This window comes from Variovorax humicola (assembly GCF_037889915.1).
Lineage (GTDB): Bacteria > Pseudomonadota > Gammaproteobacteria > Burkholderiales > Burkholderiaceae_C > Variovorax > Variovorax humicola.
In genome coordinates this window covers 1-57671 of the sequence record NZ_JBBKZV010000029.1, presented here as the reverse complement: position 1 = coordinate 57671, position 57671 = coordinate 1, and the positions used below count along the sequence as shown (strand labels likewise).

General features: G+C 66.7%; 42 protein-coding genes and 2 pseudogenes (1 of these 44 running past the window's edge). 30 read left to right on the top strand and 14 right to left on the bottom strand.

Annotated features, from left to right (window positions below; translation table 11 throughout):
- Both WKW80_RS29465 and WKW80_RS37470 read left to right on the top strand, forming a co-directional pair.
- On the top strand, positions 1-32 hold the final stretch of the coding sequence (locus WKW80_RS29465) for a response regulator transcription factor FixJ (protein WP_340367147.1). 493 nt of this gene lie to the left of the window's left edge; only the last 32 of its 525 coding nucleotides appear in the window; its start codon lies beyond the left edge, outside the window; its stop codon occupies positions 30-32.
- Between the two features lie 136 nt (positions 33-168).
- Positions 169-390 carry a hypothetical protein gene (locus WKW80_RS37470; protein WP_422822989.1) on the top strand — a complete coding sequence of 74 codons (222 nt, stop codon included), beginning with the start codon at positions 169-171 and terminating at the stop codon, positions 388-390.
- A 173-nt stretch (positions 391-563) separates the two neighbouring features.
- On the opposite strand, the gene WKW80_RS29455 is transcribed toward WKW80_RS37470, so the two are convergent.
- From WKW80_RS29455 to WKW80_RS29430, 6 genes are all read right to left on the bottom strand, one after another.
- A complete protein-coding gene (locus WKW80_RS29455) occupies positions 564-965 on the bottom strand; it encodes a hypothetical protein (RefSeq protein ID WP_340367146.1) in 402 nt (133 codons plus the stop codon).
- Between the two features lie 243 nt (positions 966-1208).
- Positions 1209-1820, bottom strand: coding sequence for a ParB-like protein (locus WKW80_RS29450; protein WP_340367145.1), 612 nt, complete (start codon positions 1818-1820; stop codon positions 1209-1211).
- A gap of 18 nt (positions 1821-1838) precedes the next feature.
- On the bottom strand, positions 1839-2909 hold the full coding sequence (locus WKW80_RS29445) for a flavodoxin family protein (protein ID WP_340367144.1): 1071 nt from the start codon (positions 2907-2909) through the stop codon (positions 1839-1841).
- A gap of 11 nt (positions 2910-2920) precedes the next feature.
- On the bottom strand, positions 2921-3499 hold the full coding sequence (locus tag WKW80_RS29440) for a hypothetical protein (protein ID WP_340367143.1): 579 nt from the start codon (positions 3497-3499) through the stop codon (positions 2921-2923).
- Positions 3500-3857: 358 nt separating this feature from the next.
- Entirely contained in the window at positions 3858-4088 is a 231-nt protein-coding gene (locus WKW80_RS29435) for a hypothetical protein (protein ID WP_340367142.1), read from the bottom strand.
- 193 nt (positions 4089-4281) lie between these two features.
- The gene (locus WKW80_RS29430) at positions 4282-4404 is read right to left on the bottom strand and encodes a hypothetical protein (RefSeq protein ID WP_340367141.1); all 123 of its coding nucleotides are present in this window, start codon (positions 4402-4404) and stop codon (positions 4282-4284) included.
- A 386-nt stretch (positions 4405-4790) separates the two neighbouring features.
- Here WKW80_RS29430 and WKW80_RS29425 point away from each other — a divergent pair, with 386 nt between their 5' ends.
- From WKW80_RS29425 to WKW80_RS29400, 6 genes are read left to right on the top strand one after another with little or no spacing between them, the layout of a single operon-like run.
- Complete coding sequence (locus WKW80_RS29425) at positions 4791-5645, top strand: STAS domain-containing protein (protein WP_340367140.1); 855 nt, start codon at positions 4791-4793, stop codon at positions 5643-5645.
- 12 nt (positions 5646-5657) lie between these two features.
- Positions 5658-6038 carry an STAS domain-containing protein gene (locus tag WKW80_RS29420; RefSeq protein ID WP_340367139.1) on the top strand — a complete coding sequence of 127 codons (381 nt, stop codon included), beginning with the start codon at positions 5658-5660 and terminating at the stop codon, positions 6036-6038.
- 7 nt (positions 6039-6045) lie between these two features.
- The gene (locus WKW80_RS29415; protein WP_340367138.1) at positions 6046-6426 is read left to right on the top strand and encodes an anti-sigma regulatory factor; all 381 of its coding nucleotides are present in this window, start codon (positions 6046-6048) and stop codon (positions 6424-6426) included.
- 7 nt (positions 6427-6433) lie between these two features.
- A complete protein-coding gene (locus WKW80_RS29410) occupies positions 6434-7453 on the top strand; it encodes a SpoIIE family protein phosphatase (protein WP_340367137.1) in 1020 nt (339 codons plus the stop codon).
- On the top strand, positions 7450-8346 hold the full coding sequence (locus WKW80_RS29405) for a sensor histidine kinase (RefSeq protein ID WP_340367136.1): 897 nt from the start codon (positions 7450-7452) through the stop codon (positions 8344-8346). Before WKW80_RS29410 ends, WKW80_RS29405 begins: the two co-directional genes overlap by 4 nt.
- Positions 8343-10337, top strand: coding sequence for a hybrid sensor histidine kinase/response regulator (locus WKW80_RS29400; protein WP_340367135.1), 1995 nt, complete (start codon positions 8343-8345; stop codon positions 10335-10337). Before WKW80_RS29405 ends, WKW80_RS29400 begins: the two co-directional genes overlap by 4 nt.
- Positions 10338-10820: 483 nt before the next feature.
- Here the strand turns inward: WKW80_RS29400 and WKW80_RS29395 are convergent, their stop codons facing one another.
- The 3 genes from WKW80_RS29395 to WKW80_RS29385 form a co-directional block, all read right to left on the bottom strand.
- Entirely contained in the window at positions 10821-17342 is a 6522-nt protein-coding gene (locus WKW80_RS29395; protein WP_340367133.1) for an amino acid adenylation domain-containing protein, read from the bottom strand.
- 59 nt (positions 17343-17401) lie between these two features.
- Positions 17402-19315 (bottom strand): non-ribosomal peptide synthetase, encoded by a 1914-nt coding sequence (locus tag WKW80_RS29390; protein ID WP_340367132.1) that lies wholly within the window; start codon positions 19313-19315, stop codon positions 17402-17404.
- Positions 19316-19564: 249 nt separating this feature from the next.
- A complete protein-coding gene (locus WKW80_RS29385) occupies positions 19565-21337 on the bottom strand; it encodes an alkaline phosphatase D family protein (protein WP_340367131.1) in 1773 nt (590 codons plus the stop codon).
- 480 nt (positions 21338-21817) lie between these two features.
- Between WKW80_RS29385 and WKW80_RS29380 the strand changes: the two genes are divergently transcribed.
- A complete protein-coding gene (locus WKW80_RS29380) occupies positions 21818-25369 on the top strand; it encodes an indolepyruvate ferredoxin oxidoreductase family protein (RefSeq protein WP_340367130.1) in 3552 nt (1183 codons plus the stop codon).
- A gap of 62 nt (positions 25370-25431) precedes the next feature.
- Here WKW80_RS29380 and WKW80_RS29375 read toward each other — a convergent pair whose 3' ends face one another.
- Positions 25432-28908 (bottom strand): indolepyruvate ferredoxin oxidoreductase family protein, encoded by a 3477-nt coding sequence (locus tag WKW80_RS29375; RefSeq protein ID WP_340367129.1) that lies wholly within the window; start codon positions 28906-28908, stop codon positions 25432-25434.
- A gap of 125 nt (positions 28909-29033) precedes the next feature.
- On the opposite strand from WKW80_RS29375, the gene WKW80_RS29370 reads away from it, so the two are divergent.
- The 3 genes from WKW80_RS29370 to ilvD (WKW80_RS29360) all read left to right on the top strand — a co-directional run bounded on the left by WKW80_RS29370 (position 29034) and on the right by ilvD (WKW80_RS29360) (position 33317).
- Entirely contained in the window at positions 29034-30167 is a 1134-nt protein-coding gene (locus tag WKW80_RS29370; protein WP_340367128.1) for a CaiB/BaiF CoA transferase family protein, read from the top strand.
- A 26-nt stretch (positions 30168-30193) separates the two neighbouring features.
- Positions 30194-31342 carry an acyl-CoA dehydrogenase family protein gene (locus tag WKW80_RS29365; RefSeq protein ID WP_340367127.1) on the top strand — a complete coding sequence of 383 codons (1149 nt, stop codon included), beginning with the start codon at positions 30194-30196 and terminating at the stop codon, positions 31340-31342.
- A gap of 127 nt (positions 31343-31469) precedes the next feature.
- A complete protein-coding gene (gene ilvD, locus WKW80_RS29360) occupies positions 31470-33317 on the top strand; it encodes a dihydroxy-acid dehydratase (RefSeq protein WP_340367126.1) in 1848 nt (615 codons plus the stop codon).
- Between the two features lie 145 nt (positions 33318-33462).
- Here the strand turns inward: ilvD (WKW80_RS29360) and WKW80_RS29355 are convergent, their stop codons facing one another.
- Positions 33463-36177 (bottom strand): winged helix-turn-helix domain-containing protein, encoded by a 2715-nt coding sequence (locus WKW80_RS29355; RefSeq protein WP_340367125.1) that lies wholly within the window; start codon positions 36175-36177, stop codon positions 33463-33465.
- A gap of 336 nt (positions 36178-36513) precedes the next feature.
- Here WKW80_RS29355 and WKW80_RS29350 point away from each other — a divergent pair, with 336 nt between their 5' ends.
- The 8 genes and pseudogenes from WKW80_RS29350 to WKW80_RS37465 form a co-directional block, all read left to right on the top strand.
- The gene (locus WKW80_RS29350; protein WP_340367124.1) at positions 36514-36786 is read left to right on the top strand and encodes a hypothetical protein; all 273 of its coding nucleotides are present in this window, start codon (positions 36514-36516) and stop codon (positions 36784-36786) included.
- The gene (locus WKW80_RS29345) at positions 36783-37751 is read left to right on the top strand and encodes a D-2-hydroxyacid dehydrogenase (protein ID WP_340367123.1); all 969 of its coding nucleotides are present in this window, start codon (positions 36783-36785) and stop codon (positions 37749-37751) included. Before WKW80_RS29350 ends, WKW80_RS29345 begins: the two co-directional genes overlap by 4 nt.
- Before the next feature lie 5 nt (positions 37752-37756).
- A pseudogene (gene ilvD / locus WKW80_RS29340) lies at positions 37757-39601 on the top strand (dihydroxy-acid dehydratase); the annotation flags it as partial.
- 169 nt (positions 39602-39770) lie between these two features.
- The gene (locus WKW80_RS29335; protein ID WP_340367122.1) at positions 39771-40970 is read left to right on the top strand and encodes an ABC transporter substrate-binding protein; all 1200 of its coding nucleotides are present in this window, start codon (positions 39771-39773) and stop codon (positions 40968-40970) included.
- 20 nt (positions 40971-40990) lie between these two features.
- Entirely contained in the window at positions 40991-41866 is an 876-nt protein-coding gene (locus WKW80_RS29330; protein ID WP_340367121.1) for a branched-chain amino acid ABC transporter permease, read from the top strand.
- Entirely contained in the window at positions 41863-43695 is a 1833-nt protein-coding gene (locus WKW80_RS29325; protein ID WP_340367120.1) for a branched-chain amino acid ABC transporter ATP-binding protein/permease, read from the top strand. The genes WKW80_RS29330 and WKW80_RS29325 overlap by 4 nt, the downstream gene beginning before the upstream one ends.
- Positions 43673-44404: an ABC transporter ATP-binding protein gene (locus WKW80_RS29320; protein WP_340367119.1), complete on the top strand. Its 732-nt coding sequence runs from the start codon at positions 43673-43675 to the stop codon at positions 44402-44404. Before WKW80_RS29325 ends, WKW80_RS29320 begins: the two co-directional genes overlap by 23 nt.
- Positions 44401-45087 (top strand): annotated as a pseudogene (locus WKW80_RS37465) (2-keto-4-pentenoate hydratase); the annotation flags it as partial. The gene WKW80_RS29320 and the pseudogene WKW80_RS37465, both read left to right, overlap by 4 nt.
- A 152-nt stretch (positions 45088-45239) precedes the next feature.
- Here the strand turns inward: WKW80_RS37465 and WKW80_RS29310 are convergent.
- Positions 45240-46187, bottom strand: a complete 948-nt coding sequence (locus WKW80_RS29310; RefSeq protein WP_340367117.1) for a LysR substrate-binding domain-containing protein — start codon at positions 46185-46187, stop codon at positions 45240-45242.
- Between the two features lie 108 nt (positions 46188-46295).
- Between WKW80_RS29310 and WKW80_RS29305 the strand changes: the two genes are divergently transcribed.
- The 10 genes from WKW80_RS29305 to WKW80_RS29260 all read left to right on the top strand — a co-directional run bounded on the left by WKW80_RS29305 (position 46296) and on the right by WKW80_RS29260 (position 56491).
- On the top strand, positions 46296-47279 hold the full coding sequence (locus tag WKW80_RS29305; protein WP_340367116.1) for a Bug family tripartite tricarboxylate transporter substrate binding protein: 984 nt from the start codon (positions 46296-46298) through the stop codon (positions 47277-47279).
- A gap of 41 nt (positions 47280-47320) precedes the next feature.
- Complete coding sequence (locus WKW80_RS29300; RefSeq protein WP_340367115.1) at positions 47321-48298, top strand: hydroxyacid dehydrogenase; 978 nt, start codon at positions 47321-47323, stop codon at positions 48296-48298.
- A 41-nt stretch (positions 48299-48339) separates the two neighbouring features.
- On the top strand, positions 48340-49515 hold the full coding sequence (locus tag WKW80_RS29295) for a sialidase family protein (RefSeq protein ID WP_340367114.1): 1176 nt from the start codon (positions 48340-48342) through the stop codon (positions 49513-49515).
- Positions 49516-49556: 41 nt separating this feature from the next.
- A complete protein-coding gene (locus WKW80_RS29290; RefSeq protein ID WP_340367181.1) occupies positions 49557-50519 on the top strand; it encodes a Bug family tripartite tricarboxylate transporter substrate binding protein in 963 nt (320 codons plus the stop codon).
- Complete coding sequence (locus WKW80_RS29285) at positions 50509-51216, top strand: SDR family NAD(P)-dependent oxidoreductase (protein WP_340367113.1); 708 nt, start codon at positions 50509-50511, stop codon at positions 51214-51216. Before WKW80_RS29290 ends, WKW80_RS29285 begins: the two co-directional genes overlap by 11 nt.
- Positions 51217-51287: 71 nt before the next feature.
- Entirely contained in the window at positions 51288-52826 is a 1539-nt protein-coding gene (locus tag WKW80_RS29280; RefSeq protein WP_340367112.1) for a UxaA family hydrolase, read from the top strand.
- A 75-nt stretch (positions 52827-52901) separates the two neighbouring features.
- On the top strand, positions 52902-54371 hold the full coding sequence (locus WKW80_RS29275; RefSeq protein WP_340367111.1) for an NAD-dependent succinate-semialdehyde dehydrogenase: 1470 nt from the start codon (positions 52902-52904) through the stop codon (positions 54369-54371).
- A gap of 14 nt (positions 54372-54385) precedes the next feature.
- Positions 54386-55186 (top strand): 4-hydroxy-2-oxoheptanedioate aldolase, encoded by an 801-nt coding sequence (gene hpaI, locus WKW80_RS29270; RefSeq protein ID WP_340367110.1) that lies wholly within the window; start codon positions 54386-54388, stop codon positions 55184-55186.
- Between the two features lie 28 nt (positions 55187-55214).
- Positions 55215-56294: a tartrate dehydrogenase gene (locus WKW80_RS29265; protein ID WP_340367109.1), complete on the top strand. Its 1080-nt coding sequence runs from the start codon at positions 55215-55217 to the stop codon at positions 56292-56294.
- Positions 56295-56359: 65 nt separating this feature from the next.
- Positions 56360-56491 carry a hypothetical protein gene (locus tag WKW80_RS29260; RefSeq protein ID WP_340367108.1) on the top strand — a complete coding sequence of 44 codons (132 nt, stop codon included), beginning with the start codon at positions 56360-56362 and terminating at the stop codon, positions 56489-56491.
- A gap of 58 nt (positions 56492-56549) precedes the next feature.
- Here WKW80_RS29260 and WKW80_RS29255 read toward each other — a convergent pair whose 3' ends face one another.
- Positions 56550-56861 (bottom strand): polyhydroxyalkanoic acid system family protein, encoded by a 312-nt coding sequence (locus WKW80_RS29255; RefSeq protein ID WP_340367107.1) that lies wholly within the window; start codon positions 56859-56861, stop codon positions 56550-56552.
- Between the two features lie 439 nt (positions 56862-57300).
- A partial coding sequence (locus WKW80_RS29250; RefSeq protein ID WP_340367106.1) for an IS66 family transposase occupies positions 57301-57671 on the bottom strand: 371 nt, incomplete at its 5' end.

Below are 57671 nucleotides of genomic sequence, written 5' to 3'. Positions count from 1 at the left end.
CCGTGCATCGTGCATGCACGGATTCCCGGTAAGTGGAGCGGCGAACACGACAAGCGCCAGTACGGCTACAACCGCGACAAGGGAGGCGACCACGGCAGCCGAACCAGTCCACAAGCTACCGAGCGGGAACGAATAGGAAGATAGACATACTCAGAAGCGACGGAATCCATGCCTCGGAAAAAGATGCGCCTGAGCGGCGGCAGCCCGACGTCCGCCGCAGCGTTCGCCGTAGAGCGAAAAGTTCTTGGAGAAGGAATTGCCCAGGAAGAACTGCAGGCCGGCAGCCTGCACCGCCTGCCCGGCGTGCAACATGTGCAGACCTGTTTCTCGCTGCAGGAGTTCAAGGGTGTGGTCGGTGGACTGCCGATGCCGCAGGACGATGCGGCCTGAGTTTGCTAGCCTTGGTCAATTGCAAACGGGCGCCTTGATGGTGCCGTTTTTTTTCTGGCCCGGCAGCGCTTGTGGACCGCAGGGCAGTAGGCGAGATGTTCAGCTGGCCGCTATTGACGGCTGTGGCCAACCAAGCGCGGGCCACCGGACTCAGTACCTTCAGATTCCCGCACTCAGCCCTTCATGGCCTTGATGTCAGCCTTGGCCTTGTCGTGATTGGCTTTCGCTTGGTTTACGCACGCACTCTTCGCGTCCCCCGATTGGCTGTCGCATTTTTCCTTGGCAACTTCAAAGGCTGCGTTGGCCTTCTCCTCGGTGACCTTGCGTGCGTTGGCCGGGCTCGGCTTGTACTCCTGCTCGAGTTCTGCCTTGGCCACATCTTCGGTGCCCTTGGCTTTCTTCATGCAGACGTCTTTGGCGTTTCCTTTCAACGTGTTGCACCTGGCCTTCGCGACCTTGTAGTCGGCCACGATCCTCTCCTTCGACACGTTGTACTCATCCTTGGTCATCGCACGGACGCCGGTCAAGCATAGAAGCGTAGATGCAATCGCAACCACGAAAAGATGCTGTTTCATATCAAGTCCCTCATGCAAGTTGATATCAATAACCACGGCGGCTCACCCCTCGCCAGGCGCAATGTAGGAAGCGGGATGCCGAGTTGGCGTAGGACGGGGTATGCAATGTGGCGCGGTTATTGCCGCACGGGTGCTTGGGGGCGGTGGCCAAGCGCGTTTTCCAACTTCAGGGCGCCGATCGCATAGACCCATGGTCTCCACAGCCAAACTCACGCGCGTGGCCGCTCGGTGAAAGCACCCGTTCTACCTGCGCCCCGACCATCCAGGAAGGAACTCGCTCTTCGGCGATCGGGCCAGCGCGAGCGCTCGCGCCAATGCTTTCTTGGGATCGCTCTGCAGCATCCTGCCCGGAATCGCACCGCGGAAGTGATTCGCCCATAGGAACTCGAGAAAGGGCGCGTCGGACTTCGCGAATCCACCGGCATCGCGCACCTCGCCGGCGAGACTGCGGAAGGGGTCGTCCTTGAGGCCTTCGAAGTTGTTCGGTATGTCCGCGAATCCTCGCCGCGTTCCACGCTCATCGTAGGGGTGGACCCAGCTGTAATGGTCCAGGAAGATCCAGAAGCTCTCTCCCTTCAGCGCCGACAGGTCCTTGACCACGCCAATCAGAACGCATTCGGATTTTTCCTTGACCAGCGCCGCAGCGGTGTGATGGTGGTCAAGAATGTAGAACGTCTTCTTCGGTCCCTTGATGACAGGAAACAGCTGTCGGTTCATCGCTTGTCGCCGGTCGTCGGTATTCATCGCCGCCCACGACTTGCGTTTTTTCTCGACCTCCTTGAATCCCACCGTCATCTGCGTCGGACGAAGATTCTTCAGTTCGACTTCCTTCAGCTTCGAACCAATGCGGTACATGTGTGCTCTGACCCGTGTTCATTTCGGTCGAGGCGGTTTCAGGCCACTGTCCGGTGGCTTGAGGTGGCCGGCTCGAAGCCGCGTCACGGCGTGCGCCACGGCACGCGAGACGTTGCGCACTTCCTTCTGGAAATCGCGATCGGCATCAAGCACGTCGTGGCTGGTCGCGTAGGGCTGGTAGTAGCCGAGATAGCGGTCGAGCCGGGCCTTGGCGCCCGCGTCGATCATGCCGATCCAGTCGAACCAGTCGGTGAGATTGCGGCGCAGTTCCTCCACGCCGGCCACGTCGCCATGCACTACCACGCCGTACACGCGGCCGGCCAGGTGCTTGGGATAGTTCCAGCCATTCATTTCCAGTTCCTTCGCCTCGCTCGCCTTCTTGCCGTGCGTGCTGCTCGGGTCGGGGTTGCCGCCGTCGGCACAGACCAGCCGGTCGATCATGAGCTTGAGCGGACTGGTCGCCTGGTACCAGTGTGTCGGCGTGAACAGGATGACGCCGTGCGCGGAAACCCAGCGCTCGTAGATCTCGTTCATCCAGTCGCCAACCTGGTTCAGCGAATGATTGGGGTAGCAACTGCAAGGCCAATGGCACAGCGGCATCGCGGTGGAGACGCATCCCTTGCACGGATGAATCCTGCGGCCGTATTCGGAGGCTAGAAGGCTCAGGTCGAGCACGTCACACTCGATCTTCGCCTTGTCGAGTTGCGTCTTCGCCAGTTGCACCATGCGATGCGTCTTGGAGTTTTCGCCCGGACAAGTGCCGTCGTTGCGCGGCGAGCCGTTGACGAGCAGTACGCGCGAGGGCGTCGAGGGTTTGGCCCATGCGGCCTGTGCCTTGCGCAACCGGGCGCGGGCCTCGAGCCATTCGACGGAGATCGGGTACTCGGGGTCGGCGAAGCCCGCGCCGCCCTTGCGCGTGACGGGTGCCTTGCGGCTGTCCATGTAGTTGTGCCACGCGATGGCCTCGATCCTCGCGAGCGCTTCGCCCTCCGATGCGAAGTTGGGGTCCCGGAACGACTGCATGAAGCGCTCGTGGAATGCGGCGCGCTGCAAGTGACCGGGCGCCTGGCCTTTGCGAATCTTGATCATCGCGAGGGGGTCTAGAAAAGGCCTGCGCTTTGCGCCGTGTCCAGCATTGAACGTGACAAGTCCGCGAACTGCGCGTTGAGGTCTGTCGACGGGGCTGCCACCAAGGTCGCGGTCCACACCAGGCGGCTGCTGCTCACCTCGGTCACGCGACCATTGGCGGCGAAGCCCGTTGCCCACCCGCCGCCGCCAACCGGAACGCTCAGGCCGATACCCCCGCCTCCGCCGCCCCCGAAGCTGAATCCGCCTATCCCCAGCGAGACACCCGAGCCCGCGCTGGAGGTTGCTGGCGTCAAGGTCATCGTGAAAACAGCCTTGGCGCCCAGCGTCCGGGCGCTGGCCAACAGTTGGCCGTCGAGTTCACGATCGTTGAGCAACACGGTGCCGGCGGGCACCGTCACCGGTGTCGCGCCCCTCGCCAGGACCTCGACGCGTAACTGGTCCTCGCAGGTGCGGCGCAGCGCCACATCGAAGGCATCGCACGCGATAAGGACCTTCTCGCCCCGAAGGAATCGCGACTGGGCACCGATTGCCGGATCCGTCCATTGCGCCTGGCGTTGCGGCGCGGAGGCGCAGCCAGCCAGTCCCAGCATTACGACTCCCGCCAAGGCGACTGATCGAAGGCGAGGCGAAGTTCTCATTCTTGCGAGCCTCGATTTGTCTGGCGTGTCGATTCGAAGGAATACGCACGGATTCGTCGTAGGAACACTTCCTGCGAGCTAACTTCGCAATTAACTGGCGAACGGTCGCTGGCCTGCCTGGCCATTCGCTCGTAGGCGCTGCCGTCGAGCTCGCCGTCAAATTTCTCCGAAGCGAGTTTTCCGGCGGTCAGGCGCGTTGTCCTGGACTTGATGCGGGCTCGGCCGCCAGCTGGAACTTCGGTAATCGAGTAGGCGAAGCTTGTGAAAGGTGCGGCAACAGACCTGCAAGTCATTCGCCTCGTCCATGTAGTCACGAAATGGGTCGCTGGTGCCTTCCCTTCAGCGCGACAAAGCCGTAGTCGAGTGCCTGCTCATAGTCTGCAAAGCGATCCACCGCCTCAGCGATGCATTTGACAGGATGGCCGCTATGGCGTTCTACCAGCTTCCAGGTGAATTCGGTCGGTGTGAGTTGTTGGACGATCACTGCCAATGCTGGAATGGTCCAATGCGGAGCGATGTCGTTGCGTTTCAGTTGAGGCATGCGCCCGAGTAAACAACTTTTTGTTACGGGGGCGAAGTAGGAGAACTTCCATTTCTAACGAGGCTGCGCTACTTGCGAGTGCCCTTGGTTGCCGAGCCAATTTGGGCGACGCGGAATCACGCGGCACAGCCAAGACTCAGGAACATATCGGGTGGCAGAAACTGCTCACAGCGAGTCGCCGAAGCGTTGCATTTCAGGTCTTGCGCATGCAGGTGCTCGCGAATACCTCGGCCTCCCGGACCTTGATCCGGAGGCAGAAGCTGTCCTCATGGCCATGCTTGCGCTTCACGCCGCCGAGGCCGGACGACCTGCCCACGTCGGTGTGCCATTGGCTCTGCGCCCACCGGCATCCTGATCCCTGCCCTCGCGGATTTCGGCGCGGCGAGCGTCAATGCGGTGGCCGAATCCGAAGAGGTGGGCCATAGGCTGGCTGGCAATGCACAAGGCGCAATGGGATCTCGCTGTCTTCGATTTCATCCTGAAGCAAGGCACCGGCGGCAGGCGGGTGCCAATACTCCAACACGCTACGCGTAGGACAACGCCTCGCGCTCGGCTGGGACAACCGCCCAACCCGCCGGAAACATGGCGATCCGAGTAGGCTCATGGTTCGCTATCTGTCACACTTTCCGCTGCCCTCGTCCCTCGGTATGCACAGGCCTGCAGCGAAGTCCAGGACCACCAATCACCATCTCAAAGCCTCCGATGACCCCTGAAAACGCCGTGCTTCAAGAACTGCTGACCGCCAAGCAGGACGAACTTGCCCGCCTGTGGCTCGACGACTTGTCCACTTCGTCGCCGCTGGGCGCCATCGGGGCCGGCGCCACGAGCGATGCCCAGGCCTTGCTCGCCGGGCTGCGCTCCGGCTTCCATGCCGACGCGGACCCCGCGAAGATCGAAGACGCCGGATGGTCCGCGCTGCGCGCGGCACTGGAGTCAGTGTCGAAGTCGCATGCGGCGCAGGGCGCGTCGGCCGGCGAGACCAGTCACTTCGTGCTGGCGTTGAAGAAGGGCTTTTTCAAGGTCCTGCAAGAGCGCCTCGGCCAGGATTCCCAGAAGATGTTCGGCGCGATCTGGACGGTATCCAGCCTGGTCGACCAGATGGCGCAGTGGACCGTCACCACTTACCAGGCCACGCGCGAAGACATCATCCGGCGCCAGCAGGACGAACTGCTCGAGTTGTCGACGCCCGTCGTCAAGCTGTGGGACGGCGTGCTGGCAGTGCCGATGATCGGCACGCTCGACAGCAGCCGTACGCAGCTCGTCATGGAATCGCTGCTGCAGCGCATCGTCGAGACTGGCTCCGAGATTGCCATCATCGACATCACCGGCGTGCCGACCGTCGACACGCTGGTGGCGCAGCACCTGCTCAAGACGGTGACCGCCATCCGCCTGATGGGCGCCGACTGCATCATCAGCGGCGTCCGGCCACAGATCGCGCAGACCATCGTCCACCTCGGCATCGACCTCCAGGGAATCGTCACCAAGGCGTCGCTTGCCGACGCGCTGGCGCTGGCGATCAGGAAGCTCGGCTACACCACAACCCGCAACAGGGTCTGAAGAAGGCAAGCGATGGAACGCATTCCCATTCTGCAGATGGGCAAGTGCCTGCTCGTCACCATCCAGGTCGACCTGCAGGACCGAGTGGCCATGCAACTGCAGGAAGACTTGTCATCCACCGTCGAAAAGACAGGCGCCACCGGCGTGCTCATTGACATCTCCGCGCTGGAAATCGTCGACTCGTTCATCGGCCGCATGCTGGCCAGCATCTCGGGCATCACCAGCGTGCTCGACGCCACCACGGTGGTGGTTGGCATGCAGCCCGCGGTGGCCATCACGCTGGTCGAACTCGGGCTGTCGCTGGAAGGTGTTCGCACCGCACTGAACGTGGAGCGCGGCATGGCCCTTCTTCGCCTGCGCGACGGGGAAGGAAGCGATGACACCAACGCCTGACGGTGCCATGTCGCTTCGCACGGAACACGACATCGTCATGAGCCGGCAGATGGTGCGCAAGCTCACGCAGGAGCTGAAGTTCTCGTTGGTCGACCAGACCAAGATGATCACCGCCGCCAGCGAACTCTCGCGCAACACGGTGGTGTACGGCGGTGGGGGCGAGATGCGCTGGAGCATCGTCACCCACGGCATACGCACCGGCCTGCGCCTGGCATTCGACGACAAGGGGCCCGGCATTCCCGACGTGGACCTTGCGCTGACCGACGGCTGGACCTCGGGTTCGGGCCTCGGCGTCGGGCTCTCGGGCAGCCGCCGTTTGGTCAACGAGTTCGACCTGAAGACCGTGCCCGGCCAGGGCACCTGCGTCACCATCACGCGATGGAAGTGAAGCCGCCATGGGTCCGCACCTCGCCATCCCCGTCGTTGAGCCGAACCAGGTCGGCGAGGCGCGCCGCGCCGCCGCGCGCCTGACCCACGAATTGGGCTTCGACGAGGCCACCTGCGGACGCGCGGCGCTGGTCGTCACCGAACTGGGAACCAACCTCGCTCGCCACGCGAAGGGTGGCGTGATGTTGCTCGGCTGCACGACGAACGGCAAGGGCCGCATTCTCGAGATCATCTCGACCGACCAGGGCCCTGGCATGGCCGACGTCAGGCAAAGCATGGTCGACGGCTACTCGACCGGTGGAAGCCCCGGCACCGGGCTGGGCGCGGTGCGCCGGCTCGCGGCCGACTTCCATGTCTTCTCGGTACCCGCCACCGGCACGGTCATCGTCGCGCGGGTCGGTGCGGCGGCCGATACGGCCGGCGTGGCAGACCACCAGGCGTTCAGCGTGGGCGGCATCTGCCTGTCGGCGCCCGGCGAGACCGTCTGCGGCGACAACTGGTCGGTCCGCCTGCACGGCAACAAGGCGCAGGTGATGGTCGCCGATGGCCTGGGCCACGGGCCGCAGGCGGCCGAAGCATCGCAGGCCGCAAGGCAGGTGTTCGAGACCGCAGCCGGCCCGCCGCACGCGATCCTGGTGCGCGCGCATGGTCTCATGCGATCGACCCGAGGTGCCGCCGTCGCCATTGCCGAACTCGACGCGACAACGGGCTCGCTGCTCTTCGCGGGCGCGGGCAACATCGCGGGGCGCATCATCAGCGGCGTGGACGACCGCAGCCTGATGTCGCAGAACGGCACCCTTGGCGTGCAGGTGCGCAAGCTCGCCGACACGCCTTACGCGTGGCCCGCCCATGCGATCGTCGTGCTTCATTCGGACGGCATCACCACGCGCTGGAACTTCGACGACGCCAAGGGCGTGTTGCAGCAGGACCCGGTGCTCATCGCGGCCTGGCTCCTGCGCGGCAACCGGCGCGGCCGCGATGACGCGACGGTGGTCGTCGTCAGGCGCGCATGGGAGCAGTTCCGATGACCGCCGACGTCGTGCCGGTGACCGACGCCGAACTGGCCAGTCTCGCGGCGAACCAGGCGCAGGAGATCAAGGCGCTTCAGGCCGAGCTCGACGAGACCAACCGCGGCGTGCTCGCGCTCTATGCCGAGCTCGACACGCAAGCGCAGCAACTGCGCCAGGCAACCGAGCTCAAGAGCCGCTTCCTCGCCTACATGAGTCACGAGTTCCGCACGCCGCTGTCCACCTTCCGAAGCCTTGCGCGCCTGTTGCTGGACGAGATCGACGGCCCGCTCACCGTCGAGCAGCGCAAGCAGGTGGAGTTCATCCGCGCCACCTCGGTCGAGTTCTCCGACATGGTGGACGACCTGCTCGACCTGGCCAAGGTCGAGGCCGGCCGCATCGATATCTCGGCCGAATGGTTCGACATGCTCGACCTGTTCTCCGCGTTGCGCGGCATGTTCAAGCCGGTGCTGACCAACCCCGACGTCACGCTGATCTTCGAGGAGCCGCCGCAGTCGATCAAGCTCTTCACCGACGACAAGAAGCTGTCGCAGATCCTGCGCAACTTCATCTCCAACGCGCTGAAATTCACGCTGGCCGGCGAGGTCCGCGTATCGGCGACGCTGGAGGCAGACGACGCGGTGACGTTCTCGGTGAGCGACACCGGCATCGGCGTCGCGCCGGAATTCCACTCGTCGATCTTCGACGACTACGCGCAGATCAACTCGCCCATCCAGAAGCGCCTGCGCGGCACCGGCCTTGGCCTTTCCCTGAGCAAGCGACTCGCGGAGCTGCTGGGCGGCCGTGTCGGCGTGCGCAGCAACCTCGTGCAAGGATCCACGTTCTTTATCACATTGCCCCTGCGACTTCCCGACGACGGCGTCGCGGCCGGGGGCGAGGGGACGACCCCATGAGCGAAGACACACCGGAGTTCCGGCCGATCGACCGGGCCATGCACGAACTGCTGATCGTCGATGACGACCCAGCCACCCGCTACGTCACGGGGCGCATCCTGCAGAGCGCCGGCTTTCGCACGCGCGAGGCGGCCACCGGCACCGATGGCCTGAGGATGGCGGACGACGGCATCTCGGCCATCGTGCTGGACGTCCATTTGCCCGACATCGATGGCTTCGAACTTTGCCGCCGGCTGCGCTTGCGCCCCGAGACCGAGCGCCTGCCCGTGCTGCACCTGACCGCCGCCTACGTGACCGACGAGGACAAGGTGCGCGGGCTCGATTCGGGCGCCGACGCTTACCTGACGCGGCCGGTCGAACCGGCGGTGCTGGTCGCCACGGTGCAGGCGCTGGTGCGCGCTCGCGTCGCCGAGGACGCCATGCGCCGCAGCGAGGCCAAGTTCCGCGCCATCTACGCGCATGCGCTGACCGGCATCGCCCTGCTCGACGACAACGGCCGCCTGATTGACGTCAACCCCGCACTGCTGGCCCTGCTGGGCCGGCCGGTGCAGGAAGTTGCCGGCCGCTTCGTCAGCGAGTTCGTGCCGGCCGATTCGGCCGGGCCGGTCGACGAGTTCATGCGCAGCGCGGGCGAGACGGCACAGCGGCGCGAGTTCCCCGTAGCCCGGCCCGACGGCCGGCTCGTGCATCTGGAGTGGAGCGTATCCCCGCACATCGAACAGCGGGTCAACATGGCGGTGGCGATTGACATTTCCGAACGGGTGATGCTGGAGGAACAACGTCGGCAACTGCTCGACCGCGAGCGTGCTGCACGAGGCGAGGCGGAACAGGTCAGCCGCATGAAGGACGACCTCATCGCCGTGCTTTCGCACGAGTTGCGCGCGCCGCTCAACGTCATCATGGGCTGGGCGCACCTGCTGCAGAAGCGCGGCGCCAGCGACGACATCCTGCGCGGCCTGCGCGCCATCGAGAGCAACGGCCATATCCAGGCCAAGCTGATCACCGACCTGCTCGACATGTCGCGCCTGAACCTCGGCAAGCTGCCGCTGATCTTCGAGGCGGTGGACCCATCCGAGGTGGTGACCAACGTGATCGAGGCGATGCGCCCTGCCATCGACGAAAGCGCGCACGTGCTCAATCTCGAGCTCGCGCCGCCTTATCGGCCCATCTTCGCGGACCATTCGCGGCTGCAGCAGATCCTGTGGAACCTGATCAGCAATGCCATCAAGTTCTCGCCGCGCGGCGGTACGATCACCGTGGGCCTGGCCGAGGCCGAGCAGGGCGTGACGCTCTACGTCCGTGACCAAGGCCAGGGCATCGAGCCGAAGTTCCTGCCGATGGTGTTCGACCGCTTCGCGCAAGGTGATGCCTCGAGCAACCGGAAGCGCGGCGGGCTGGGCCTCGGCCTGTCTATCGTCAAGCAACTGGTCGAGGCCCACGGCGGCACGGTCAGCGCGGAAAGCGAGGGCATCGACCGTGGAACGACGTTCCAGGTCTGGCTGCCGATCTCGACCGCCGCGCCGAGCAGCGACGCCGGCGACGACGACACCGTTCCGGATGCGACGGCCCACGAGAAGACCTCGCTCAATGGCATCAGCCTGCTGATCGTCGACGACGACATGGAGTCCAACGCGATGCTGCAGATGATCCTGTCAGACCGCGGGGCACACGTGACCACGGCCTTCAGCTGTGATGCGGCGCTGGAACTGCTGGACACCGTGACGCCCGACGTGCTGGTCAGCGACATCGGCATGCCCGGCAAGGACGGCTACACGCTGATCCGCGAGATCCGCAAGCGCGAAGCGGCAAGCGGCCAGCACCTGCAGGCCATCGCACTGACTGCCTTCGCACGCGAACGCGACCAGCGCCAGGCGCTGGAAGCCGGCTTCGACGCCCACTGCGCCAAGCCGCTGCAGCCGCTGAAGTTGCTGTGGCAGATTCAGCAGGTGCTCGGCCGGTCGCCGCAGCAAACGGTGCCGGGCGGGTCGTGAATCGTCTCGTGCAGGAGGCCTTGCACGCTGCGACGGTAACCAAGGCGAGCCCGCTCGTGCCGACGGCCCGCCACTCAACGGCTCCCTGATGGCCTTGCCTGGATGCAGGCTGCCTCACGGGAATTGACAGCTTCTTCATCGCGACTTCGATAGGCGCACCAACCCGCGAAGAACTTCGGCTGCGTCCTACTCAGGCTGCCTCAGACCCGCAGTGAAATGTGAATTTTTCACATTGGAGGTCTTATGGAGAGAGCATCGGACGTGGATGATGACAGCGAGTTTTGGGGACGCCCAAGCGCAAGGCAGGCTCTGGAGTTGGAACGCCAAGTCCGCAGGGAGCGCTACGCCGCAGATTGGCGCCGAAACCTTCTGGGCCTCCTTGTCGCGGTGGTGATCGCCGCCGGCGCCTTCGTTCTTTGGCATCAGTGAACTCGTTGGAGCACGCAGGAAAGCGCACCGCGGGCGTGCCGATGATGCTGCGCATCAGGACTTGAACAGCCGCTCGAACCATTTCCTGGGCTGCTTCGCTTTCTCTTCCTGCCGAACGGCATCGTGCGCCCGCAACTCGATGCCATGGGCGATCTGGCCCAGGGTTTCGAAGATCATTCTTCGGGCTTCCAGCCGAACGCCCCCGAGACGATGGAAGGCAATCACGACGCGGCTGGCCTGAAGCGAATCGCCCCCAAGGTCAAAAAAGTTGTCACGGCGCGCGATGGCGTCGCGCTCCACGCCGAGGACCTCGCTCCAGACTCCCGCCAAGGCCATCTCTGCGGGTGAGGACGGCGCGTCGTCGGCACCCAGGTTGATGCGCGATTCGACGCGCGGTACAGGCAACGCCTGCCTGTCGATCTTCCCGTTTGGCAGAAGCGGCATCGCCTGCAGCTCGACGTAGTGTTGCGGCAGCATGTAGTCGGGCAAGCTGACGCGCAGGTGGTCCTTGAAGTCAGGCCCTGCGGGCGCGCCGTCGCGCAAGACGAGGTAGGCCACGAGGCGGGTTTCGCCCGGACGGTCTTCGCGCGCGACGACCAGGCATTGGGAGATGCCGGGGTGCAAGAGCAGGCACGATTCAATTTCTCCGAGCTCGATCCTGTGTCCACGCACCTTCACCTGGAAATCCAGCCGACCCTGGTGTTCGAGCAGGCCGTCGTGGCGCCAGCGTCCGCGGTCCCCGGTCTTATACAAGCGCGCGCGCGGATCGTCGCTGAACGGATCGGGGATAAAGCGCTCTGCACTCAGCTCGGGGCGGTGCAGATAGCCCAAAGTCACGCCGTCACCACCAATGAAGATTTCCCCCGACACGCCCGTCGGGCAACGGCTTCCCTGGGCATCGAGCACGTGAATGCGCGTGTTCGCGATCGGACGGCCGATCGAGATCGTCTGCGGCGCCGGCGGGACTTTCCAGCAGGTCGACCAGACCGTGGTTTCTGTCGGGCCGTAGAGATTCCAGAGTTCTCCGGCTCGCGCCAGGATCTGTTGGGCGATGTGCGGGCTGAGACTCTCGCCCCCGACCAAGGCCTTGAAGGAAGGCGACCCGTTCCAGCCGGCGTCGATCAGCATGCGCCACGTCGCGGGCGTTGCTTGCATTACCGTCGCGCGCGCCTGATCGATCAGGACCCGCAGCGCCTCGCCGTCCACCGATTGTGCGCGGCTCGCGAGAACGACGGTCGCGCCGGCCAGTAGCGGCAGGAGCAGTTCGAGCACTGCGATGTCGAAGCTCAGCGTCGTGACTGCTACCAGCACATCTTCCTGTCCCAGCCCGGGTTCGCGTTGCATCGATAGCAGGAAGTTCACGACAGCCCGATGCGGCACCACCACGCCCTTGGGCTTGCCGGTCGAGCCGGAGGTGTAGATGACGTAGGCCGGGTCCGTGGGTCGCGCGTCGCATTCCTCATCGGGCGACAGTGCGGTCTGGGGCTGCGCCATCAACGCCTCGTGCGCCCGATCCACCAGCAGGATCGGTACGGCGAGGTCCTGCCACAGGGCCGCGAGATCCTGTTCGGTCAACAGCAGCGTCAGCGCCGCGTCCCGGGCCATGTCGTGCAGCCGTTGCGATGGGTAGGCCGGGTCCAGCGGCACATAGGCGCCGCCTGCTTGCAGGATAGCGAGTTGCGCAACCACCATGGCCGCTGTGCGCTGCACGCAGAGGCCGACCAGGCACCCTCTTCGCACGCCGCGGGCGCGCAGCAACCACGCCAGCCGATCCACGCGCGACCAGAGCTCGGGATAGCCCAGCGCCTCGCCCGGAAGCTGCATGACGGCCGTGCCGGGAGCCTGGCGCCGGGCACCCAGAAGACCATGGACGGTGAGATCGCGTGGGTAGGGGCAATCGGTCTGGTTCCATGCAGCGAGCCGCGCGAACTCTTCGGGGCTGGCTACCGCATGGTCGCGCAAGGGCCGGTCCGGCTGCTGGATGAAACTCTCCAGCAGATGCATGTAGTTGTCCATCATCGCCTGCGCGGTCGCAGGCGCGAAGAGCTCGGTCGAATACCCCAGGGCCAATGCATGCTCGACCTCGGTGTCGATCGTCAAAGACAGATCGAACTGCGTGGCATGCAGGTTCAATGGCACGAAGTCCACCTCGAGGCCTTCGAATTGCGGAATCTTCCGGGGCGTGTTCACTACATTGAACATCACACGCACGTTGGGCGCCTGGGCCCCCGACTCCTGCTGGCGCAGCCGATCCATCAGATAGTCGAACGGAATGTCCTGATGGGTGAAGGCGGACAGGCAGGTTTCGCGCACCTGCTTCGTCAACTCCGTGAAGCTTTGGGTCGGCCGGATCTGGCTGCGCAACGCCAGCGTGTTGACCAGCGAGCCGACCACCTCTTCGGACTCGATTCGCATACGCCCGGCGATGGGCGTGCCAACCACGATGTCCTCCTGGCCGCAATAGCGCGCAAGCAAGGCCTGGAAAGCCGCCAGGAGTGTCATGAACGGCGTCAGGCCGAGGGCGCCGCTGAAGCGTTGGATGTCGGCCAGCCAGCCCTGTGGGAATTGCCGTCGAACGCGGTCACCCCGGCTGCCGACGCGCTGCGCCACTGCGGTGTCCGAGCTGAGGTTCAACGGGGCCATGCCCGCGAGCTGACCCAGCCAGTAGTGAGTCTGGCGCGTGAGGAGTCGGTCGTCGATGTGCTTTCGCTGCCAGCTCGCGTAGTCGGCGAAGTCGAGCTCGCGAGGCGGCAGGGACGCCGCACGTCCTCTCAGTTCCGCGCCGTACAGTTCCTGCAGATCCCGCAGGAGGATGCCCCACGACCAGTCGTCGCCGATGATGTGATGCATCACGAGCGCGAGGACATGGTCGCTCGCGTCGAGGTGCAGCAGGATGAATCGATGAAGAGGACCGGAAGCCAGGTCGAAGGGCTCTGATGCAATGCGCTCGGCCTGCCTGTGGAATTCGCGCTCCCGATCGGCCAAGGGCGTCTCCGACAGGTCGAGTTCGATCAGGTCGGACGGCCGTACCTCGCCGATGACGACCCTGGGTTCGACGTCTGCGAATCGAAAGGTCGAGCGAAATGCCTCGTGCCTGGCGACGAGGTGGTCCAGCGCCCCGCGCAATGCGGTCTTGTTCAGTGGGCCGCGCAGACGCATCGCGTCGCGCATGTTGTAGGCGGCGCCCCCGGGGTCCATCTGATTCAGCACCCACATGCGCCGCTGCGAGAATGACACGGGCAGCGACCCTGATCGCGGCACCCGCTCGATGGGCGCCAGTTCGGCCGCTTCGTCGACATCCAGCTCCGACGCCGACCTGCCGATCTCCTGGGCCAGATCCTCGATCGTCGGGCGCTCGAACATCTGGCGCAAGGGCAACTCGACCCGAAGGGTGGAACGGATGCGCGAGACGATCTGCGTAGCCAGCAGCGAATGCCCGCCGAGATCGAAGAAATTCGCGCGCACGCCGAAGCCTGACTTGCCCAGCACGGCGCTCCAGATGTCCAGCAAGGTCGACTCGATCGGTGATCGCGGCGCAAGCTGATGCAACGCGGCCCCGTCACTGTCAGGGCCGGGAAGCCGGCGGCGATCGAGTTTCCCGCTGGCCAGTCGTGGCAGTTCCGGAAGGAACATGAAGATGCCCGGAATCATGTAGTCGGGCAGCCGGGTCTTCAAAGCCTGCCGCATGGATCGCGCATCGGCCGCGCCCTTCGGGACGACGTACGCGACCAGTTCCTTTCGGTTGGGGCCGAGGTCGCGCAAGACGACTGCGCTCGCCTGCACTTGATGGCAAGCGGCCAGTGCGGACTCGATCTCCCCGAGCTCGATGCGAAAGCCACGCAGCTTGACCTGGTCGTCGTTGCGCCCGATGAACTCCACCACCCCATCGGGCAACCAGCGCGCCGAGTCACCGGTGCGATAGAGGGGCTCGCCGGGTCGGAACGGATTCGTCAGGAAGCGGTCGGCGCTGAGTTCCGGGCGATTCAGGTAGCCGCGCCCCACGCCGAGCCCGCCGACATACAGCTCGCCAGCGACATTGACGGGTTGCGGCTGGAAGTGGGCATCGAGCACATAGAGCTGGACATTGGCGATGGGACGACCGATGGGGACGATCGGGCGATCCGGTGGTTCCGCGGTGATCTCGTACCAGGCGCTGTCCACGCTCGCTTCGGTGGGACCATAGAAATTGCCGAGCCTGACGCCCGGAAGCCTTTGCCGAAACGCCAACGCAAGTGCGCGATCCAGTGGTTCGCCGCCACTCAACACATAGCGAAGGCTCGGGCAGTCCACCTCGGTCAATTCGTCCAGCATCACACGCAGTTCGGAAGGAACGAACTGGACCACGCTGATGTCGTTCTCCCGGATCGCCGCGGCCAGCAGCCGCATGTCTTCATGAACATCGGGTTGTGCGATCACGAGCGTCGCACCGCAGCACAGCGGCGAGAGGAACTCCCACAGCGACGCGTCGAAGCTGACCGAAGTCTTCTGCAGGACCCGGTCGCCGGAAGTCAGCCCCAGTGCTTCGTTCATCCAGAGCACATGGTTGCTCAAGCCGCGGTGCTTCAACTGTGCGGCCTTTGGCGTGCCGGTCGAACCCGAGGTGTAGATCAGGTAGGCCAGATGATCCTGGCGTGTCAGTTCAGGCAAATCGGCCGGGGGTTCGACAGGCAGCGGTCCGCCATCGTCCAGAACCATGAGGTACCTTGTCGCCGGCGAAGTCCAGATCGCCCGCAGGCGATCCAGGAGCACCGATTGGGCCAGGACCACGGCCGGCTTCGAATCCTCCAGCATGGCGTGCAGCCGTTCGCTCGGGTGCTTGGGGTCCAACGGAAGCAGGGCGCCGCCTGCCTTCAAGATGCCCAGCAGGGCGACCGCCATGCCGGCGCAGCGCTTCATGCAGAGACCGACCGTCAATTCGGGCCCGACGCCCAGTGCGCGGAGATTCCGCGCGAGGCGATCCGACAGCAGATCGAGTTCCCGGTAGCTCGTGCAGCGCGTTCCGAAACGCAACGCGACCGCATCGGGCATCTCCCTCGCCTTCGCGCGAAAGATCGAATGCACCGGCACGTCGCGGTCAACCGCGGGGAGCTGCTGGTTCCACTCGAACAGCACTCGTTGCCGCTCGACTGCGTTCATCAGCGGTAGTCGATCCAGTGCGCCATCGGGTTCGGCAACAATGCCCTGGAGCAGCGTGATGAAGTGGCCCGCCATCTGCGCGACCGTGCGTGCCTCGAACAGGTCGGTGCGGTATTCAAACAGGGCCTCGAACCTGCCGTCCGATTCGACGATGACCAGGGATAGGTCGAATTTCGAAGTCTCGGTGCGGACGCACAAGTCTTCGCTGGCCAAGCCGCCCAGATCGAGGACACGGTGGGGGAAGTTCTCCAGTGCGAACGAGACCTGATAGAGCGGATTGCGGCTGGGATCGCGCTCCGGATTCAGCTCCGCGACCAGCCTGTCGAAGGGCATGTCCTGGTGGGCAAGCGCCGCCAGCGTGGTCTGGCGCACGCTCTCCAGCAGCACGTTGAATCCAGCCTGGACTTCAAGGTGATTGCGCATGACCACCGTGTTGGCGAAATAGCCCACCATGTCGCGCAGGCGGGCATCATGCCGTGCCGCCAGGGGGACGCCAACAGCGACGTCGGTCTGGCCGGTGTAGCGCATCAGGAGCACGTTGAAGGCTGCAAGAAACCCCATGAATGGCGTAGCGTCCCGCCGCGCCACGAGCTTGCGCCATGCAGCGCCGAGCATCGGGTCAATGCCCACAGCGAGCGTTTTTCCGGCATGAGCCGCCTGTGGCGGCCGTGGTTTGTCCGTGGGCAAGTTCAGGATCTGCAACTCGCGCAGGTTGTCGCGCCAATGCGCGGCATGTGACTGAAGGCCCTCGCGTTCGAAACGCTGGCGCTGCCACGTCGCGTAGTCGGCGAATGACAGTTGCGGCGCGGCCCATTCGACGTCCTCGCCGCCTCGCGCGTAGAACTGGGCGAGTTCGCGCTTGACGACACTCATGGACCAGCCATCGGCCACGATGTGATGCACGACCAGTACAAGCACATGATCCTGGGGCGCGATGCATAACAATTCCGCGCGCAGCAGTGGCGCGCTGGACAGATCGAAGGGCCGGGCAATCGTGGCCGCCACGTGCTCGCGAAGCGCTGTCTCCGTCGCATCCGCCGGGGCGAGCTGCACGCGCTTCAGCTTGAACCGTTGCAGCGCCAGTGGCACGGGGATGACCCTCTGCACAGGCGCCCGCTCTGCGGCATGAAACTCCGCGCGCAAGCTGTCGTGGCGCGCAAGCAGCCATTGCAGGGCGCGCTCGATCAGTTCGGCGTCCAAGGGGCCGCGGTAGCGCGTCGCTGAATGAATGTTGTAGGCCACGCCTCCGCTGGCCATCTGATCCACGAACCACAACCCCTCCTGCGGGAACGACAGGGGAGTGCCATCGGTCGTCCCGGAACTCGCGAGCGTGCCCGCTGCGGCACGTTGCTGAAGCTTGCGAGCGAGGATGCGCCGTCGTGCTTCCGGACTGGTTGGAATCGAATGTTCCGGAGAGGTCACGTTCGGGACTGCATTCATCAGAGTACCTATTTGAGTTTTGTCGAGGGCTGTTGCGTGCCGCAGCGCGGACGAATCGATCAGCTAGTCGCTCCAACTCCGAATTGATCACTTCGGAGGAGCAACTCCACCTCGTGATCGCTGAGGGCGTCCAGTTCATCCTGGAGGGTTGCGCTCAGTGCATCGGCTTCTTCGATGGCGACTTGCAAGGCAGCTGCGAAAGTCTTGACTGTCGGTCGCGCCAACAATGCCGATGCCGGCAGATCAACGCCCCAGGTCCCGTTGACTTCGAGGACCAGCCGGGCGCCGGACAAGGAGTCGCCCCCGATGGCGAGGAAATTGGCATCGAATTCAATCGCGGGTTGCACCAGGACTTGTGCAAACAAGGCGGCGATCTGCGATTCCAGGGGAGTCAAAGGCACTTCGGCCTGCAAGTCGGGGAGGAGTGCCGCGACCTGATGCTGGAGGCTTCGCCGCTGGACCTTGCCGCCTGCGCCTTGCGGGATGCGATCGATCACGTGGATGCACGCCGGTATCTTGAAGACCGCAATGACCCCGAAAAGAGCCGAGCGAAGAGCCTGTCCGTCCACGGTGCAGTCACGAGAGGGCACGACAGCGGCATGGACGTTTTCGCCCAACGTTGGATGCGCCACCGGATAGGCCACCGCTTGCGCGACACCCGGCAGGCACGCGAGCGCTTGCTCGATCTCGAAGGGCGAGATTTCCTCGCCGCCTCGATTGATCATCTCCGTGCTGCGCCCGGTCAGGAACAAATAGCCGTCATGGTCGAACCAGCCAAGGTCGCCGGTGTCGAACCACCCGTCCCGAAAGGCGCCCGCGTTCAGATCGGGCGCATCTTCATAGCCGCCGAACACCGAAGGTCCACGTACCATCACCGCACCGGCCTGGCCCACTGGTAGCGCATCCCCCTTGGCATCGGTCACGCGCAGATCCGCACCAACAGGCCGGCCGACCGAACCTGCCTTTCGAGCCTCGGGCGGCAACGGGTTGCACGCCACTTGCCCGGCTGTTTCGGTGATGCCGTAGCCTTGAATGACCGGAACATCCCACAGCGCCTCCATTCGACACTGCAACGTCTCGGAAAGCGGCGACGATGCCGAACGGATCATGCGCAAGTGGTGCGGCGGCATGCCGGTGCCAAGGCGCGACACGAGGTCGATGACGACCTGGTGAACCATGGGCGAAGCGGTGAACCACGTGGGACGGAATTCGATGACCCAGCCCAGGAACTCGGAGGGCTCGAAACCGGGCACGCACACGACCGTCGAGCCGGCAGCAAGGGGCGCGAGCAATCCCACGATCAAGCCCTGGCTGTGGAACGCAGGCATCACCAAGAGGCCACGGTCATCTGGGCAAAGCCGGAGGTGACGCGCAGTTTGTCGCGCGGACTGCACGAGTTGCCCTTGCAGGATCGGCACGCGCTTGGACTTCCTGGTCGTCCCCGAAGTCATCAGGACCAGGGCTGTATCGGATGGCCCCGGCACGGATGCGAGCGGTCCGACGATGCCCTCGGCGGAGTCCTCCAGCCGCTGCCTGGCGTCGAAGATCAGGGACGTCAGTCCGGCCGCTTGCGCCAACCGGGCTGGCACTGTGTCGCCCGGCAATCCAAGGACAGCATCGACGCGGGCGTCTGCGAGCAAAGCCAGCAGTTCAGGCTCGCTTAGTCCCGTGTTCAGCGGAATGCAAACGGCTGAGCATGCAACCACCAGGCACGACATGGCCAGGTCAAGACCTGCAGGCATGAGCACGGCAATGCGAGCGTCAGGCGCAAGTCCTCTGGAAGCCAGCCAGGGTCGCGCCGCTCGAACCATGGAGAACAATTGGCCATAGCCAACCGGCTGCGCCCCCGGCGCCACCAAGGCAATTGCCGCAGGCCTCTCGCTGGCATGGTGTGCGAGCAACTGCTCAAGGGTTGAAGCTTTGAATTCGGGCAAGACATCCCTTTCGGCACCGCCACAAGCTCGACGGTCCATAGGCGACTTCAGCACAGCCCACGGGATTCCAGACCCCTTCGGGTCGGGCGTCGGCCACGAGTGCCTTTCAGTATATGGACCGGAAAAAGCCAGGGCGTAGGAATTTGGCTAAAGCTCTTTGGGTCTCCCTGGGAGCTGATCCACATGATCGAGAAGGGCCAGATCCTGAAAGTCAGATCTCGCCCGCAGCAACGAAGTCTTGCCCGCTGGCCTTGTGGGCAGCAGCGGAAGCGTGGCTGGTCCACAGGCCTATGCCGGCAGCACGTCAAGATTGCCCGATCCCGGAAGGGCGTGCATGCTGTTCTCAATTCGCGCGGAATAAGAATGGCTGAACACGGTGCTGACCGACGTCCAGTCGCACCGGGCTTCCGCTGGCGTCAGTGTGAGGATGAGAAAGCCGCGCCTGCTCGTCTCGGCGTAGCGCAGGTCCTTCACCATCTTCATGAACCCGTCAGCCAGGACAGTCTCCGAGATCAGCGGCAGCAGTCGCTCGAAGCCTGGCGAACTGATCGAGCTGGTCGCGAACTCGACGCCGACACGCTGCCCGCCAGCATCGGTGAGGTTACTGGCCCATGCATTGTGGGTGTCTCCCGCCAGTGAGACGAGGTTCTTGCCCGATGAGCGGGCGGATGCCAGCACGGTCTCGCGCGCTGCCGGATAGCCGTCCCATGCGTCGAGGTTGTAGGGGACGCGGCGCTGGGCCAGCAGGGCGCGCTGGTCGTCATCGCGCAAGGGCTCGGGCGTGGATTGCGCCAGCACGAATTTGCCTAGCGTCTCCGGTGTGAACGAAGTGGCGACGCTCAATGGAATCTCCATGCGGGCCATCAGCACCTGTTGCCCAAGCACTTGCCAAGTCGATGCGGAGGCGGACATTCGTGCCGTCAGCCAATCCGATTGTTCAACACCAAGGAGTTGACGCGACGGGTTGGCAGCGCCGCCTGCGAGATAGGAGTCCAGCGTCACTTGCGGCTCGCGGCCGATGATCCGCGTGTCCAGCATGTGCAGTGACGCAAGGGTTCCGAAATCGAAGGAACGATAGATCTTCTGCGGATTGCCCGGATCCGGCAGCCGTATGGGCAGCCACTCGCGCCAAGCCTGCATGGCGGCCGCTTTTCGAACGTCCCAACTGCCCTCGGTGTCCGGATCGTGGTTCGCGGCGCCGCCGGACCATGCGTTGTTGGCGAAGTCATGATCGTCCCACACCGCGAACACTGGGGTCTTCGAATGCAGTGCGATCAGGTCCGGATCGGCGCGATTCTGCGCATGACGCCGGCGATAGTCGGCGAGCGACAGGATTTCATGGGTCGGCTGCGATTCACGATCGATCGCGATCGCCAGTTGCGATGCGTAGCCTAGCGGCCCGTACTCGTAGATGTAGTCGCCCAAATGCAGGAAAGCATCGAGATCCGCGTGCTTGGCCAGTTCGGCGCAAGCATTGAAGTAGCCTGCCGGGAAATTGGAGCACGACACCACTCCGAGCCGGACCTGCGCCACGCTCCCAACCGGCAGCGTCTTGGTGCGTCCGGTGGGGGAGGGGTCCGATCCGAAGTAGAAACGGTAGTAGTAGACGCTGGCCGCCAGCAGGCCGGTGGCATCTACCTTGACCGTGTAGTCCTGGTCGGGGCCGGTGCTGGCCGTGCCGCGTGAAACGATGGCGCCAAAGTTCGCATCGCTTGCGAGCTCCCAGGATACGTTCAGTGCGCCCGGACTGGCCACTGTGACGCGCGTCCAAAGGATGACACGGTCTGACATTGGGTCGCCACTCCCGACGCCGTGTTGAAACACCGTTGTTGGTTGGACGGGGGGCGGGCCTGCGTTTGTGCCAGTTCCGGCGCCGATGATTCCGCCGAACCCACCACCGCCGCTGCTGCCACCACCGCCGCCGCAACCAGTGACGCTGACGCCCGCGCCAACAGACATGGCGTAGAGGATCGCGCCTCGAATGAAGGCGCGTCGAGACGGTATTGGCGCCATTTGGGGCGAATCTTCGTTGGTGTTGTCAGGCCCGTCGTTTTCGCGCATCTCTCGCTCCTTGTCCCACTACGCGGCGGCCGCATCGCGGACGTTCCGGACTCGGCGGGTGGCGGCATTTGAGTCCGCCCGGACCCGGTGCGAGCGTAGGCCGACAACCGTAGGCTCGGTGGTCAATCACTTACATCGATACACACTTCGCTGTCTGAAAAGACGGCGTTGACGAAAGCATCGCTCGCGTCGATCGTCGATGACCCGGGTGGCGAACGGAGGACCTACAACGCTCAAGGACGCTCTGAGGCGGATCGAGGCAACGCTGGAAGAGACGCACACGTTGCATGCTGCGCACTCGTTCGACGTTTTCGCATTGCAATGTCCGATATTGGCGCTCTCTATTTCACGCCACCGTTGCTTCGGTACTTGCAGGAGATCGCGTCACACCCTGCGCGTCGCCCGGCCCGGCGCCTGGATTCGTCGCTTTCGACGATGCACCGGGTCACCCGCGCGCCTACCATGATCGACATGAATGCCATGAGTGAAGCTCGGTTCCTGACCACGCTCGATGATCGCTACAACATCGAGGAAGGCCGGATTTATCTCAACGGGATGCAGGCGCTGCTGCGGCTGCTGATCGACCAGCGACGCGCCGACGTGCGCCGCGGCCTGAACACCGCCGGCTACGTGTCGGGCTATCCGGGGTCGCCGGTGGGCGGCGTCGACGACGTGATGCTCGACAACCGCGAGCAGCTCGACCGGCACCACATCGTTTTCCAGCCCGGCCTCAACGAGGAACTCGCGGCGACGGCGGTGTTCGGTACCCAGACGCTGCATGCCGTGCCGGGCGCGAGATACGATGGCGTGTTCGGCCTGTGGTATGGGAAGTCGCCTGGCGTCGAGCGCGCAGCCGACACCTTCCACCACGCCAATTTCCGCGGTGTCGGCAAGAACGGCGGCGTGCTCGTCGTCGCCGGTGACGACCCGCATGCACGCTCGACGATCTATCCGAGCGACACCAACCTGCTGATGGCCGGCTGCTACATGCCTGTCCTCGCCCCGGGCAACATCCAGGAAGCGCTGGACCTCGGCCTGCACGGCTACGCGATGTCGCGCGCATCGGGGCTGTGGGTCGGCTTCAAGTTCATCACCGATGTGGCCGACAGTTGCGCGAGCGTCGAGGTCGGCCCCGAGCGCGTCAAGCCGGTGCTGCCCAAGGTCGATCTCGACGGCACGGCCATGACGCCGGCCCTCCGCCTCAACGAGGCCGGCCCGCCGCTGCTCGAAGCCGAACGCCGCATCTACTACGGCCAGTTGGAGATCGCGCGCGAGTACGCGAGGCTGAACGGGCTGAACCGGATCGCGGTGGATTCGCCCAGGGCGCGCATCGGCATCCTCACCGGCGGCAAGACCTACTACGACGTGCGCCAGGCCTTGTCGAACCTGGGGCTCGACGACGCGGCGCTACAGGCGATGGGCGTGCGCATCCTGACCATGGGGCTGCTGTACCCGGTCGAGCCGACGATCGTGCGCGAGTTCGCGCAAGGGCTCGAGGAGATCCTCGTGGTCGAAGACAAGCGACCGATGCTGGAGACCGCACTCAAAGACCTGCTCTACGCGCTGCCCGACCGTCCTGTCGTGGTCGGCAAGCAGGACGAGACCGGCGCCAACCTGCTGACCGCGCACGGCGAGCTCTCGGCCGATGCGATCGCGCCAGCCCTCGAAAAGCGCCTGGCCCGGTTCGGGTTGCCGCCGCGCCTGAAACCGGTGGCAGCCGCTGCGCGCGCGGTCGTGCCGGTGCTCGCGCTGCCGGGGCGCACGCCCTACTTCTGCTCGGGCTGCCCGCACAACCGCAGCCTGAAGGTTCCGGAGGGCTCGGTCGTCGGCGCGGGCATCGGCTGCCACGTGATGGCGCTGTGGATGGGCCCGGTCTACGGCGAGGTGTCCGGCTACACGCAGATGGGCGGCGAGGGCGCGCAGTGGGTGGGCGTCGCGCCGTTCACCGAGACGCGCCACTTCTTCCAGAACCTGGGCGACGGCACCTTCCATCACTCGGGCAGCCTTGCGATCCGCTTTGCGGTCGCGGCCGGCGCGAACATCACCTACAAGCTGCTCTACAACAAGACGGTCGCGATGACCGGAGGGCAGGACGTGACCGGTGCACTGAGCGTTGCCGAGATCGTCAGCCTGCTGTACGCGGAGCGCGTCAAGAAAGTCATCGTCACCACCGACGAGCTCGAGCGCTACCCTGGCAGGAAGGTCAACGGCGCCGAAGTCTGGCACCGCGACCGGCTGGTCGAGGCCGAGGCGCAACTCGCCGCCATCGAAGGCGTGACGGTGCTGATCAACGACCAGCAGTGCGCGGCCGAGAAGCGCCGCCTGCGCAAGCGCGGCAAGCTCGCGTACAAGCCGAAGGCGGCATTCATCAACGAGCGCGTCTGCGAAGGCTGCGGCGACTGCGGCCGCAAGTCGAACTGCCTGAGCGTGCAGCCGGTGGCCACCGAGTTCGGCCGCACGACGCAGATCCACCAGTCGTCGTGCAACCAGGACTTCTCCTGCCTGAACGGCGACTGCCCGTCGTTCCTGACGATCGAGACCGTCGACGGCGCGCCGCCGAAGACCGTGAAGAAGGCGGCGATACCGTTCCCCGAGGATGTGGTGCTGCCGGACCCGGTGCCGACGGTGCAGGGCCCGCGCTACGCGGCCGGGCTGATCGGGATCGGCGGCACCGGCGTGGTGACCGTGAACCAGATCCTCGGCACGGCGGCGTTCATGGACGGCAAGCAGGTGCAGACCTACGACCACACGGGTTCGAGCCAGAAGGCCGGCCCGGTGGTGTCGCACCTGAAAATCCACGCGCCCGGCGAGGCGCCGGCACCGACCGTCTCGAACGGCGCGGCGGACCTGTACCTCGCCTTCGACGCGCTCGGCGCGGTGAACCCCGTCAACCTCGCGATGGCATCGCCCGAGCGCACCGTGGCGGTCGTCTCGACGACGCCGGTGCCGACCGGCGAGATGGTGTCGAACGTCACGCGCAGCTATCCGGCGCAAGCCGAGCTCGCACGGCGCATCAATGCCGTCTCGCGCGAGGACCGCAATGTGTTCCTCGACGCCCAGTCGCTCGCCGAAGCGCTGCTCGGCGATCACATGGCCAACAACCTCCTGATGGTCGGCGTCGCCTTCCAGCTCGGCGCGATTCCGATCAGCGCCGCAGCGATCGAGGCCGCCATCCGCCTGAACGGCACCGCCGTGCAATCCAACCTCGATGCGTTCCGCTGGGGCCGCCTGCAGGTGGCCGATCCGGACCAGGTCGAGCGCGCATTGGCCCGCCGCAACGCGCCGGCGCCGCGAGTCGTGTCTCCGCGTGTGGCGGAGATCGTTGCCGCGACCGGCGCACGCGGCGAGCTCGAGCGGCTGCTCACGCTGCGCGTGCAGGAGCTCATCGAGTACCAGGACGAGGGGTATGCGAAGCGCTATGCCGACCATGTCGCCAAGGTGCTGAAGCGCAGCGGCGAGTCCGGCGATCGGCTGGCGCTGGCGGTCGCGCGCAACCTCTACAAGCTGATGGCGTACAAGGATGAATACGAGGTCGCGCGCTTGCACCTGCTCGCCGAAAGCGAGGTGGCGCTGGCGCGCGGATTCGGCACCCAGGTGAAGGTCTACTGGCACTTCCAGCCGACCTTCCTGCGCGCGCTCGGCGTGCAGCGCAAGCTGAAACTCGGCCGCTGGTTCCGGCCGGCGCTCGCGCTGCTGCGATCGGCGAAGCGCTTGCGGGGGACGCCGCTCGACCTGCTGGGCCGCACGCATGTGCGTCGCATCGAGCGCGAACTGGCGGATTACTACATGGCGCAGATCGATGCGGCGCTGGCGCGCCAAGGCGCTTCATACGACGTCGTGGTCGAACTCGCCGAAGCGCCGGACATGGTTCGAGGCTACGAGGACGTGAAGCTCGAGAGCCTGGCCACTCGCTACCTTCCGCACGCAAGGATGCTGCAGAAGCGCTTGGGAATCGAAGTCCCGATGGGCGGTGCCCTCGCGACAATGGAAGTCGAGCAGCCGGCCGCCGCGCAGCAGATCAAGCCGGCTTGAGCGCGGATTTCCGAAACACCGACGGTTCGCTGCGGGTTCGTCGAACGGACACTTCGACAAAGTCAGACTGAACCGGTGGCTCTCAAGGTCGGTCTTGCCGCCATGAAGGCATCGAGAAGGCGCGCCTCTTCCTCGCGCGCCTTCGCATGCGACTGCGCCTTCACATGCCCATATCCCCGGATGGCAAGCGTGGAGCTCGCTAGCTCGACGGCGGCGCCGTGGTTGTGCGGCGCCAGCTCGGCGACGATTGTCTGCAGCAGCTTCTCGTAGTGCCCGATCGACTCGCGCTCGCCGCGCCGTTCGGCGGTGTGGCCGAAGACGTCGAACGCCGTGCCGCGCAGGAACTTCAGCTTCGCGAGACCCCTGAAAACCGGCAGCATCCACGCCCCGTACTGGCGCTTGACGAGCTGCCCGGTGTGCGGGTCGCGCCTGGAGAACAGCGGCGGCGCAAGGTGGAAGCGCAGCTTCGCGGTCCCCTCGAACTGCTGCGCGATCCCGGCGTGGAAAGCCGGGTCGGCATGCAGCCGCGCGACCTCATACTCGTCCTTGTAGGCCATGAGCCGGTACAGCGCCTGCGCGGCCGCGTCGGTCAGGCCCGACTGGCCCGGCGCGACACGGGCTTCGACGGCGCGCAGTGGATCGATCGCCGCGATGAAGCGCTGCGCATAGGCCGCGTCCTGGTACTCGCGCAGCCGCCGCGCGCGGTCTGCCACGAGCGCCTCGCCGGCCAGCGCTTTCGGCACCGGCGGCACGTAGGCGTTGTCGCGCAACAGCGTCGCGATCGCTGCGGGGTCGTGCGCCCAGAGGCGTCCGAGGCGTATCGCGTTCAGGTTGAAGTCGACCTGCACGCCGTTCAGCTGCACCGCGCGCTCCAGCGCGTCGAGCGTCAGCGGCAGCCAGCCCTTCTGCAGTGCGGCACCGACCATGAAGAAGTTGGCTGCGATCGCGTCGCCGCACAGCGCGAGCGCGATGCCGGTCGCATCGACATACAAGGCGTGGCCCGGGCCGACGCGGCCCGCGATCTTGCGCGTAATGAGGCCGGTGTCGATCTTCTCGTCGGGATTGAAGTTCAACGTCGCCATCGGCTGCACGCGGTCGTTGCCGAGCAGGCGGGTCTCGGCCGACAAGGTGCGGAAGGCCTCGTCGGACACCGCCGCGATCATGTCGAACGCGACGACGAGCAGCGCCTCGCCCAGCCCCACTGTCTGCGTCGGAATCGGCCCGGTGCCGGCAGCGATCCGCAGGTGGCTCAGCACCGCGCCGTTCTTCTGCGACATGCCGGTCATGTCGTAGACCGACGCCTGCAGTCCCTGCACATGGGCGGCCATCGCGAGCACCGCGCCGACCGTCACGACGCCGGTGCCGCCGATGCCGGCGAGCATGATGCCCGCCCCCATCGCGGGCAGCGGCGGCGTCATTGGCGCGGGCAGGGCGTCGAACAGCTGTTCATCGACTGCAACCCGCGCGCGCTTGCGCATCTGAACGCCTTCGACCGTGACGAACGAAGGGCAGAAGCCCTGTGTGCAGCTGTAGTCCTTGTTGCAGCTCGACTGGTTGATGCGGCGCTTGCGGCCGAGCGGCGTTTCGAGCGGCTCGATCGACACGCAACCCGATTTCACCGAGCAGTCGCCGCAACCTTCGCAGACCGCGTCGTTGATGACGATGCGCACCGGCGGGTCGTCCATCAGCTTGCGCTTGCGGCGACGCCGCTTCTCCGCGGCGCAGGTCTGGTCGTAGATGATGACGGTGCAGCCCGGCACCTCGCGCAGCTCGCGCTGCACGCGGTCGAGCTCGGTGCGCGGCAGCACCGGCACTTGCGCCGGCAGCGAGCCGGCCGGATGCTTCGAAGTGTCGTCGGTGACGAGCACGACATGCTGCACGCCTTCGGCCAGCACCTGCTGCGCGATCATCGACGGCGACAGCGGCCCTTCGAACGGCTGGCCGCCGGTCATCGCAACCGCATCGTTGAAAAGGATCTTGTAGGTGATGTTCGCACCGGCGGCGATCGCCTGGCGGATCGCGAGCAGTCCCGAGTGGTAGTAGGTGCCGTCTCCGATGTTCTGGAATATGTGGCGGCGCCGGGTGAAGTGCTGCAGGGCCGCCCAGCTCGTGCCTTCGGCGCCCATCTGCGTGCCCATCATCGTGGTGCCCGGCTTGGCCCACATCGCCATGCCGTGGCAGCCGATGCCCGACATCGCGAGGCTGCCTTCAGGCACATTGGTCGAAGTGTTGTGCGGGCAGCCAGAGCAAAAGAACGGCAGCCGCCTTGGCGAGGCATCGGTCACCGACAGCAGCACGCGGCGCACCGACTTCACCGCCGCCAGGCGTTCGTGCAGCCCGGTATCGGCCAGGCCGTTGCGCACGAGCCGCGCGGTGATGGCCTGCGCGAGCTCGAGCGGTTCGATCAGCGTGTCCGACGGCAGCAGGGGCGCGCCGTCCTCGTCGCCCTTGCCGACGATGCGGGGTCGCTGCGCCTGGTTGTAGAAGAGCGCGGCCGCCTGCGGCTCCATGAACGCCGACTTCTCTTCGACGAAGAACAGCTCCTCGCAGCCCTGCGCGAATTCGCGCAGTCCTTCGGGCTCGAGCGGCCAGATCATGCCGACCTTGTAGACATCGATGCCGAGCTGCGCGGCGCGTGCGCTGTCGATGCCGAGGTAGCGCAAGGCGTGCAGCACGTCGCCGTAGGCCTTGCCTGCTGTGACGAGGCCGAGTCGCGGCTGCGCGACGCCGAACTCGGCGCGGTCGACGCGGTTCGCGCGCCAGAAGCGCTGCGCGAGCGGGATGCGCCACCGCTTGTGGATGATCTCGTCGCGCGCCGGCGCGAAGACGCCCCGGTAGTACAGACCCTCGGGCGGGAGCTCGCCCTTGTCGGGCGTCGCGATCTGCAGGCCCTCGTCGCCCGGCACCGTCGCGGTCTGCTCCATCGATTCGTTGACGACCTTGAACGCGGTCCAGCAGCCGGCATAGCGCGACATCGCCCAGCCAAGCAGGCCGAAGCGCACGTATTCGCCGACGTTGGACGGAAAGATCACCGGCATCTGGTGCCCGACCATCGCCTGCTCGCTGTGGCTCACCACCGTCGACGACTTGCCCGGATGGTCGTCGCCGAGCAGCACCAGCACGCCGCCCTTCGGATGCCCGCCGGTGTAGTTGCCGTGCTTCAGCGCGTCGCCCGAACGGTCTACGCCCGGGCCCTTGCCGTACCACATCGCGAACACGCCGTCGACGGTGGCTTCCTTCATCGCGTCGAGTTGCTGCGTGCCCCAGACCGCGGTCGCGGCGAGCTCCTCGTTGATGCCCGGCTGGAAGACGATCCGGCGGTCCTTGAGCCACTTCGCCGCGTCCCACATCGCGTGGTCGACATTGCCGAGCGGCGAGCCGCGATAGCCGCTGATGAAGCCCGCCGTGTTCAGCCCCGCCGCGGCGTCGCGCCGGCTTTGCGTGAGCAGCAGCCGCACCAGCGCCTGCGGGCCGCTGATGAGGCTCGGCTTGCCCGTGTCCGCAAACTTGTCATCGAGCGAAACGTCGCGCAGATCCATGTGAATGCCAATCCTGGGAAGGCCTCGATGCTGTCACGCGCACCCCCTGCCTGAATCGTCGGAACCGACGATTCAGGCGCCCGTACCGTGTGACAGCATCGTCTTCACGTCATAAGGAGAGCTGAATGTCAGGGCCTCTTGCAGGTTTGAGAGTGGTCGAAATGGCGGGCATCGGCCCCGGACCTTTCGCGGCGATGCTGCTCGCCGACATGGGCGCCGAAGTCGTGCGCATCATGCGGCCGGGCGCCGCCAACGGCGTCGAAGCGCGCTTCGACGTGCTGGCGCGCGGCCGGCGTGCGCTGGTGCTCGACTTGCGCCAGCCCAAGTCGGTCGAGACCGTGCTGCAGCTCGTCGAGCGCGCCGACGTCCTGCTCGAAGGCTACCGCCCCGGCGTGATGGAGCGTCTCGGCCTCGGCCCGGAGGTCTGCCACCTGCGCAACAAGCGCCTCGTCTATGGCCGCATGACCGGTTGGGGCCAGACCGGCCCGTTGTCGCACGCGGCCGGCCACGACATCAACTACATCGCGCTCAGCGGCGCACTGCACGCGGTCGGCCGCTCGGGTGAAGGGCCGGTCGTACCTCTGAACTTCATCGGCGATTTCGGCGGCGGCGGCATGCTGCTCGCGTTCGGCGTGATCTGCGCAGTGCACGAAGCGCGCGCATCGGGCAAGGGCCAGGTCGTCGATGCGGCGATGACCGACGGCTCCGCACTGCTGTCGGCCTGCTTCTATGGCCTGAAGGCCGCGGGGCAGTGGAGCTCTCTGCGTGGCGAGAACCTGCTCGACGGCGGCGCGCACTTCTACGACACCTACATCTGCGCCGACGGCCGCCACGTCTCGGTCGGTGCGCTCGAACCGCAGTTCTACGCCAAGCTGCGCGACATCTGCGGCATCGATGATCCGCTGTTCGACCAGCAGATGGACCAGCGCCTGTGGCCGATGCTGACGAACCGCATGGCCGACATCTTCAAGACCCGCACCCGCGACGAGTGGTGCGCAGTGCTCGAAGGCACCGACGCCTGCTTCGCCCCGGTGCTCGACTGGGACGAGGCGCCCGGCCACCACCATAACCAGGCACGCCAGGCCTTCGTCACGATCGACGGCGTCGTGCAGCCCGCACCGGCGCCGCGCTTCAGCCGCACCGCGCCGGATCAGCCGGCCGCACCGTCGGCGCCCGAGCGCGACCCGAGCCCCTTCCTGCGCGCCTGGGGCGTCGACGGCGACACGATCGCCAGGCTGCACAAGCCCGCCACCGTCTGATGCGTAGCCACCGAACACAAGCAACCATGCCAATCGACTTTCAACCCGCCTGGATCGATGAAACCCTCGCGATGTACCAAGACACCGTCGTGCGTTTCGTCGAGACAGAAATGCTTCCGCAAGACGAGGCGGCCCGCAAGCAGGGCCATGTCGGCCACGCGCTGTGGCGGCGGGCCGGCGAATTGGGCTTGCTGTGCTCCGACATCCCCGAGCAATACGGTGGTGGCGGCGGCGACTTCCGCCACGAGTCGGTGTTCTACGACGCGATGTCGCGCCGCGGCTTGACGGGGATGAGTCCGTCGGTCCACTCGATCGTCGCGCACTACCTGCTCAACCACGGCACCGAAGCGCAGAAGCAGCGATTCCTGCCGCGCATGGCGCGCGGCGAGATCGTCGGCGCGATCGCGATGTCGGAGCCCGGCGCCGGCTCCGACCTGCAAGGTGTGCGCACGCGCGCGCTGCGGCAGGGCGACAACTACTTGATCAACGGCTCCAAGACATTCATCACCAACGGGTATCTCGCGGGCATCGTGCTGGTTGTCGCCAAGACCGACCCGTCGCAAGGCGCGCGCGGTACCTCGATCCTGATTGTCGAGCCGAAAGAGGTCGAGGGCTTTCGCGTCGGGCGCGTGCTCGACAAGATCGGCCTGAAGGCGCAGGACACCTCCGAGCTCTTCTTCGACGATGTGACCGTGCCCGCCGACAACCTGCTGGGTGGCGCCGAAGGCCAGGGGTTCTTCCAGCTGATGTCCGACCTGCCGTACGAGCGCACCATCATCGGCGTGATCGCCGCGGCGGCCATGGAAGGTGCCTACCAGGCCACGCTCGACTACACGCGCCAGCGCTCGGCCTTCGGCACTCCGATCGCCGAGTTTCAGAACACCAAGTTCAAGCTGGCGGAGATCGCCACCATTTGCAAGGTGGCGCGCACCTTCGTCGATCGCTGCGTGATGGACCTCGTCGCGGGCAAGCTCGACACGGTGACCGCCTCGATGGTCAAGCTGTGGTCGTCGGAGCAGCAGGCGAAGGTGGTCGACGAATGCCTGCAGCTGCACGGCGGCTACGGCTTCATGAACGAATACCTGATCGGCCGCATGTACGTCGATGCGCGCATCCAGCGCATCTACGGCGGCACCAACGAAATCATGAAGCACGTGATCGCGCGGGCGATGTGAGCGTGGCCTTCGAACACCTGCAAATCGACAACGAGGGCGCCGTCGCCTGGGTGACGCTGAACGCGATCGAGTGCGCGCCGGCCCTTCGACAGGCACGGGGCGAACGGATCGACGACACGAGACTCCCATGCCAGAACTCCGTTCCTCCCGCGTGACTCAAGGCCGAGACAACACGCTGGCCCGCATGCTGTGGCGGGCCACCGGCATGACCGATGGCGATTTCCGCAAGCCGATCGTCGCGGTCGCCAATTCGTTCACGCAGTTCGTGCCTGGCCACGTGCACCTGAAGGACATGGGCCAGCTCGTCGCACGCGAGATCGAGGCGGCCGGCGGCGTCGCCAAGGAGTTCAACACGATCGCGGTCGACGACGGCATCGCGATGGGCCACGACGGCATGCTGTACTCGCTGCCCTCGCGCGACCTGATCGCCGATTCGATCGAGTACATGGTCAACGGCCACTGCGCCGACGCGCTGGTCTGCATCTCCAACTGCGACAAGATCACGCCGGGCATGTTGATGGCCGCGATGCGGCTGGACATTCCGACCGTGTTCGTCTCGGGCGGCCCGATGGAGTCGGGCAAGGTGCAGCGCGATGGTCGATCGATCAAGATCGACGGTGTGACGGCGCTGGTGGCCGCGGGCGACCCGACCGTCTCGGAGGGCGCGGTGATGGAGCTCGAACGCGCCGCGTGCCCGACTTGCGGCTCGTGCTCGGGCATGTACACCGCGAACTCGATGAACTGCCTGACCGAGGCGCTCGGCCTGGCGCTGCCCGGCAACGGCACGATGCTGGCGACGCACGCCGATCGCAAGGAGCTGTTCCTCACGGCGGGCCGTCTCGTCGTCGACCTGTGCCGCCGCTACTACTTCGAGAACGACGCCGGGGTGCTACCGCGCGGCATCGCCACCCGCGCCGCGTTCGAAAACGCGATGCGGCTCGACGTCGCGATGGGTGGCTCGACCAACACCGTGCTGCACCTGCTGGCCGCGGCGCACGAAGGCGAGGTCGACTTCACATTGGCCGACATCGACCGCATCTCGCGCGCGACGCCTCACCTTTCGAAGCTGGCGCCGGCCACGGCGCTGTGGCATGTCGAAGACGTGCACCGCGCCGGCGGCATCATGGGCCTGCTCGGCGAGCTCGACCGCTTGGGGCTGCTCGACCCCCGCGCACGCACCGTGCACGCCGAGACGCTGGCCGATGCGCTGGCGCGCTGGGACATCCGCCGCACGCCGAGCGAGCACGTGAAGACCTTCTATTCGGCTGCGCCGGGCGGCGTGCCGACGCAGACGGCGTTCTCGCAGGATGAGCGCTGGCCATCGCTCGACATCGATCGCGCCAGGGGCTGCGTTCGCGACCGCGAACATGCCTATTCGCAGGATGGCGGCCTCGCGGTGCTGTACGGCAACATCGCGCCGGCCGGCTGCGTCATCAAGACCGCGGGCGTCGACGAATCGGTCCTGCAATTCACCGGCCGCGCGATCGTCTTCGAGAGCGAGGGCGCGGCCGCCAAGGGCATCGGCGCCGGCCTCGTCGAGCCGGGCCACGTCGTCGTCATACGCTACGAAGGACCGCGCGGCGGGCCGGGCATGCAGGAGATGCTCAAGCCCACCAGCCTGCTGAAGGCTGTCGGCCTGGACCGCAGCTGCGCGCTGATCACCGACGGACGCTTCTCGGGCGGCAGCGCCGGGCTGTCGATCGGGCACATCTCGCCCGAGGCGGCGTCCGGAGGCCTGATCGGGCTGGTGCAGGACGGCGACGAGATCCGCATCGACATTCCCGGGCGCCAGATCAGGCTCTGCCTGGGCGACGAGGTCCTCGACGCGCGGCGCGCCGCGATGGAAGGCCGCGGCGCCAACGCATGGAAGCCGCCGCCGCGCCAGCGCAAGGTGTCGACGGCGCTGAAGGCGTATGCGCTCCTGGCGACGTCGGCCGACAAGGGTGCGGTGCGCGACGTCGCCCGGCTGGAGTAATGGATGGGTCGATGCCGTCGGCGCCCACGTGCGTATCGAGCAACGCCCCAACGCCGGGGCCGCCACCTTGACCAGCGACGATGTCGAGGAACGGGCTCCGGCAAGCCGCAGCGCGCGGCCGGGCCACTCGCCTGCACCTGCTTTCTTACGGAATCAGGCCGATGCGGCGCGCCAGAGCCACCGCCTGGGTCCGGCTGTGCGAATCGAGCTTCGTGTTGATGTTGCGCAGGTGCGTGCGGATCGTACTGTCCGAGACGAACAGCTTCTCGGCCATCGCGCTGTTGGAATAGCCTTCGCCGAGCAGATGCAGCACGCGAATCTCCCCGCGCGTCATCGGCTCGAGCAGCAGCGCCGAGGTCGACGGGAGCGCCGCCGGCGGGGCCGGCATGACGGGCCCGAGCGCGACCGCAAGCTGCTTCACGTAGTCGGCGAAGACCGGGTCCGGCGTCGGACCCGACCCCGCCGCAAGACTGGCGTCGAACGCGTGCACTGCCGGCCTCACGATGTCGCCTTCGTCGAGCACCAGCCGGACGAAGCCCTCGACGCAGGCCTCGCTCAACATGCTCGACAGTGCGGCCAGCGCGGCCGGCTGCCTGTCGGCCCGGTACAGCGCCACCGCGTGCAGCAGCTGCAGTTTCAGCACGCGCCTGCGCCTCCCCTCGGCCTGCGCGGCTTGCGCAGCCTTGGCCAGGCGTTCGGCGGCGGCCTGCGGGTCGCCGGCGTGCACCTCCCAGCGCAGCCGTGCGATCTCCAGCGTCGCCAGGTCGTTGGCCATGAAGCGCTGGCGGGCAACGCGTTCCCACAGCCGGGGGTCCTCGCTGCGGTCGAGCACGTCGCGGGCCGCGCGGTGGTGCCCTTGCACCAGCAGCACGCGCGAGCGCTCGAGCCGTGCCAAGGCCACGACGCGCGGTAGCTGGCCCTTGTGGCCGACATACTCGAGCTCGGTGAGCAGTTGCACCGACTGGTCGACGTCGCCGCGACAGAACGCGATGCGCGACAGCGTGCCGTAACCCATCGCGATCAGGTCGGGCAGGCCGACATCGCGCGCCAGCGGCAAATAGACCTGCAGCAGGTGCGCGGCCTGGTCGAGCTGGCCGTTCTCGTACAACGCGACGGCGTACGGCACGCCGGCCCAGGCGTTGCCGCCGGTCTGCGTGCCGCTGCGGCCGCGGGTGCCACTCACCGCGAGGTGAAAGCGCGCCGTCGCCTGGCGCAGCCGCCCCTCCTGCAGGTCGAGGATGCCCTCGGCCGACTCCGAATACATCAGGTTGAATTCGCTCGCGTTCGTGCCCTGGCCGCGGCGCGCCGCGTCGATCAGGCGTCGCGCCTCCTCGTATTCGCCCATCACGGAAGCGATGTTGGCCATCGCGTTGGCGAGCACGTTGTCGGCGAATGGCACCGCGGTGGGCAGGTGGCGCAAGCTCTCGCGGCCGACCGCATAGGCCTCTTCGTAGCGGTCCAGCATCGCGAGCAGGATGGGCCGCAAGGCGCGCACCTGCGGCACGACCTCGGGCTCGGTCGACGCGGCCAGGTCGCTGCGCTCGAGCATTTCCATCGCCTCGACCGCGCCGCGCGTGAAGCAGACCGACCAGATGCGGATCAGCTGCAGCGCCGGCTGCGCGGTCAGGACCTCGGGCGCGAGTGCGTCCAGCCAGCGCGCCAGGAGCCGCATGCGGCCCTGGGCAAGCAGCGCAGGCGCGTGGGCCTTGAGCAGGAGCACCGCCTGGGCGGTGTCCTTGCCCTCGATCGCGTGGTCGATCGCCGGCACCGGCCGGCGCTGGGCCACGTACCAGGCGGACGCGGCCGCATGCAGGCGCCGGACCTCGCCGGGTGCCTCGCGCGCCAGCTGGTCCTGCAGGAAGCGCGCGAACAGGCTGTGGTAGCGGTAGAGCGTGCCCGGCGCGCCGATCGGGATCAGCAGCACGTCGGCGCCTTCGAGTTCGTGCAGGATCCGTGCGCTGTTCACGCCCGGCAGCAGCGCGTCGCAGAGCGAGGCCTCGAGGTGCTTCAGCACGCTGGTTCGCAGCAGGAAGTCGCGCACCTGCGGCGCCTGGCGCGCCAGCACATCTTCGGCAAGGTACTCCGCCACCGACTGCTCGGTGCCCGAGAAGCGCGCGATGAACTCGCCCGCTGACCCGCTGCGTTCGAGCGCCACCGCCGCCAGCCACACGGCCGCCACCCAGCCCTCGGTCTTGCTGTGCAGGCGCGACAAGTCCTCGAAGTCGAGCGGCGCAGCGCGGCGCGCTGCGATGAACCGCGCCGTCTCGTCGAGGCTGAAGCGCAGCCGCGCGGCATCGACCTCCAGCAGCTGGCCACGCGCGCGCAGGCGGCCGAGCCGCAGGTCGGGCATGGCGCGCGAGCCGACGATGAGCCGGCCCTGCGGCGCGAGGTTCTCGATCAGCTCGCGCAGCAGCGCGACGACGCCGGGATCCTGCACCGCCTCGAAGTCATCGAGAAAGAGCGCGAAGGGCTTGTCGTGCCGGGCCAACCGCGCGATGACGCGCAGCGCGACGTCGCCCACCGTGCGGGCTTCCCGTGCGCGCGGCTCTTCGTCGTCGTCGCCCTCGGCAATCCTGCGGGCGGCCGCTTCGAGCCCCGCCAGGAAGCGCGACGCATCGTTGTCCGCGCGGTCCACGGTGAGCCATGCGGTGGCCACCGACATCGCGTTCAGCCGTTCCATGCACTGCAGCATCACGGTGCTCTTGCCGAAGCCGGCCGGCGCACGCAACAGCACGAGCTTGGCGCCCGATGCCGCGCACACCGCGTCGACGACCGCCTGCCGCACGATCTGCCCCTGGCGCGCCGTCGGCGGTGTCAGCTTGGCATGCAGCAGCCGTTCCTCGGGAATCTTCTGGGCCATGGCGGGTGTCAGGCCCCGCTAAAGCGCGGCGGCCTTTTCGCGAAGCAGCCGTCACCCCCGCGGCAGTCGACAGGCAGGGCGCATCGGCCGAACGCCATGCAAGCAATGCCGCCGCAGCTGTCGAACAGGAAGGCAGTGCCAGGGGACGGGGCAGGTACTTTGTGCATGGCGGTCGATTATTCATCGCGGGCGATGCCAATCGCAGAGGCGCTCGGGCGTAACCCTGTCAGGGTAAACCGCTTGCGCGCACACTGGATCGTCGCTTCCGACGATGCCCCGCCCGCCGCGACTGCCTAGAGTGGCGCAAGCTGACCAGACCGTGGAAAGGGCGAAAGATTGGACGCTGACGAGACACTGAGAGCGCTGCACCAAATGCTCGGTGAGCGCGGCATCATCGCCGGCCCCGAGGTCGGGCAACGCTACCTCGTCGATGTGCCCGGCGAGCATGGCGAGCGCCCCCTTGCCGTGCTGCAGCCGCTGGACACCGTCCAGGTGTCGCAGGTGCCACGGGTGCCGCGGATCTGCCACGCGGCCGGCCTGCCGGTCGTCACGCAGGGCGGCCGCAGCGGCCTCGCGCGCGGCCAGCTGCCGCGCAGCGGCGTCGAATGACGCTGCGCCTGGTCGTCTGCTCGCCGGTTGCGCGCGAGAGCTTCGACCGCCGGCTGCGGGAAGTCCCGGACGTGTCGCTGCGCTGGGCCAGTCTCGCCGCGCTGCCGGCCGCGGCCCGCGAAGCCGATGCGCTCGTGCTGTCGGGCACCGAGTACAGCGCCGAGCTCGCCGGCGTGCTGCAGGAGTCGGCCAACCCGTGCCGCTGGTTGCAGCTGTTGTCGGCCGGCTACGAGTTGCTGCCGCAGTACGGCGTGCCGTCGCGTGTGCAGGCGAGCAACGCTGGTTCGGTGTGGTCGCCGATCGTTGCCGAGCATGTGATGGCTCTGATGCTCGCCCTCGCGCGCCGCCTGCCGACGGTGCTGGCCGCACAGGCGCGCTGTGCGTGGGACGGCACGATCCGCAACCACATGTCGCAGCTGATCGATTCGCATCTGGTGATTGTCGGCATGGGCAGCATTGGCACCGAGCTTGCGCGGCGCGCGAGGGCCTTCGGCATGAAGGTCACCGGCGTGTCGCGGCGCGGCCTGCCGCATGCCGATGTCGACGCGATGGTGCCGGCGGGCCAATTCCATCGCGCGCTGGCACAGGCCGACTTCGTGGCCGTGGCGGTGCCGCTCTCGCCCGAGAGCAGCGGGCTGATAGGCGCAGCCGAGCTCGCCGCCATGCCGCGCCATGCGGTGCTCGTCAACGTCGGCCGCGGGCCGGTCGTCGACCACGCGGCGCTCGAGCGCGCGCTCGCCGATGGCACCATCGGCGGCGCCGCGCTCGATGTCACCGACCCCGAGCCTCTGCCGCCCGATAGCGCGCTCTGGCGCATGCCGAACGTGATCGTCTCGCCGCATCTCGGCGGCGCGGCGCCCGAGCGCTACTACGAACGGCTGGTCAGCCATGTGGTGGGCAACGTCGTCCGCCGCACGCAGGGCCAACCGCCGAAAGACCTGATCCAGATCGGACCCACCCCGTGACATCGATACCCCTACGCTCCGCCAAGGTCACCACCGGCTCGACCGCCTCCGCGGCGGCTGCCCGGTCGCTGTGGCGCGCCACCGGCATGACCGACAGCGACTTCGGCAAGCCGATCATCGCGGTTGCCAACTCGTTCACCCAGTTCGTGCCGGGCCACGTTCACCTGCGCGGTCTCGGGAAGCTGGTGGCGGAAGAAGTCGCCGCGGCCGGCGGCGTGGCGCGGGAGTTCAACACGATCGCGGTCGACGACGGCATCGCCGCCGGGCACGACGGCATGCTGTACTCGCTGCCCTCGCGCGAGCTGATCGCCGACGCCATCGAGTACATGGTCAACGCACATTGCGCCGACGCGCTGGTGTGCATCTCCAATTGCGACAAGATCACGCCGGGCATGCTGAACGCGGCGATGCGGCTGAACATCCCCACGGTGTTCGTCTCCGGTGGGCCGATGGAGGCGGGGCGCATCATCCACAAGGACAAGATGGAGCGCATCAGCGTCGTCGAGGGCTACGTGGCGATGCTGCAGCCGGGCATCGGCAAGGCACAAGCGCAGCAGTACGAAGAAAGCGCCTGCCCGACCTGCGGCTCGTGCTCGGGCATGTTCACCGCCAATTCGATGAACTGCCTGACCGAAGCACTCGGTCTCGCGCTGCCGGGCAACGGCTCGCTGGTCGCAACGCACGTCGACCGGGAACGGCTGTTCCGCGACGCCGGCCGGCTCGTCGTCGACCTGTGCAGTCGCCACTACGGCGAGGGCGACCGGTCGGTGCTGCCGCGCTCGGTGGCCGACCGAAGGGCGTTCGAGAACGCCATGCGGATGGACATCGCCATGGGCGCGTCGACCAATACGATCCTGCACCTGCTTGCCGCCGCCCATGAAGGCGGGGTCGACTTCAAGCTGGCCGACATCGACCGGCTCTCGCACTCGACGCCGCACCTGTGCAAGGTGTCGCCATCGACGCCCGACTACTTCATGGAAGACGTGCATCGCGCCGGCGGCGTGTTCGGCATCCTCGGCGAGTTGGACAGGCTCGGTCTGCTCGACCGCAACGCGGGCTCGGTCCACGCGGGCACGCTGGGCGATGCGCTCGCCAAATGGGACATCCGCCGCAGCGGCGATCCCGACGTGCAGCGCTTCTACCGCGCCGCACCCGGCGGCGTTCGCACGACGCAGGCGTTCTCGCAGGAGAAGCGCTTCGACACGCTGGACCTCGACCGCTCGCGCGGCTGCATCCGCGAAGGCGATGCTGCCTATGCGGCCGACGGCGGCCTGGCGGTGCTGCATGGCAACCTCGCACGGGACGGCTGCGTCGTGAAGGCGGCTGGCGTCGTGCCGGGCATGCACCGCTTCACCGGCACGGCGATCGTCTTCGACAGCGAGAACGAGGTGCGCGATGCGTTCGAGGACGGCACCGTGCAGCCCGGCCACGCGGTGGTCATCCGCTACGAAGGTCCGCGCGGCGGACCTGGCATGCAGGAGATGTCCAAGCCCGCGGTGCTGCTGACGGCGCGCGGCCTCCACACGAGCTGCGCGCTGGTCACTGACGGACGCTTCTCGGGCGCCAACTCGGGGCTGGCTATCGGCCACGTGTCGCCCGAGGCGGCAGCCGGCGGGACGATCGCGCTGGTCGAAAACGGCGACCGTATCGAAATCGACCTCGCGAAGCGCAGCATCGAGCTGCTCGTCGACGCCGTGACGCTGGCCGAGCGGCGCCGCCAGATGAACACCAAAGGTGCGGCCGCCTGGAAACCGAAGCCGCGCGAAAGGGCGGTGAGCCTGGCGCTGCGCATCTTCGGCGCCCTGGCGATGTCGGCCGACAAGGGCGCGGTCCGCGACCCGCAGCGGCTCGCCGTGCTCGAACAGCCGCACATCGTTGCTTCCGACGATGCGAACGAACGCACGGGCTCCTGGCGTTCTTCCACGGCAGCGGCGTGCCCGCCCGGAATCGTCGGAAGCGACGATGCCCGCCGCGAGCGGCGCACCTAAAGTGGTCCCGCCACGCAAAGGAGACACATCGATGGGCACGAATCACCTTCAACGCCGTGAGGCACTGGCCGGCATGATCGGCATGGCGCTCGGCATCGGATCGACGCCGGTGTTCGCTCAGAACGTGCGCGGCGTCACCGCCAACTCGATCAAGATCGGCGTGCAGGTGCCGCTGACCGGGCCGGTCGCCTTGTCGGGCGAGCAGATCCGTGCCGGCGAAGTCGCCTACATGAGCATGATCAACGACCGCGGCGGCGTGAACGGCCGCAAGATCGAGCTGATCATCGAGGACAACGAGTTCTCGGCCCAGAAGGGCGTGACCGCGGTGCGCAAGCTCGTCACGCGCGACAACGTGTTCGCGATGGTCGGCGGCAACGGCGTCAGCCAGTTCAACCCGGTGCTGCCCTTCCTCGACGAGCAGCAGGTGCCGGTCATCAACGCCTACACCGGCGTCGTCGACTGGTACAACCCGGTGCGTCAGCGGGTGTTCGGCGTCTACCCGCCGCTCGAGTTCAGCGCGCAGGCGATCGGCCGCTGGGCTGCCAAGGAAGGCCACAAGAAGATCCTCGTCGCGCACTTCGATGCCGCGATCGCGGTGTCGTTCTCCAAGATGATCGAGCCGGGCGCCAAGACGGCCAATCCGAACGTCGAAGTCGAGTTGATGCCGGTCAAGCTGGGCACCGTCGACTACACGCCGATCGCGCTCGAGATCATGCGCAAGAACCCTGACGTCGTGATCGCCGCGAACATCCTGCAGGAGTTCGTCGCGCTCACGAAGGAGCTGCGCACGCAGGGCTCGAAGGTGCCGGTCTTCACCTTGCCGATCAACGTGCTGCAATCCGTGCTGGCGCTTGCGCCCGAGCCGCTCGAGGGCGTGAAGGCATTGTCGTTCACGCGGTCGCCGACGGCCGACACGCCGGCGCTCAAGGAGTACCGCGACGCGCTCGCGAAGTACGTGCCGAGCCAGAAAGCGGACTTCGTGTCGCTGTTCACCTTCGCAGCGTCGAAGATCTTCGTCGAGGCGCTGTCGCGCGTGAAGGGCGAGCTGACCTACGACGCGCTCTATGCGTCGCTGCATTCGCTGAAGGACTACGACAGCGGCATCCTGCCGCCGGTGACCTTCAGCCCGACCAGCCACCTGGGCGTGACCTCCTTCTTCAAGATGATCGCGCACAACGGCCAGTGGGTCGCCACGGGCGAGCTGGTCGACTCGCAGGCGATGAACTGGTAGCGCGCGCCGACCGGGACCCCATGGACCAGTTGCTGCCGCTCGTCATCTCGGGCTTCGTCAGCGGCGCCGCCTACGGACTGGTGGCGCTCGGCAAGGTCATCATCTTCAAGACCACCGACACGGTGAACTTCGCGCTCGCCGACATCGCGACGCTGGCGGCTTTCGTCGCGATCACCGGCATCGGCCACGGCCTGCCCGTGCCCGCGGCACTGGTGTTGGCCGTCGTCGTCGCCGGACTGCTCGGCATCGCGACCCAGCGCTGGCTGGTACGCCGGCTGGTGCGCGACCGCAACCGGATCTTCGTCGCGCTGGTGCTGATGATCGGGCTCGGGCTGGTGATCCGCGCCCTGATCGGCCAGGTATGGGGCCACGAGCCGGTGCCGTTTCCGGCACTGGTCGCCGGCACCGTGCGCGTCGGCGGCATCGAGCTCGCATGGAACAAGATCGTGGCCACCGGCTTCGCGCTGGCGGCGATGGCCTTCGTCGCCTGGTTCTTCAACCGGACCGCGTTCGGCGTCGCGATGCGTGCCTGCGCCGACGATCCGTTCGCCGCCAAGCTGATCGGCATCGACGCCGAGCGGGTGGCGATGATTGCCTGGTTCATCGGCTGCGCGCTGGCGGCGATCGCGATTTTCTTCCTCGCCGGCAACGCTGCGCTGAGCACCACCTTCGCGCTGGTGCCGCTGTTCCGTGCGCTGGCCGGCGTCTTCCTCGGCGGCCTGACGAGCATGCCGGGCGCGGTGGTTGGCGGGTTCGTGGTCGGCATCCTCGACAACCTCGCGGCAGGCTATGTCTCGGCGAGCTTTCGAGACACGATCGTGTTCGCGATCATCGTCGTGGTGCTGTTCGTGCGGCCTGCCGGCTTTCTCGGCAAGGTGCGGGCCGAGCGCGTATGAAGCTCTCCGCCGATTCGAAACGCCGCTTCGCCATCGCGCTGGCCGGACTCGCGCTGGCCGTGCTCAGCAGCCCGGCGCTGGTCAAGGGCGAGTACTTCACGATCGTCCTCGCGGTGGTGACCTTCAATGCGATCGCGGTGGCCAGCCTCACGGTGCTGGCCGGCGCGAGCGGCATCTGGTCGTTGTCGCATCCGGCCTTCATCGCGATCGGCGCCTACCTGACGGCCAATCTCGCCGCCCTCGGCGTGCCGATCGAAGCCTGCCTGCTGATCGCGCTGGTCCTCGGCGGCGCGCTGGGCTTCGTGCTCGGGCTGAGCGCCGGGCGCTTCTCGACGCTGTACTTCGGCCTGCTGACGCTGGCCGTCAGCCTGACCGGCACCGAGATCATCGGGCGCTGGTCGGCGGTGACCGGCGGCGACATCGGCATGCAGGTGCCGCCCGTCAAGTCATGGCTGTTCGGCATGCCGCTGACCGACGCGCACGGCGCCTCGCTCAGCATCGTGATCGCGACCTGCGTGTTCCTGGTCCTCGACTGGGTCGTCAAGGGCGCGCGCGGGCGGCGCTGGCGTGCGATCAAGAGCCAGCGCACTGCGGCGATGTCGATCGGCCTGGTGCCGCACCGCGAGAACGCGCTGGCATTTGCGCTCAGTGCGGCGCTCGCGACATCGGCCGGCGTGGCAGGGGCCGTGGCCATCGGCTACCTCGATGCAGGCGAATTCAACCTCGATCGCGGCGTGATGCTGATCGTCGGCACTGTCGTTGGCGGCATCGGCAGCCTGCCGGGGGCCTTGCTCGGCGCGGGCTTCCTGGCGCTGGTGCCCGAGCTCGCGCGTGGCCTGCGCGACATCGCGGCCTTCGCGTTCGGCGCGTCCCTGATCGCCACGCTGATGTTCCTGCCGCGCGGCATCGTACCGAGCGTGCGTGACGGGTTGATGCGGCTGCGCCGGTCGCGCAGGCAGCCCGCCGCCGCGCAAGCTGCACCCGTCCGTCCGCCATCCACGGCCGCCGCGTCGATGGCGCAGATAACCGCGCTCGCGCGCACGCTGATGCCGCGCGCCGACGCAACGCTGACCGTCGAGCGGCTGTCGGTGACATTCGGCGGCCTGAAGGCGCTGCAGGAGGTGTCTCTGACGGTGGCGCCGGGGCAGACCGTCGGATTGATCGGACCCAACGGCGCCGGCAAGACCACGCTGCTCAACGCACTCAGCGGCTATGTGAAGGCGGTCCCGGGCTCGGTGATCCGGCTCGGCACGCACGAGCTGACGACGCTGGCGCCGCATGCGCGCCTGAAGTGCGGCTACGGCCGGACGTTCCAGCACGCCGAGCTGTTCGAGGAGCTGACAGTGCGCGAGATCCTGTTGCTCGCCGCGGCCAGCCGGCCGGGTTCGACGCGCGGGCATTCTGCCGACGAAATTGCTGATCTCATCCTCGACGGCCTCGCGCTGCGCGACGTCGCCGGCAGCTATCCGAAGGCCCTTCCGTTCGGCATTCAGAAGGTCGCCGACATCGGCCGGCTGTTGGCCGCGGGACCGCAGCTTGTCGCGCTGGACGAGCCGTTCTCCGGCCTCGACGCCGACGAGGCGCGGCACCTGCAGGCGATCCTGGCGGGCATGAAGGCGGGTGGCGTCTCGATCCTGATCATCGACCATGCGGTCGCCGAGGTGCTGGCGATCGCCGACCACGTCGTCGTGCTCGACTTCGGCAAGGTGCTTGCCACGGGCCGGCCCGAGGACGTCCGGCGCGACCCGCGCGTGTTGAGCGCGTACTTCGGCCGGGCGGGCGACAAACTCTTCGACAAGGTCATCCATGAGCAGCGCAAGTCGGCCTGAAAAAGTTCTCGCCGCGCAAGGCATCACGCAGCGCTACAGCGGCGTGCTGGCACTGCAGGACGTCACGCTGGCCATCGGGCGCGGCAGCTTCTCGGCAATCCTCGGTCCGAACGGGGCCGGCAAGTCGACCCTGGCGCTGGTGCTGGGCGGCATGCTGGAGCCGACGGCGGGCCGGGTGCTGCGGGCCGATGCGACTGCGCGCATCTGCCTGGTGCCGGAAGGACGGCGGCTGTTCGGGCAACTGTCGGTGCGTGAGAACCTGCTGCTCGGCGGCTACGGCGCGAAGCTCGACCGGCGCGGCATACGCGAGCGCATCGACGAGGTGCTGGCGATCATGCCGCGCTCCATCCAGGAAGCGCTGGCCAGGCCGGCGGTGACGCTGAGCGGCGGCGAGCGCCAGATGCTTGCACTCGGCCGCGCGCTGATGGCGCGCCCCGACGTGATCCTGCTCGACGAGCCATCGCTCGGCCTCGCGCCGGTGCTGATCGACCAGGTCTACGACGTGCTCGCCGATCTCCACCGGCAGGGCACGACCATCGTCGTCATCGAGCAGATGGCGACTTATGCGCTCGAATATGCGCGTGCGCTGGTCGTGCTGGACCGCGGCCGCGTCGTCTACGACGGCCCGGCATCCGGCGCTGCGGCTGAGCAGGCATTGAAGGCGGGCTATGTCGGCGAACATCAGCCCGGCGCCGAGGTGATTGCATGAGTCCTGAAGAGACACGACGCTTTCTCGATGCCGTGCTGCAGGCGCGGCAGGAGGCCACGCCCGCAGAGCTGCCCGCGGGCTTCGATGCGATGAATGCCGCCGAGGCGTACCTGCTGCAGAACCAGCATGTCGAGCGCGTGCTGTCGCTGATCGGCGGCACGGTGACCGGCACCAAGCTCGGCGGCTCGCCGCAGTCGATCGCGGCACTCGGCCTCGCAGGGCCGCTGCGTGGTCCGATCTTCTCGGCACTGAGCTGGGCAAGCCCCGCGACGCTGCGACGCGACCGGATGATCGTCTGCATCGTCGAAGCCGAGATCGGCGTGCGTTTCGGCAAGGACATCGGCGGCACGCCGCAGCCGCCGGCGATGGATGAGCTGATCGACGCGATCGAGGCGGTGTTGCCGGCCCTGGAGGTCGCCGACAGCCGGCTGGCCGGGTGGCGCACGGCGCCGCCGGCGGCCGCGCTCGCCGACCTCTCGCTGGCTGGCGGATGGGTGTACGGCGCGCCGTGCGGGCGCTGGCGCGAGCTCGACCTGCGCTCGCTGCCGGTGCGTCTCAGCGTGAATGGCAGCGTGGTGGCGGAAGGCAACGGCGGGCTGCCCTTCGGCGGCCCGCTGGAAATCCTGCGCACCTTCATCGCCGATCTCGGCCGGAGTGGCAAGTTGCTCAAGGCAGGCGAAGTCGTGAGTACCGGCAGCTGCACGACGCCGCACCTTGCATCGACCGGCGAGCATGTCGCCGCCGATTCGGGCCGCTCGGCCAGGCGTCGATCGACATCACCTGACGACAGGAATGCCGTTCGCGATTCAGGTCCATCGAACCGGCGTACCGCAGGTCAGCCAGTGGGAGCGTGCGCGGCGGATGCCGTCGAGCGCAGACATGCCATCAACTGCTCCGTTGCCGGCGTACGGCTTCTTCCGCGCAAGGTGATCATCCCGACGGGCGGCAACTCGATCGGCACTTCCAGCTTCAGTATCTTCAGCAGGCCCTCGCCTTCAAAGTGTCGCGCCACGCCGCGCGCAAGAAAACCGACCGCGGGACGCTCGCGCACGAAGGTCAGCGTGACCATGAACGACGCCGTCTCCACGATGTCGACGGGAGGCGCAAGCCCGTGCTTGTAGAACATCTGCTCCAGCTTGATGCGTGACGACGCCCAGGGCGGTGGAACGACCCAGGGCAGCCCGGCCAGCTTGGCCCAGTCCAGTTTCGTGTCGCGCACGAGCGCGTGATCCGGGCGCATGACGATGCACATCGGCTCTGCATACAGCGCCTCGGTGTCCAGGTCGGGGGACGCATAGCCTGGCTCAAGCCGGCCCACGAACAGGTCGAGTTCCCCGACGCGCAACCGCGGAAGCAGACGGGTGAGGTCGCCTTCTTCCACCATCACCGTGGTCTGGCTGGAACGCTCCTTCAGCATCGCGACGGCGCGCACCAGCAACGACGGCGTGGCCACCACCATCGCGCCCACGCTCACACGCCCGGAGGCACCGCCCGCGACGGCATCGATCTCGTCGCGCGTGCGGCCATAGTCGGCCAGGACCGAGCGAGCAAAGCGGACCACGGCCACCCCGTAGGCGGTGGGCTCCGTCCCACGGGTGGAACGGACGAAGAGGCTGAGATCGAACATGCGCTCGATCTCGGCCAGCGTCTTGGAGACCGCCGGCTGGCTGACGGAAAGGAATTCGGCAGCGCGTCCCAGGTGGCGAAACTCGTCCAGCGCCACAAGCAATTGCAGGTGCCGCAGCTTCAGGTTGGAGCGCAGCACTCGATCGATCTGGGCCATTGGAACTCCATAACCTTGGCGGAATGAAGAGAGTCGATTATTTGAATGGATTGTAATGAAGAGGCAGCCAACAATCAGCGCTCCACGAATCGAACAACGAGAGACAAGATGCGACCCAATCGCCGCCAGTTCATGCTGCACAGCCTCGCTGCCGCAACCCTTCCCCTCGCCTCGACGCGCGCGTTTGCCGCAGGCTACCCGGATCGTCCCGTGACGTTCATCTGCCCCTGGCCCGCAGGCGGAACGGCCGATGTGACGATGCGCGCGCTGTGCGCAGCCGCGGCCAGGGAACTGGGCCAGTCGGTGGTGGTGGACAACAAGGCGGGCGCCTCCGGGATGATCGGCCTCAAGGCCCTCGCAGCAGCCAAGCCGGACGGCTACACGATCGGCCAGATCCCGATCTCGGTGACGCGCTTCTCGCAATTGGGCACGGTCCAGATCGATCCGCTCAAGGACCTGGCTTACATCGCGCGTGTGTCCGGCCAGACCTTCGGCATTGCCGTGCGCGCCGAGGCGCCCTGGAAGACGCTCAAGGACCTGGTGGCCGACGCGAAGTCGAATCCCGACAAGATCACCTATGGCACCGCGGGCCTGGGCGGCGCCACGCACGTGGGCATGGAGGAGTTCGCGATTGCCGCGGGCGTCAAGTTCAACGCCATTCCGTACAAGGGCGGGTCCGAAGCGCTGCAGGGGCTGATGGGCGGCCACGTCGACATCCTGGCGGATTCCAGTTCCTGGGCGCCGCAGGTGAAGGCCGGCAAGCTGCGCCTGTTGGCGACATGGGGCGATCAGCGCACCACCGAATTCAAGGACGTGCCGACGCTCAAGGAATCGGGCTACAACGTCGTGGTCGATGCGCCCAATGGCATCGGTGCGCCGAAGGGCGTGCCGGCCGACGTGCTCGCCCGGCTGCGCGCGGCCTTCAAGGTCGCGGCGGCGAGTCCCGAATTCACCGCGGCCTGCGCTCGTATCGACGCGCCACTGATGTACCTCGACGCGCCGGAGTACGAGAAATACGTGGCCGCCTCCGTCGCGAAGGACAAGGTGCTGATCGAGAAGCTCAAGCTCAAGGAACTGTTGAGCAAGAACTGAACGCTCGCTCTGACCAAACCTCGTTCCACGGAGTGCCCGCCATGCCCCATCACACTGTCCTCGTGACGGCCCAGCACCTCATGCAAGAGGCGCAGCAGATCCTGCGCGACGCGGGCGCCAGCCTCGAATTCATGGCCGAGCCCATTGACGAGGCCAGCCTGTCCAGCCGGCTCGCCAACGGCGATGTAGACGCGGTCATCCTGCGCGGCTCCAAGCCCTTCACTGCAAGTGTGCTGGCTGCGGCGCAAGGATTGAAGATCATCGCGAAGAACGGAGCCGGGGTCGACAGCGTCGACTTGGCCGAGGCGGCGCGTCGCGGCATCACCGTCGCCGTGGCGCCGGGCGGCAATGCCGATGCGGTCGCCGAGCATGCCATCGCGCTGATGCTGGCACTCGTGCGGGACCTGCATCGCCTGGACCGCAAGCTGAAGGCCGGTGGCTGGGAAGGCACCTCGTGGCTCGGGCGCGACTTTCGTGGCTCGGTGGTCGGGATCGTCGGCTACGGCAGCATCGGCCGCAGCACGGCGCGACTTGCATCGGCACTGGGTGCGCACGTCGTGGTGATGGGTGGGACGCGGCGCGAAGCCGACGGTTTCGAGATCGAGTCCGACCTGCAAAAGCTGCTGCCGCGCGTCGACATACTGAGCCTGCACTGCCCCTTGACGCAGCAGACGCGCGGCCTGATCGGGCAACGCGAACTGGCGCTGATGAAGCCCGGCGCGTTCGTCGTCAACACCGCCCGCGGTCCAGTCATCGATGAAGCGGCATTGGTCGAGGCATTGCGCAGCGGACACCTGGGGGGCGCCGGCCTCGACACCTTCGAGGTGGAACCGATCAGCGCGGACAACCCGCTGCTCGCGCTCGACAACGTCATCCTCACCCCGCACGTCGCAGGCGTCACGCGCCAGGCGGCGTTGCGGGTGGCGACCATGACTGCGCAGAACGTCGTGAACGCGCTCTCCGGGCACCCGTTGCCTTCGGGCCATGTGGTCGCCGCGCCGGCGCAGCGCGCGGCCTGATCGCTCCCCCGCACCTCTTCAACACCACACAGAGCCAACGAATGTCCAATGCCGAACTGCGCACCCATCCCGAAGATCCCGACCGTGAAGTCGCGGACCTGCCGTCCGCATGCGTGCAGGCCCATGCCGCGAACCTGATGGTCTTGCACGATGGAACGCTGGCCTGCGTATGGTTCGGCGGCTCGATGGAAGGTCGCTCCGACATCTCCGTCTACATGGCCCGCCTGGATGCCGGGGCACGACGGTGGTCGGAGCCCACCCAACTTTCGAACGACGCCGAGCGCTCGGAACAGAACCCGATCCTGTTCCCGGTGCCAGGCGGTCCCCTGTGGCTGCTGCACACGGCACAGCTTTCCGGCAACCAGGACACGGCCATCGTGCGTCGCCGCGTCTCGCATGACAACGGCAAGAGCTGGGGCGAGACCGAGACGCTGGCGGACGCGCCCGCCGGCACCTTCGTGCGCCAGCCCATCCATGTGCACACCGACGGCACCTGGCTCCTGCCGATCTTCGAATGCCGCGTGCTGCCCGGCCAGAAATGGGATGGCAGCCTCGACGAAAGCGCCGTGCTGCGCTCCACGAACCAGGGCGCCTCCTGGCAGCCCATCCCGGTACCGGACAGCGTGGGCTGCGTGCACATGAGCATCGTGCCGGCTGCGGGCAACAGCCTGCTCGGCTTCTTTCGCAGCCGCTGGGCCGACAACATCTACATGACACGCAGCGACGACGGCGGCCTGTCCTGGCGCAAGCCCGTGCCGACCGCGCTCCCCAACAACAATTCGTCGATCCAGGCGCTGCGATTGGCCGACGGCCGGCTCGCCTTGATCCTCAATGCCAGCAGCGCGGCCGATGCCACCGAGCGGCGCGATTCGCTCTACGACGAGCTCGAAGACCAGGCGCCTTCGACCCCCGAGGCCCCGGCGCAGCAGGCGTCGAAGCCGGCGCGCCGCGCCTTCTGGGGCGCACCGCGCGCACCGATGACGCTGGCGCTGTCGGAAGACGACGGACAGACCTGGCCGTGGCAACGCAACCTGGAAACCGGCGATGGCTGGTGCATGAGCAACGACTCCGCCCGCGGCCTCAATCGCGAGTACTCCTATCCGTCCTTGCGCCAGACCGCCGACGGCGCCCTGCATGTGGCCTACACCGTGTTCAGGAAGCACATCCGGCATGCCCGGGTGATGCCGGACTGGATCACGCAGGCCCCCGGACAGTGACATCGAGCCCCCTTCACACCCACAAAGAGAGACACACCATGATCAAGCGAGCGAACTTCCTGCGTGCGGCCGTTGCCGCGGCCCTGGTCGCCACCGTCGGCGGGGCCTGGGCCGATGCCTACCCGTCCCGGACGGTGACGATCGTCATCCCGTTCCCGCCGGGCGGCACGCTCGACGTGGTCGGCCGACAGCTGGCACAGAAGCTCGCCGAGCAAACGGGCCAGTCCTTCATCATCGACAACAAGCCGGGCGGTGTCGGCACCATTGGCGCCATGGCTGTCAAGCAGGCCCAGGCCGATGGCTACACGCTGCTCTTCGCTCCTTCGACGCATGCGACGACTCCGATGACGATGAAGGCGCCGTACGACGTGATCAAGGACTTCTCCCCGATCGCGCTGGTGGCCAAGGCGCCGCTGGGCATCTCGGTCAACAACGAGGTGCCGGCAAAGGACGTCAAGGGCTTGATCGCCCATGCCAAGGCCAATCCGGGCAAGCTCACCTTCGCCATCGGCTCGACCGGGTCTGCTGGCCACCTTTCGACGGAACTGTTGAAGCGGTCGAGCGGCGCCGACCTGATGATCGTGCCGTACAAGGGCTCGGCACCGGCCTACCAGGACCTGATCGGCGGTCAGATCAACGGCTTCATCGATCCGATCCTGGGTTCGTCGTCGTATGTGAAATCCGGCCGCCTGCGCCTGCTGGCCGTCACGTCGAAGGCGCGCCTGCCCAGCATGCCCGATGTGCCGACGGTCGCCGAGACCATTCCCGGCTACGAGTTCTACAGCTGGTACGGACTGTGGGGCCCAGCCAAGCTGCCGGCGGACGTGGTGGCCAAGCTCAATGCCGAGGTCAACAAGGCGCTCTCGACCGACATGCGCGAGAAGCTGGTCAGCCAGGGCCTGGAAGTCAACGGCGGAACGGTGGCGGATTTCGTCAAGTTCGAGCAAGAGGACATGGCGAAGGCGCAGAAGATCATCAACGAGGGGAAGATCCGTGCCGAGTGACTCAAGTGACTTGCGGCGCGCGGTCGTCACGGGTAGCAGTTCCGGCATTGGCCGGGCCGTGGCGCAGCGCCTGCTGGTCGATGGCTGGCATGTCACTGGCGTGCAGCGCGGTGCGCCGGACATCGACCATCCGGCGTTCACCGCCTTGGCCTGCGACCTGAGTGAACGAGGCGAGGTCGATGCGTTGGTCGGCAGGCTGGGCACGCCGCAGGCAGTGGTGCATGCGTCGGGTGTCCTGCGTCCCGGCGCGCTGGGCGCCATGGACGCCGACGACGGCGCACTCATGTGGCGGCTGCATGTGGACGCCGCGGCTCGACTCGCCAACGCGCTGCTGCCGAGGATGGCCGTTGCCGGCGAGGGCCGGATGGTGCTGATCGGCAGCCGCGTCTCCGGCGGCATGCCCGGTCGCAGCCAATACGCGGCCAGCAAGGCGGCACTGGTCGCGCTGGCCCGGAGTTGGGGATCCGAAGTCGCAGCCCAGGGCGTCACGGTCAACGTGGTGTCGCCGGCAGCGACCGACACGGCCATGCTCGCGGACCCGGCCCGTGCCTCTACCCAACCCAAGCTGCCGCCGCTGGGCCGCCTGATCCGACCCGAGGAGGTCGCGGCGCTCGTCGCATTTCTGCTGTCCGATGACGCTGCGCCGATCACCGGGCAGGACATCCAGGTCTGCGGTGGCTCCTCGCTGCCAAGATGATTTCGACATCCCCATGTCCGCCTCCTTCCAACCATGCGCCCGGCGCCTCGGCGTCGCTTAAGGACTTGAGCATGACCACCGACAAACAGACCGTCTCCCCCCTGATCTTGCTGCACGCCAACGACAACGTGCTGGTCGCCCGCGCGCCGATCGCGCTGGGCCAGGAACTGCCCGAGTTCGGCCTGCGCATGCGCGCCCAGGTGCCGGCGGGCCACAAGATCGCGGCCCGGCGCATCGCGGCGGGTGAGCCCGTCCGCAAGTACGACACGGTGATCGGCGCAGCAATGCGGGACATCGAGGCGGGCGAACATGTGCACACGCACAACCTCGAACTCATCGACTTCGACCGCGACCCCGGCTTCTGCGAGGACGTGCGTCCCGTTGACTACGTGCCGGAGGCCGAGCGCGCCACCTTCATGGGCATCGTGCGCCCCGATGGGCGGGTGGCCACGCGCAACTTCATCGGGCTTATCTCCTCGGTGAACTGCTCGGCCACGGCCATCCATCACATCGCCGCGCACTTCACGCCAGAACGCCTCGCGCCTTATCCGAACATCGACGGCGTGGTTGCTTTTGCGCAGACCAGCGGCTGCGGGATGTCGTCACCCAGCGAGCATTTCGATGTGCTGCGCCGGACCATCGCGGGCTATGCGCGCCATCCCAATCTCGGTGGCGTGCTGATCGTCGGGCTGGGCTGCGAGCGCAACCAGGTGGCCGACCTCGTCGCCTCGCAGGGCTTGACACTGGGCAGTCACGTCAAGACCTTCGTGATGCAGGACACGGGTGGTACGCGCGCCACGATCGCCGCGGGCATCGCCGCCATCGAGGCCATGCTGCCGGCGGCCAATGCCGTCAAGCGCCAGCCCGTCAGTGCGGCGCACCTGAAGATCGGCCTGGAGTGCGGCGGCTCGGACGGCTTCTCGGGGATCACCGCCAACCCGGCGCTCGGCGCGGCCATGGACATCCTGGTGCGACATGGCGGCACGGCGATCCTGTCGGAGACGCCGGAAATCCATGGCGTCGAATACATGCTCACGCGGCGTGCGATCAGCCCCGAGGTCGGGCAGAAACTGCTCGATCGCCTCGCCTGGTGGGAGGAGTACACGCGCGGCCACAACGGGCAGTTCAACGGTGTGGTCGGCCCGGGCAACCAGGCCGGCGGGTTGGCCAATATTTTTGAAAAGTCGCTGGGTTCGGCCATGAAGGGCGGCACCACGCCCTTGCAGGCGGTCTACGAATACGCGGAGCCGATCGACAAGGCCGGCTTCGTGTTCATGGATTCGCCCGGCTACGACCCCGTGGCCGCCACCGGCCAGATCGCCAGTGGCGCCAACCTGATCTGCTTCACCACCGGGCGCGGCTCGATGTTCGGCAGCAAGCCGGCGCCCACGATCAAGCTGGCCAGCAACACGCCGATGTTCACGCGCCTGGAGGAGGACATGGACATCAACTGCGGCGCGGTGCTGGATGGCGAGCTGGACGTGCAGCAGATGGGGCAGCGCATCTTCGAGCACATCCTGGAGGCCGCGTCCGGCGGCAAGACCAAGAGCGAGCTGCTGGGCCTGGGCAACCACGAGTTCGTGCCTTGGCACATGGGCATCGTCAGTTGAGGCAGTTGCTTCCAACCCCGTCGCTTGGCGCACGCCATCCCCAGCATCTTCTGCCACATGAAAACAAGACATCCCATGCCGTTGACTCTTCAAAGAACCGAGCTGTTGCGCAGCAGGAACTACATCGCGGGCGAGTGGCGTGAAGCCACTGGCAGCCAGCTCGACGTAACCGATCCCGCGACGGGGGCCCTCATCACCCGCGTGCCGGATTCCGGCGCTTGCGAAGCACGCGAAGCGGCCGAGGCGGCGCATGCTGCCTTCGCCACCTGGCGCAAGGTGCCGGCGAAGCAGCGTGCCCAGATCATCAAGCGCTGGAACGACCTCGTGTTGGCGCACCAGGACGACCTGGGCACGCTGGTGTCGATGGAGCAGGGCAAGCCCCTGGCCGAGGGCAAGGGCGAGATCGTCTATGCGGCCAGCTACATCGAATGGTTCGCCGAGGAAGCGACCCGCATGAACGGCGAGATCATTCCCGCGCCCGTCGCGGGCCGACGCATGTTCGCAGTCAAGGAACCCGTCGGCGTCATCGCGGCCATCACGCCGTGGAACTTTCCGGCCGCGATGATCGCTCGCAAGATCGCGCCCGCCCTGGCCGCCGGTTGCACTGTGGTCTGCAAGCCCGCCGAGGACACGCCCCTGACCTCGCTGGCGCTCGTTCGCCTGGCCGAAGAGGCGGGGGTCCCGCCGGGCGTGCTCAACATCGTCACCGCCTCGCGCGAAAACACGCCCGAAGTGGTCGATGCCTGGCTGGACGACCCCCGCGTGCGCAAGATCACCTTCACCGGCTCGACGCCGGTGGGCAAGCATCTGGCGCGGCGCTCGGCCGACACGCTCAAGAAGCTGTCGCTGGAACTCGGCGGCAACGCGCCCTTCATCGTCTTCGAGGATGCCGATCTGGATGCGGCCGTCGAGGGCCTGATGGCTGCCAAGTTTCGCAACGGCGGCCAGACCTGCGTCTGCCCCAACCGCGTGTTCGTGCAGGCCAAGGTGCATGACACGTTCTCCGAGAAGCTGGCCGCACGTGTCAAGGCCCTCAAGGTCGGTCCGGCCAGCGATGCGTCATCGCAGATCGGTCCGATGATCAACGCACGTGCGGTCGAAAAGATCGAGCGTCACGTGCAGGACGCCGTGGCGCGCGGCGCCAGGGTGCTGGTCGGAGGAGGCCGGTTGCCGGAACTCGGCCCTCGGTACTTCGCACCGACGGTGCTTGTCGGCGCCGACGGCACCATGGCCTGCGCCAGCGAAGAAACCTTCGGCCCCGTCGTGCCGCTGACGCGATTCGACACCGAGGCCGAAGTGATCGCCGCGGCCAACGACACGCCCTTCGGCCTGGCCGCCTACTTCTATTCCAACGACATCCGCCGCGTCTGGCGCGTCGCGGATGCGCTGGAGTCCGGCATCGTCGGCATCAATGAAGGTGCAATCGCGGCAGAAGCCGCACCCTTTGGCGGCGTCAAGGAGTCGGGCTATGGCCGCGAAGGCTCGACACATGGCCTGGAAGACTACCTGCACACCAAGTACGTGTGCCAGGGTCAACTCGATTGATCGGAACACGCACCATGAACAACCCTTTCAAGCATGCGCTGTCCGACAAGCAAGCGCTGGTCGGCCTCTGGCTCTCGCTGGCCGATCCCTACGCGGCCGAGGCCTGCGCCACCGCCGGCTTTCAATGGCTGCTGATCGACGGCGAGCATGCGCCCAACGACGTCCGCAGCACGCTGGCCCAATTGCAGGCCGTGGCCGCCTACCCGGCCCAGCCCGTGGTTCGCGCGGTGACCGGCGATACGGCCTTGATCAAGCAATTGCTCGACGTCGGCGCGCAGAACCTGCTCGTTCCCATGGTCGACACGGCGGATCAGGCGCGTGCACTCGTGGCGGCGACGCGCTATCCGCCCGAAGGCATTCGCGGTGTCGGCGCCGCCGTGGCGCGTGCCTCCCGCTGGGGCGCGCGGCGCGACTACCTTGGCGCAGCCAACGACGAGATCTGCCTGCTGGTCCAGGCCGAGACCCGGACCGCCATGGCCAACCTGGAATCGATCTGCGCGGTCGATGGCGTGGATGGCGTGTTCATCGGCCCGGCTGACCTGGCCGCCTCGATGGGCCACCGTGGCGCGCCAGGCCATCCGGAGGTACAGGCAGCGATCGACGCCGCCATCCGTACCATCGTCACCAGCGGAAAGGCTGCCGGCACGCTCACGGCCGACCCGAAGCTGGCACGCCACTACCTGGACCTGGGCGCCACCTTCGTCGCGGTGGGCATCGATGTCACCCTGATGGTCCAGGGCGCGCGCCGCCTCGCGAACGACTTTGGCCTCGGCACCGAAAGCGCGATGAGCGCAGCCGGCGCGGCAGCTTACTGACTACCCAACTTCAAACGGAACAATCACCATGGCCACCACGAACAACAAGAAGACATTGAAGATCGCCAGCATTCCCGGCGACGGCATCGGCAAGGAAGTCATGCCCGAGGGGCATCGCGTGCTCGAGAAGGCGGCGAGCCGCTTTGGCTTCGACCTGCAGTTCACCGACATCGAATGGGCCAGCTGCGACTACTACCAGAAGCACGGCGACATGATGCCGGCCGACTGGAAGGCGCAGCTTCAAACCCAGGACGCGATCTACTTCGGCGCGGTGGGCTGGCCGGACACCGTGCCCGATCATGTTTCCTTGTGGGGTTCGCTGCTCAAGTTCCGCCGCGAGTTCGACCAGTACATCAACTTGCGTCCCGCGCGCCTGTTCGAGGGCGTTCCTTGCCCGCTGGCCGGACGCAAGGCGGGCGACATCGACTTCTACATCGTGCGCGAGAACACGGAAGGCGAGTACACCAACCTCGGCGGCGTCATGTACCCCGGCACCGAGCGCGAGATCGTGATCCAGGAATCGGTGTTCAGCCGCTTCGGCGCGGATCGCGTGCTCAAGTACGCCTTCGAGCTGGCGCAGGCGCGCGAGCGCAAGCACCTGACCGTGGCGACCAAGAGCAATGGCATCGCCATCAGCATGCCGTGGTGGGACAGCCGCGCCGACGCGATGGGCCAGGCCTATCCGCAGGTCAAGATCGACAAGCAGCACATCGACATCCTGGCCGCGCGTTTCGTGCTGCAGCCGCAGCGCTTCGACGTGGTGGTGGCGAGCAACCTGTTCGGCGACATCCTGTCGGACCTGGGTCCGGCCTGCACCGGCACCATCGGATTGGCACCCTCTGCCAACCTGAACCCGGAGCGCACGTTCCCGTCGCTGTTCGAGCCGGTGCATGGCTCGGCGCCGGACATCTACGGCAAGGGCATCGCCAACCCGATCGCGATGATCTGGTCGGGTGCGTTGATGCTCGACTTCCTCGGCCAGCGGGAAGCGCATGACGCGATCCTGAAGGCCATCGAGCAGGTGCTCAAGGACGGCCCGCGCACCGGTGACCTCGGTGGCAAAGCGGCGACTGTGGATCTAGGCAAGGCAATCGCCGATCTAGTCTGATCCCTGTGCGAGCAGACGACGAGTTGCAGTTGGCCCACGTGGACTTCCGCGACGCGCTGGAATGATTGGGTCACAACCTGGAGGGCGGCTGGGCCCGCGCAGGAGTCTTCGGCAAGCTGGAGAAGCTCGATCGCCGAGTCGGCGTGCCCTTCGCCTGGTTCTTCTTCATGCTCCATGGCGACGACGCGCCATCGTGACCTGAAGAATCCCGGCGGAACTGCCGGAAAGTCGCCCTGCACCGCTGCACAACCTGCGCTACTTCTTTGTCAGTAGCAGTTGTCCCATTTTCTGAAGCCTTTCCTTGAGGCCGCTCGCGATGAGGCGGAGGACACTTGGCAGCTCAATTTCCATCGTTACCGTGGCATCCAGGATGTGGATGACGCCGGAGACAGTCTGGCCCAGCGCCACGACACTGAAGATGAGCCGGTCACCGTCCCAGCGCTCGTTCGGGGCCGCACTGCTGCCGGGCAACAGGTTGACGATCTTCGCAAAGCCGCCTTCGATGCGACGTCGCGCCTCGGCGCGGCCGAGCTGATGTGGAATGCTGACGATGATGGGCGATGCCATATGCACAGGGTGCAGCGAATCGACGCACTGTGCAAGGGGCCTGCATGGAGGGCACTGAGCAGGGTCGCAGCGCGGTTGCCGTCTTTGCGGGTCGCCCGACGAACTCACGCCGTGAGCTTGACTCCGGTCTTCTCGGTGCGAAGAAGACCTCGGTATCAGGGACCAGTCCGGAGGTATTGCAGTCGTCGCCTGGATGCCTCTCGCGGCGACCCCGCTGTCGCAGAGTCGAACGGCTGCTTTCTTGGCTGCCCAGATCGAGGTCAGGGCCCGTTGCTCTCTTCGCACGTGCCGAGGACTAAGCGCCTCGGGCTTCCGGCGCATGGCCGCGAAGGCGCCGAACAGCATGAAGCGTTCCTCGAAGACGGGCAGGGACTCCAAACAGTAAGCGGCTCGCCGTCCCACCTTGAAGGCGGACGTGAGGCGTGTGTGGACGCCTGGATCAGGCCGGTCGCCAGTTGTGAGGCAGAAGCTCGTCGATGCGGCTGTTGAGATGCATTGGCAGCCGCGTGAGCACGTCCTTGAGGTAGGCCCATGGGTCGTGCCCATGCAACTTTGCTGACTGGACCAGACTCATCACGACTGCGGCGCGTTGGCCGGCCAGTTCGCTTCCGGCGAACAACCATGCGCGCCTGCCCTGGGCCCAGGGACGGATCAGATTCTCGCAATGGTTGTTGTCAACGTTCACGTCGCCATCGAGCAGGTTTTGCGTCAACGCGCCCCAGGCGTTGAGGCTGTAGTTCAGAGCCTTGGCTGTGGCGCTGCCGTCGGGTACACGGCCTCTCTCGAGACGCAACCACGCATGCAGGTCCT

Excerpts from the sequence above, each read along its gene's own strand:
- WKW80_RS29325 (WP_340367120.1), top strand. The coding sequence starts at position 41,863 with ATGAAGCTCTCCGCCGATTCGAAACGCCGCTTCGCCATCGCGCTGGCC.
- WKW80_RS29455 (WP_340367146.1), bottom strand. The coding sequence starts at position 965 with ATGAAACAGCATCTTTTCGTGGTTGCGATTGCATCTACGCTTCTATGC.
- WKW80_RS29345 (WP_340367123.1), top strand. The coding sequence starts at position 36,783 with ATGACGCTGCGCCTGGTCGTCTGCTCGCCGGTTGCGCGCGAGAGCTTC.
- WKW80_RS29330 (WP_340367121.1), top strand. The coding sequence starts at position 40,991 with ATGGACCAGTTGCTGCCGCTCGTCATCTCGGGCTTCGTCAGCGGCGCC.
- WKW80_RS29435 (WP_340367142.1), bottom strand. The coding sequence starts at position 4,088 with ATGCCTCAACTGAAACGCAACGACATCGCTCCGCATTGGACCATTCCA.
- WKW80_RS29320 (WP_340367119.1), top strand. The coding sequence starts at position 43,673 with ATGAGCAGCGCAAGTCGGCCTGAAAAAGTTCTCGCCGCGCAAGGCATC.
- WKW80_RS29425 (WP_340367140.1), top strand. The coding sequence starts at position 4,791 with ATGACCCCTGAAAACGCCGTGCTTCAAGAACTGCTGACCGCCAAGCAG.
- WKW80_RS29400 (WP_340367135.1), top strand. The coding sequence starts at position 8,343 with ATGAGCGAAGACACACCGGAGTTCCGGCCGATCGACCGGGCCATGCAC.
- WKW80_RS29395 (WP_340367133.1), bottom strand. The coding sequence starts at position 17,342 with ATGAATGCAGTCCCGAACGTGACCTCTCCGGAACATTCGATTCCAACC.
- WKW80_RS29305 (WP_340367116.1), top strand. The coding sequence starts at position 46,296 with ATGCGACCCAATCGCCGCCAGTTCATGCTGCACAGCCTCGCTGCCGCA.
- WKW80_RS29255 (WP_340367107.1), bottom strand. The coding sequence starts at position 56,861 with ATGGCATCGCCCATCATCGTCAGCATTCCACATCAGCTCGGCCGCGCC.
- WKW80_RS29265 (WP_340367109.1), top strand. The coding sequence starts at position 55,215 with ATGGCCACCACGAACAACAAGAAGACATTGAAGATCGCCAGCATTCCC.
- WKW80_RS29450 (WP_340367145.1), bottom strand. The coding sequence starts at position 1,820 with ATGTACCGCATTGGTTCGAAGCTGAAGGAAGTCGAACTGAAGAATCTT.
- WKW80_RS29370 (WP_340367128.1), top strand. The coding sequence starts at position 29,034 with ATGTCAGGGCCTCTTGCAGGTTTGAGAGTGGTCGAAATGGCGGGCATC.
- WKW80_RS29335 (WP_340367122.1), top strand. The coding sequence starts at position 39,771 with ATGGGCACGAATCACCTTCAACGCCGTGAGGCACTGGCCGGCATGATC.
- WKW80_RS29405 (WP_340367136.1), top strand. The coding sequence starts at position 7,450 with ATGACCGCCGACGTCGTGCCGGTGACCGACGCCGAACTGGCCAGTCTC.
- WKW80_RS29310 (WP_340367117.1), bottom strand. The coding sequence starts at position 46,187 with ATGGCCCAGATCGATCGAGTGCTGCGCTCCAACCTGAAGCTGCGGCAC.
- WKW80_RS29440 (WP_340367143.1), bottom strand. The coding sequence starts at position 3,499 with ATGCTGGGACTGGCTGGCTGCGCCTCCGCGCCGCAACGCCAGGCGCAA.
- WKW80_RS29295 (WP_340367114.1), top strand. The coding sequence starts at position 48,340 with ATGTCCAATGCCGAACTGCGCACCCATCCCGAAGATCCCGACCGTGAA.
- WKW80_RS29445 (WP_340367144.1), bottom strand. The coding sequence starts at position 2,909 with ATGATCAAGATTCGCAAAGGCCAGGCGCCCGGTCACTTGCAGCGCGCC.
- ilvD (WP_340367126.1), top strand. The coding sequence starts at position 31,470 with ATGCCAGAACTCCGTTCCTCCCGCGTGACTCAAGGCCGAGACAACACG.
- WKW80_RS29380 (WP_340367130.1), top strand. The coding sequence starts at position 21,818 with ATGAGTGAAGCTCGGTTCCTGACCACGCTCGATGATCGCTACAACATC.
- WKW80_RS29415 (WP_340367138.1), top strand. The coding sequence starts at position 6,046 with ATGTCGCTTCGCACGGAACACGACATCGTCATGAGCCGGCAGATGGTG.
- WKW80_RS37470 (WP_422822989.1), top strand. The coding sequence starts at position 169 with ATGCCTCGGAAAAAGATGCGCCTGAGCGGCGGCAGCCCGACGTCCGCC.
- WKW80_RS29375 (WP_340367129.1), bottom strand. The coding sequence starts at position 28,908 with ATGGATCTGCGCGACGTTTCGCTCGATGACAAGTTTGCGGACACGGGC.
- WKW80_RS29420 (WP_340367139.1), top strand. The coding sequence starts at position 5,658 with ATGGAACGCATTCCCATTCTGCAGATGGGCAAGTGCCTGCTCGTCACC.
- WKW80_RS29280 (WP_340367112.1), top strand. The coding sequence starts at position 51,288 with ATGACCACCGACAAACAGACCGTCTCCCCCCTGATCTTGCTGCACGCC.
- WKW80_RS29390 (WP_340367132.1), bottom strand. The coding sequence starts at position 19,315 with ATGGACCGTCGAGCTTGTGGCGGTGCCGAAAGGGATGTCTTGCCCGAA.
- WKW80_RS29300 (WP_340367115.1), top strand. The coding sequence starts at position 47,321 with ATGCCCCATCACACTGTCCTCGTGACGGCCCAGCACCTCATGCAAGAG.
- WKW80_RS29385 (WP_340367131.1), bottom strand. The coding sequence starts at position 21,337 with ATGCGCGAAAACGACGGGCCTGACAACACCAACGAAGATTCGCCCCAA.
- WKW80_RS29365 (WP_340367127.1), top strand. The coding sequence starts at position 30,194 with ATGCCAATCGACTTTCAACCCGCCTGGATCGATGAAACCCTCGCGATG.
- WKW80_RS29355 (WP_340367125.1), bottom strand. The coding sequence starts at position 36,177 with ATGGCCCAGAAGATTCCCGAGGAACGGCTGCTGCATGCCAAGCTGACA.
- WKW80_RS29410 (WP_340367137.1), top strand. The coding sequence starts at position 6,434 with ATGGGTCCGCACCTCGCCATCCCCGTCGTTGAGCCGAACCAGGTCGGC.
- WKW80_RS29275 (WP_340367111.1), top strand. The coding sequence starts at position 52,902 with ATGCCGTTGACTCTTCAAAGAACCGAGCTGTTGCGCAGCAGGAACTAC.
- hpaI (WP_340367110.1), top strand. The coding sequence starts at position 54,386 with ATGAACAACCCTTTCAAGCATGCGCTGTCCGACAAGCAAGCGCTGGTC.